Raw genomic sequence first — 53,362 nt, 5'->3', positions numbered from 1 at the left:
ATGCAAAGTAGACCGGCGGTTCGATCTGAATCCTCAGTCAGGTGTCCGACGCCAAGCCGCATTCGCCAAGTTGCTTTCCGGCATCAACAAACGGCTGGCCGCGTGACGGTCGAGATGGTTAGCGAACCGAAGGACCATCTCCCTTCACCTTCAGCGATGGTCGACCTGCGTGCGGCTCAGGGTTTGGCTAAGTCCACTTTCCTCCAGGTCTGATCCGGATCGAACCAGTTCATCCGCCTGACGAGCTTGTTTGTGTAGTCGCCGAGGTCCTTCTGGTGGACGACGCCGTTGTGATTGACCAGGAAAGTCATCACGCCGGAATTGCCGTATTCGGCGGGCCAGGCGAGCAGCGCGAAACCGCCGATCATTTTGCCTTTCACCACATAGTTCAGCGTGCCGCCGGGCGCGTTCGGGCCCTGCTGGGTCAGGATGCGGTAGTAATAGCCATGATAGGGAATCGGCCCCTCGCCGACCTTGTAGCCTTCGGCGGAGGCATCCGCTGCGAGCTCGCCAAGCGGACTGTCATCGCCGGGCCAATAGAGGCCGTCCTTCTTGCCCGTGGTGCTGACGATGCGCTGCGCATAGACGCCCGCGCCCTGCCCTCGATCCTTCTCGGCATACTCGTTTTGCGCGTCGACAAAGGCCAGACAGGTCTGGATCGCATCGAGCTCGTTGCGGCCGATGCGGCGATAGAGGATTTCGAGGCGGCCGGCGGCCGTGTCGAATTCCCATCCGGCCTTCTTCTTCATCAGCGGGATCGGCAACGGGAAATCGTCATTTCCCAGGATCACGACGGCTTTGTTGTCGCCCTCCGCCTTGACCGAGTGTTTGGCATCCCAAGCCGCGGTGAAGCGTTCGCGCGTCTCCTTGTCCGCGACCTCATCGCCGGAGGAGATGATGTCCTCGCCTTCGGCGCCAAGGACGCGCAGCATTTGCCTTCGCGTGCCGGACTTGACCGCGGCAGCGAGCGCACTTGCCGCCTCGTCGGCCGACGGAAACATCTGTTGCGCGCGTGCTTCCGGCGCTGCGATGCAGAGCATGCCGGCGAGCGAGAGGCCTGCAGCGAGCAAGCGAGCGAAGGGGAGCGAATGATTCATACCCATCGTCAGATCCTCGAACGCGTGGGAACCTGCCCGCCCGCGGCGAGCCAGTCACGATAGGTGCGGAATTTGAGGCCAAGCCTGTCGTAGTAGACGCGCAAATAGCCGTCGCTGCCGCTCGTCACCGCATCCGGCCGCACCGCCTGCACCTCCTGCGCCATCACACCGACATAGCGCCTGGTGCTGCCGAGATAGCTGAAGCGGTAATAACCGAGGCCGTTGTTGAGATGGCCGAGCAGGACGACATCGTGCTTCAGCGCGATGTCGGAGCGCCGGCCTCCTCCGCCGCCACGACCGCCGCCTCCTGCGAATCCACCGCCGCCACGGCCGCCCATGCTCATCTGGCCGCGCGCCGACGCCATGCTGGCGGCGCGCCCGCCGCCCGATATGCCGCCCAAGGCGCTGTCACGCCCGCCGCCGTGACCGCCACCGGCAGCAGGCCCGCGGGCGCGATCGGCAGCAGCCGCACGGTTGCCGCTGCCACCCTTGGCACGATCGCCGCCCTTGGCGCGATCGCCACCCTTGGCGCGATCACCACCCTTGGAACGATCAACCGCAGCGGCACGATCGCCGCCCTTGGAGCGGTCGGCGGGGCCTGCACGGTCGCCCGCGCGATCTCCTGACCTGTCCCCTGCACGGTCGCCTGGCTTCAACACCTGCTGACCGTCGCGGCCGCGATAGTTCATGCGGTCGCTGACGCCCGCCTTGTTCCCGGCGCCGCCGCCAAAACGGCTGGCCACATTCTGGTTGGGGTATTTGACGCCCTGGCGGTGCACCGGATTGTGCTGCCAGTTGATGTTGTTGGTCCTGTGATTGACGTAGACGTTGCGGTTGCCCCAGTTGCAGCCGCCGCCCCAGTAATTGCCCCAGCGTCCGATCGCCCAGCCCGCGCCGAAGGCAAGGCCGGTTGCGATCACGCCAGCGCCGATATAGGACGGGTAACCCCAGTAATAGGGCGGATACTCCGCGTAAGGCCAGGTGCCGTAGACCGTCGCGGGATCGTAATAGGGCACATACAACGTGTCGGGGTTGGCCTGCTGAATTACGATGACGTCGCGGTTGTCCTGCTTCTGGACGCTGACCTTCTGCTGCTTGTTGGTGACGAGCTTGTTGTTCTTCTGCGCCTTCTCGCGCAAACGCTGGATTGCGTCCATGACGTCGGGCTGCTGGGCCAGCACGACGTCGCCGAGATCCTTGGTCCAGTCGATCTTGTCGCTCATCATCGCGAGAACGTCCGGCGTGGAGGCGAGCGCCTTGACGCTGTCGTCCCATTGCTGCTTGTCCACCGCAGCCTTCAGCGCATCCCCCTTCAGACTCTTGTTGCCCTTGACCCAGCGGTCGGCCTGCACGATTTCCAGCGGATAGGTGGAAGCCGCCAGCACGTTGGCGAGCAACTCGTCCGGATAAAGCGCGATCGGAGCGACCATCGCCTCGAGTTGTTCGGGCTTCAGTGGCTCGACCTGCGACTGGGCCGGCTGCTGGCCTGCAGGCACCGGGGCGGCTGGGGTCTGCGCCGTGCTCGCCGCGGGCGCCGCCATCAGAAGCCCAAGTGCAAGCAGAATCGTCACGCAACGAACCATCGTCGCCTCCCTACAGATTATCTGCTCAGCTTCACGCGCTCGAGAACTGAAGGGTTGACACAGATCAACGGAATGCGGGTCCGAACGGGCCGCTCGGGAGTGCGTCGAGCGGCTGCCGTCGGATTGGCAGCCCTCCTTGATCCTATCCCAGTCAGGGCAAGACCAAAAATCGAAAAAATCCTGCAAAATCATTGGCTGATTATTGAGGCGGCCCGCTCGGAGGGCGCTCGCATTTGTTGCGATTTCAGAGGGTTGGCGGAATCTCTCAAAGCACAAGGTGCATTTCGGATCCAAGTGCGTCTTTCAGAAGGTGCCGACACGGCTTCACCCCGAAACATCCGTTCAAAGCCATCGCCATATCGACATTGCCGCGAACGACCGCGATGCAGCTGCGGCCGGGCATGAGCTTGCTACACCCTTCCACCAGTCGCCTTGAAGATGGGGCAGCAAAGCGCTATGTTAGACAAAATCCAGTTTTGTCTAACATACGGGCGAAATTCCATGGCAAAGGCATCAGCGAGCAAGCCCACTCTGCTCCGGCCGAAACGGAGGAGAGCTGCATCCAAGGGCAACTCGGTGCTGATAAAGACGCTTAAGCGTGAGCTTGCGACCAGCGGGCCTGTCGTGAGCAAGGCACGATTTGAAGCGGTCATGCTGGCGGCCGAACAGTCTGGCCTCTTGAGCGAAAAAGGCAGCCGCATCGGTGGCCGGGTAAGTCGGGCCTTGGTCCGGCAGGCCAAGCGCCAGACGGGCATTGAGACGGATACGGACTTGATCGAGTTTGCGTTGGCGACGGTCGCACTCGAGGACAATTTCGCAGAGGCATTCAAGGAGTCTCGGGGCAAGGTCAACCCGACATTGAAGCTCGGTTTCTAAGGTGGCGGAATTCGACTTTGACGCGGCGCGACGTTGGGCGCGGTTCGATCCGGGAAGCACGCTGGCACGGCGCAGCGACGATGAACTTCCATTCGTCAGCGCCAGCCTGATCGCCGGACAGGGATTACTGCTCGATTCCTGCGTCTATATCGATCAAATGCAAGATCGCTCGCCTCAGGTCCTGGACGAGCTGATCGCGCAGCGACAAGTCAACCATTCGACTGTCGCAATCCGGGAGTTGATGCACACGGTCGGCGCGATGAATCCATCCGACGCGCGAACCGCCTCTGTCGTCGATGTGATCGGGAAGCAGATCAAAGCGATGCCGCCACATCGGATCTTTGCGCCGGACGTGGAGGTGCTGGGACGAGCCGCGCTGCTATCGGGGATCCTCAGCCGCCTCCAGGGATATGAAAAGGACGGCAAGTTGCGCGCGCTTTGGGATTGCGTGCTCTTCCTGCAGGCGCAAAAGCTCGGCCTCGTTGTCCTGACTGCAAATGTCGGCGACTATGACATTCTTCTCCAGCTCGTACCCACCGGACGCGTGCTGTTGTATCGTTCGAAATGATCCCATTGTCGTGAAATCGTAGCCGGCAATCGCGCGCAACCCGGCGAACGAACGCTAATAGTCCTGCCAGCCTCGAAGCGGGGCTAGCATAAAAAAATCGCTTAATAATCAGATGTTTAGTTTTGAGCTGGTGCGCTCGGAGGGACTCGAACCCCCACGATTTTACTCACTGCCACCTCAAGGCAGCGCGTCTACCAGTTCCGCCACGAGCGCTTGGGAGACCGGCTCCGCCTCGCGGCCCGCCGGATCAACGGCGCCGATGTAACAAATCGAGATTGGGGGTACAAGGGCTGCGACGGCCTTGATTCAGTGGAGATTTGGCCCGGGAACGGCTTACCTGGTGGCGGGCGAGCGTGGCAGCATCTGCTTGACTTCCACCGCGATCCGGTTGCGGTCGACCAGCACCACGCCGGAGGCGATCGGCATGTTGTTGGCGAGGATCTTCACCTCGTCGGCCTCGGTGGCATCGAGCTCGATGATGGCGCCGCGGGACAGCCGCATCACCTGGTGAATGGGCATCGTGCTGGTGCCCAGCACCACGATCAGATCGACCGTGACTTTATCGAGAGTTGACACTGCTGAGCCGCCGACCCGTGACTTAAGTTGCGCGGAATTCCGCCCCTCGAGAACCTGACCACGTTATGGTTAGCCAATGGTTAATGACCGCCAAGACCTTGATTTGACGACGTTCGCCGCTCCCCTCGGGGCGCCCGCGGTGGAGTGGCGGATCTCCGATTCCCCGGTGCCCTACCCCGAGGCCGTGGCGGCCATGGAAGCGCGCGCCGCCGATATCGCGTCCGGCAAGGCCGGCGAGCTGGTCTGGCTGCTGGAGCATCCCCCGCTCTACACCTCCGGAACCAGCGGCAGGGACGAGGACCTGCTCGACCCCCGTTTCCCCCTGTTCACGACCGGCCGCGGCGGGCAGCTCACCTATCACGGCCCGGGCCAGCGGGTGGCCTATGTGATGCTGGACCTGAAACGCCGCCGCCCCGACGTGCGCGCCTATGTGGCGGGGCTCGAGGAATGGATCATCCGCACCCTCGCCCGCTTCAACGTGCGCGGCGAGCGGCGCGAGGACCGCGTCGGCGTCTGGGTGAAGCGTCCCGACAAGGGCGACGGCTGCGAGGACAAGATCGCCGCGATCGGCGTGCGCCTGCGCCGCTGGGTCTCCTTCCACGGCATCGCCATCAACGTCGAGCCGGACCTGTCGCACTTCGCCGCCATCGTGCCATGCGGCGTCGCCGACGTCAGGTACGGCGTCACCTCGCTGGTCGATCTCGGCCATCCCCTGACGATGGCCGACGTCGACGTCGCGCTTAGGCAGGCGTTTGCGGAGGTGTTTGGGCCGGTGGGGTTGCCGCTGCCGGAAGCGACGGCGGGGTGACGGCTCACGCAGCACGGCCCGATAACCGTACCCGAACGCCAATCCCGGAATATTCCGGCGCGCCCGGAACCAAATTCCCCCGCCGCGCGTTCAGGCAGGTTGGTCGGGGCTCGCATGGCCGGTAAAGAAAAACGAAGACAGCGCGATCTCTTTGAAAGCGAGCGCAACTTCCGTCTTCTCGTCGAGGGCGTGGCCGACTATGCGCTCTACATGCTCGACCCTGCCGGCACGATCACGAGCTGGAACGTCGGCGGACAGCGCATCAAGGGCTATGCGCCCGAGGACATCGTCGGCCAGCACTTCTCCCGCTTCTACACCGAGGCCGACCGCGCCAGCGGCAAGCCGCAGCGCGCATTGCAGATCGCGCGCGAACAGGGCCGCTTTGAAGAGGACGGCTGGCGGGTGCGCAAGGACGGCACCTTCTTCTGGGCCAGCGTCGTCATCGATCCCATTTATGAGGACGGCGAGCTGGTCGGTTTCGCCAAGATCACCCGCGACATCACCGAGCGTCGCGAGGCGCAGCTCAAGCTCGAGCAGATGCAAAGGCAGCTGGCGCAAGCGCAGAAACTCGACGCGCTGGGCCAGTTGACCGGCGGCGTCGCGCATGACTTCAACAACCTGCTGATGATCGTCAGCGGCAGCCTGCATACCCTGCGCAAGGGCGTCGGCGACGACGCCAGGATGCAGCGCGCGCTGTCGGCGATCGAAACCGCCACCAGGCGCGGCGCGGCACTGACCAGCCAGCTGCTCACCTTTGCGCGGCGCCAAAGCGTCAACCCGCAATCGGTCGATATTGCCGAACGCATCAATGCCGTGCGCGAGGTGCTCGACACCGGTGTCGGCAGCGCGGTCACGCTGCAGTTCGACATCCCGAGCACCGGCCTGCAGGCCGCCATCGACATCGCCGAGTTCGAGACCGCGCTGGTCAACCTCGTGATCAACGCGCGCGACGCCATGCCGGGCGGAGGCACCGTCACCGTCTCCGCGCGCGCCCGCGCCGGCAACGCCGAAACCGGCGGACGCGACTACGTGGCGGTGTCGGTGAAGGACACCGGCGTCGGCATCCCGCCCGACGTGCTCGACAGGATCTTCGATCCCTTCTTCACCACGAAGCCGATCGGCAAGGGCACCGGGCTCGGCCTCTCGCAGGTGCACGGCTTCGCCCACCAGGCCGGCGGCACCGTGAAGGTCGCGAGCGAGATCGGCAAGGGCACCGAGGTGACGATGCTGCTGCCACGCGAAGCCGTCGCTCCGCGCAGCGATGCGGTCGCGAAGATCGAAGATGGCAGCAGCGGCACGGTCCTGCTGGTCGAGGACAATCCGGACGTGGCTTCCGCGAGCATCGGCCTGCTCGAACAGCTCGGCTATACCGTGTGGCGGGTACCGGATGCGGAAGCGGCGCTGCGCGCGGTCGAGCACGAGGGCATCGACATCGTGTTCTCCGATATCGTGATGCCCGGAACGATGGACGGCCTGGCGCTGGCCCATCGCCTGCGCCAGATCCGCCCCAATCTGCCGATCCTGCTCGCAACCGGCTACAGCGACGCCGCCGTCAACCTGCAGAACGAGTTCCCGATCCTGCGCAAGCCCTACGAAATCCATCAGCTCAGCCAGGCCATCGCGCGCCTGCAGCGGTGAACGGAAATGGCCGCGACCGACAAGGCGTTCACGGGATCGATCGCTCAAGTCTATGAGCGGCTGCTGGTGCCGCTGATCTTCGCGCCTTATGCCGACGACCTCGCTGCGCGGATTGCGCAAGTCCGCCCGCACCGCATCCTCGAGACGGCGGCCGGTACCGGCGTCGTGACACGCGCGCTGGCGGCACGACTGCCCGCCGGCGTCTCCATCACCGCCAGCGATCTCAATGAGCCCATGCTGGCGCAGGCGAAGGCCACCCTGCCCGATCCGCGCGTCGAATGGCGGCAAGCCGATGCCCTTGCGCTGCCGTTCGACGACGCCAGCTTCGACGTCGTGGTCTGCCAGTTCGGCGTGATGTTCTTTCCGGACCGGATCAAGGGTTACGCGGAAGCGCACCGCGTCCTTGCGCCCGGCGGCCGGCTTTTCTTCAACGTATGGGACCGCATCGAGGACAACGAGTTCGCCGACGTCGTCACCCGGGCGCTGGCGCAGGTTTTCCCCAACGATGCGCCGCGCTTCCTGGCGCGCACGCCGCACGGCTATCACGACCGGGACACGATCCGCGGCGACTTGCAGCAGGCCGGCTTCGGCGCCATCACCATCGATGCTGTCGAGCATGTCAGCCGCGCGCCCTCGCCGCGCGAACCGGCGATCGCCTATTGCCAGGGCACGCCGCTGCGGAGCGAGATCGAGGCACGCGGCGCGCCGGGGCTGGAAGCCGCCACCGACAGTGCCGAACGGACGCTGGCGCAGCGCTTCGGCGGCGGAGCCATCGAGGGACGCATCCGCGCGCTGGTCGTCTCGGCACGCGCCGCGCGGTGACGACGCAGCTTGCGTCAGTACTTCGCGACGACACTCGGCAGCGGGTTGAAGTGATAGTTTACGCCGAACTTCACAAGGTGCAGATCCTGGCCGACCTTGTTGATCGGCGCTACGAGGGTCACGCCTGCTCCAAACAGCCCGCCAGCGGCGGTTCCGGTCATGGTCACCGCCTGCCCGAACATCCTGACATAGTCGTACTCCGCCTTGACCGACCAGTTCGGCGCGAAGGCGTACTCGGCGCCGGCACCCGCCACGACACCACTGTGGATCGCCTTGCCGGAAAGCGACGCCGCAGTCGTCGGCCCAGTTGTCGAAAGGTCGAGGGTGTGCGCTTCCTGCGCGATGGCGACGCCGCCCTTGCCGTACAGCAGCAAATTGCTGCCGGCGACGAAGCCGGCGCGCGCGGTGGCAAGTGCCAGCCAGTCGATCCTGCTGTTGAGGATGCTGGTCTGGGTAGCCACGCCAGGGCCGGGACCCGTTGCGCTTAGGCTGCCCTTGATGCCGGTGCCGAGAATTTCGCCCTCGACGCCGAACACGAAGCTGCCGGCTTGCGCATTGGCGCCGATGGTGCCGCCGGCGAGCCAGCCATCGGTCCGGAAATCCGGATTGGGCGCCCCGAAGCCGTCGCCCCACTGCGTGCTGCCCCAGCCATAGCCGCCCTGGACGCCGATATAGCCGCCGGTCCAGTCGTTGCCCGGTACCGGGCGAACGGCCGGATAGGATGGATCGACGGCAACGCCGCCCCAGCGGTAGTTGACGCCGACCTTGGCGACATGAATCGACTGATCGATGCTCTGGTCGAACGCGAGTGGACCTGCAAGGGCAGCGGCCGTGCTGGTCCCCCGGAGCGAGACGGACCGGTCGCCGAAAAGATGCAAGTTGTATTCGCCGAACAGCGACCAGTTTCCGCCCAGCGCATACTCGCTGCCGAAACCGAGCATGGGCGCGTAGCGCACTTCATTGCCGCTCGCGACGGTAAAGGATCCGGGCACACCGGTCACGAGCATGGAAAACGAGTGCTTCTCGTGCGCGGCGCTCAGACCTGCTTTGGCAAACACGAACCAGCGGTCGGCGGCGAGGCCCGCGCGGCCGGCGACCGTCGCGATGCCGTCGATCCCCGAGGCATGATCGATCGCGACACTGCTGGCGAGCGCCGGGCCGCCGATCTCGAGATGCGATTTTCCGTTGATGTCAGTCCAGGATCCCGCCAGCTCCCCGCCGAACACGAGGCTGCCAAGCTGCTTGTTGATTCCGATCTGGCCGCCCGCGAGCGCGCCGCGCGCAACGAAGTCCGCCTGGGTGCCAGTCGGCGACCAGTCCTTCATGCCGCCGCCGTAGCCGGCATGCGCACCGATATAGACGCCGCTCCAGTCGAAGGTGGCGGCGACGACCGGCTTTGCCTTGACCAGCAAATCGGCCGCCATCGCTGCCCCCACCGGCAGCGCTGCGCCAAGCGCCGTTGCGGCCAGCCAGGCCCGAGCCTTGATGATGTTCATTTGCTGCATTCCCGTGGTGCGATCGGTTCGCGCATCACTCTAGCGGTCATCCGCCCAAGAAGCTGTCGCCATCGCGCAACAATAATCGGAAAAATAGCACTATTAACGAATGTACTTCGGTACCGGACGGTCCGTGCACCGGTCCATCCAGGACAATGCCGTCGAGCCTGCGCAAGCGCTCGCGACATGATCGACGCGATATTTCACGGAAAGGACACGCCCCTCGTGGCCGCAGCGCAATGCGCCCGGCGCGGGCAAGCGCGGGACCTGGCGAAGTCCGGAGGATTGCTGTCGCGCGAAGCCGTCAGTACTTCGCGACCACCGCGGACGGGGCGCCGAACTTGTAGCTCACGCCGAAGCGCACGATGTCCTGCTTGACCTGGCGCGACCAGGACAGCCCGCAGGGCCCCGCGGGCGAGCACTGCGTGGCCGGGTTGAGCAGCAGCGTGCTGGTCACGGTCCCGAAATCGGCGTGCAGATATTCGCCCCGCGCCAGCCAGTTGTCCGACAGCATCCATTCGACGCCGCCGCCGGCGACCCAGCCGGTGACGGACGACGAGAAATTGCCGACCGTGAAGTTCGCCGTGCCGTCGTTGGCGCAGCCGAACAGGCGGCAGTCCAGCGCGAGAATGCTGTCGACCTTGGTGAAGGCCGCACCGCCCGTTCCGTACAGCATCCAGCGGTCGAAGGTGACGCCGAGACGGCCGCGCACCGTCGCCATCGAACGCGTCTCGCTGTTGACAAAACCGTAGCCAAAACCGTTGTCGAAGCAGGGAACGCTGCGGCGGTCGGTCTCGCGGCAGAATGCATAGCGCGGCTTCATCCACTGCCCGTCGGCTTCGACGCCCACGACGAAGTTCTTCGCCACCTGCCAGTTGTAGCCGGCGTGCACGGCCGCGAGGAACGAGGTGCCGTTGCCGAGCTGGTTCTGCCTGAGATTGGCGAACAGCGGGTCGGGATCGGGCTGGAAGAAGTTGGACTCGCCGTTGCCGCCCTGCACGACGCCGCCGAGATCGCCGCCGATGTAGAAGCCGGTCCAGCTCGCGACGGCCGCAATCGCGGGCGCCTTGGTGTACATCCTGGCGGGCGGCGGCGGCGCGCCGAAGGCGTAGTTGACGCCGGCGCGGACCATGTCGGCGCGGAAGCTGACGGTCTCCGGCGCGCCCGGGATGATCTCGAACACCGGCGCGGCACCGAGATCGACATGGAGATATTCGAGCTTCACCGACCATTGCGGCGCGAGCTTCGCCTCGATGCCGGCGCCGGCCGCCCAGCCCGGGCGGGAGGCGCTGCCCTCCGCGCCGATCAGCGCGTCGTAACCCCTGAGATGGCCGACCGCCGCGCCGCCCGTCAGATATGGCAGCACCCAGCCGTTGGCGCCCATGGCGTAGCCGACCCTGCCGCGCAGCGTGCCGAACCCGTCGAGCTGCGTGCTGCAAGGATGCGCGAACAGCGCCGGCAAGCCGCAAGCAGCCGAGCTGCCGCGGATGTTGGCGAAGGCGTAGTCACCCTCGATGCCGAACAGCAGCGGCCCCGACTGCCAGTTGTAGCCAAGCGTCAGGCCGGCAAGACCGCCATTGACGTCGTAGTGGCCGTCCCCGACGATTTCGACATTGGGAAGCACCACGCCATTGTCGGTCTGGCTGGATTGGCCGGTGCCGTAGCCGGCATTGAAGCCGCCGTAGGCTCCATTCCATGATTGCGCAGCCGCAGGGGCGACTGCGGCAGCCGCCGCGAGCGCAGCGACTCCAAGAAGGGTCAGCCTGTGTCGAATCATCCCTGCCCCGCGAATCAACAGGGCAAGCGTAAGGTTCCATCAAGCGCCCGCCACAAATTGTTATTGGATGAACGTCCCATTGTCGGCGACTGTTGCAAAAAGCGCAGCTTCAGCGTGAGTCGCTCGGCCCGCAGATGTTTACGAGCCGTTAACGATTGACCTGCCCCGGCCGCCACGACAGGTCGTCGGACCAGAGGTAGATGGCGATCGCGGCGAGGCACATCACGAGGCCGATCCAGAAGATCGGGGAATGATGGATCGGCCGTCCGCCCCGCTTCGAATTCGATGGCTCCACCGTCGCCTCCCTTGAAAACTAGATCGTGGACAGCACCGAAAACCGCTCGCCTTGATGGCGCAGCCTGAGCTGATCTTCCTCGGCGGTTTCACTGATAACGCTGGCGACGCGTGACGACGGCGGACCGTGGCGGCACAGCGCGACCATTTCGGCGACGACCGAGGCCGGCCCCGCAAACAGCGCTTCGACGCTGCCGTCCCTGCGGTTCCGCACCCAGCCCTCGAGCCTGCTCTGGCGCGCCTGCTGCTCCAGCCAGGCGCGATAACCGACACCCTGCACCCGGCCGCGGATCGTCACCTGAATTATCGCGTGGCTCATTTCTTCAGTCCGAGGAGGTCGATGCTGCGCGCCTTGACGTCAGCGGCCCGCGTTACGCGCGCGGTCAGGTCGGCAGACGCAAGGCCCTTCAGATCCCTTGGCGGCGTGCCTTCACGTAATGCTTTAAGCGTTTCGTAGACGGCCTGGGTGGCTGCCGCGAACGGCGCGTGGCCCTGCAGCGCGATCTTTACCCGCTGGCCGATCAGGAATGCGGGATCATCGATCTCGCCCTGGGTGTTGCCGAGCACCAGCGGCAGCTTCGTCGCCGCTGCAATCGCCTGGACTTCTTCCCGGGTGGTGAGACCGGTGAAGAACAGCGCATCGACGCCAACAGCCTCGTAAGCCCTGGCGCGTTCGATGCACTCGGCAAAGCTCGACGCCTTCGGCCCGCCGCCGCGCGCGCCGGTGCGGCCGAAGATGACCAGCGAGGGATCGCTCCGGCCGGCGAGCGCGGCCTTCATCTTGCCGACGCCCTCCTCCAGCGGAATCAGTTGCGGTTCGGCAACGCCGAAGGCCTGCGGCAGCAGCGTGTCCTCGATGGTGAGGCCGGCGGCGCCCGCGCTCTCCAGCTCCTGCACCGTGCGGCGCACATTGAGCGCGTTGCCATAGCCGTGGTCGGCATCGACGATGACGGGCAATTCCGCCGCGCGCGACATCCGCCGCATCTGCTCGCACAGCTCCGTGAGCGTGATCAGCGTGATGTCGGGATCGCCGAGCACCGCAAGCGAGGCGACCGAGCCGCCGAACATGCCGAGCGGGAAGCCGAGATCCTGCGCGATGCGGATCGAGGCCGCGTCATAGACCGAGCCCGGGCGAACGCACGCGCTGCCCTTCAGAATCGCGCGCAGTTTCTCCCGGCGTTCACGGAAGGCCATGGTCTCACTCCATCCGCGTCATTGCGAGGAGCGAAGCGACGAAGCAATCCATCTTTCCCGATGCGGCGCCATGGATTGCTTCGCTTCGCTCGCAATGACGTCAGGCAAACTCCAGAATCAGCGCGTCGACGGCGAGCGTGGCGCCGGGTGCGGCGTGGATCTTCTTCACGGTGCCGTCGCGCTCGGCGCGCAGCACGTTCTGCATCTTCATGGCTTCGACCACGGCGAGCGTCTCGCCCGCCTTGACCTCCTGCCCCTCGTTGACGGCGATCGAGACCACCAGGCCCGGCATCGGGCAGAGCAGCTTCTTGCCGGTGTCGGCTGCGGTCACGACCGGCATCAGCCGCGCCGCGGTCGCCTCGCTCTCGGTGAAGACGTAGGCCGAGATCTCGAAGCCGCGGTGCGCCAGCCGGAAACCGTTCGGAATGAAGCGCACCTGCACGGCGGCGGGCAGCCCGTTGATGTTGCCCTGCCAGACGGCGTCGCCCGGCTTCCACTTCGATTCCAGGAGATGCGGACTGACCAACGCGCCATCGGCGCCGACGAACAGCACGGCAATACCCTCGCCTTCGCGCGCCACGTCGAGGCCGACCTCCTCGCGATCGAGCCAGACCGCGCGGCGGCGCTCGCGCTGCACGATACGGCCGTTCATCTGGCCGGAAATCTGCCGCTTGCGCTCGCCGAGCACATGATCGATGGCGGCGGCGACCGCGGCGAGCCGGCGCGCCACCTCGCCTTCCGGCGCATGCGCGGAAAACCCCTTGGGGAATTCTTCGGCGATGAAGCCGGTCGAAAGCCGGCCCTCGCGCCAGCGCGGATGGTGCATCAGCGCCGAGAGGAACGGAATGTTGTGGCGGATGCCGTCGACATAGAAGGCATCGAGCGCGTTAGACTGCGCCTCGATCGCCGCCGCACGCGACGGCGCATGGGTGACGAGCTTGGCGATCATCGGATCGTAGTGGATCGAGATCTCGCCGCCCTCCTGCACGCCGGTATCGTTGCGCACGGTGATGCCGTCATGGCTCATTTCCGCCGGCGGGCGGTACTTCACCAGCCGCCCGATCGAGGGCAGGAAGTTGCGGAACGGATCTTCGGCGTAGACGCGGGATTCCACCGCCCAGCCGGTCAGCGCGATGTCCTTTTGCGCCAGCGCGAGCTTCTCGCCGGCGGCGACGCGGATCATCCGCTCGACGAGGTCGACGCCGGTGACGAGCTCGGTGACGGGATGCTCGACCTGCAGGCGGGTGTTCATCTCCAGGAAATAGAAGCTCTTGTCCTGGCCGGCGACGAACTCCACCGTGCCGGCGGAGTCGTAGTTCACGGCTTTCGCCAGCGCGACCGCCTGCTCGCCCATCTTGCGCCGCGTGGTCTCGTCCAAGAGCGGCGACGGCGCCTCCTCGATGACCTTCTGGTTGCGGCGCTGGATCGAGCATTCGCGCTCGCCGAGATAGATCACATTGCCATGCTTGTCCCCCAGCACCTGGATCTCGATGTGGCGGGGATCGACGATGAATTTCTCGACGAAGACGCGGTCGTCGCCGAACGAGGACTTCGCTTCGGCTTTCGCAAGGTTGAAGCCTTCGGCAACCTCGCTCTTCGAATGCGCAATGCGCATGCCCTTGCCGCCGCCGCCGGCCGAGGCCTTGATCATCACGGGATAGCCGATCTCGTCGGCGATCTTCACCGCATGCTTGTCGTCCTCGATGACGCCGAGATAGCCGGGCACGGTCGAGACGTTGGCCTTGGCAGCCGCCTTCTTGGATTCGATCTTGTCGCCCATCGCGGCAATCGCGACCGGGTTGGGGCCGATGAAGACGACGCCGGCCTTCTGCAGCGCGCGCGGAAAGGCTTCGCGCTCGGACAGAAAGCCGTAGCCGGGATGCACCGCCTGCGCGCCGGTCTTCCGGCAAGCCTCGACGATCCTGTCGATGACGAGATAGCTTTCGGCCGCCGCGGGCGGCCCGATGAATACCGCTTCGTCCGCCATTTCGACATGCAGCGCGTCGCGGTCGGCCTCGGAATACACGGCGACCGTCTCGATCCCCATGCGGCGGGCGGTCTTGATGACCCGGCAGGCGATCTCGCCGCGGTTTGCGATCAGGATTTTCTTGAACATGTTCTTTGCGGGCTTGAGCTTTTTGGCGGGTTTCCTCGCCGCCTGTGGTACAGCAAAACCGAGCCGAGGCAACGGTATTAGTGGTGGTTATCGCTTGGGAATGGCCCCGACTAATGATGCCGCGAGTCTTGCCGACTGGTGCTCAGCCCGAATAGGTCTGGAATCTCCCCCGCGCATAGGCATGCGACACCGCCTTCATCAGCTCGGCGACCTCGTTCTCGAGGTAATTGTTGGCCACGATCAGCGCGCGGATGGTCGCGCGCGTGTCGCCGCCGCAGGCTGCAATGGCCTGATCGATTGCAGCCTCCAGCCCGGCTTCGCCGCGGTCGCAGGGCTGTGGATGGAGGGACATGAGGAGATCCGGCGCAAAGCGAGAGACGCATGTTCTCTTTTTGTTCCGTCTCCGTCAACCCGCCCTCAACGATTTTTCCCGTTCACCAAGAGATGGTAAAGCCCACCTCCGTAGTTCTCCGGAAGAGAACAAAGTTCCGCCATAACCCCCTGATGTCGCCAGCAAAGCCGGCATGAACGATTTCACCCAAGCGATCCTCTCTGCCTTTGCCCTGATCGCCCGGCTCGATCCGGAACTGATCGGCATCGTCTCGCTGTCGCTCCGCGTCAGCCTCACGGCAAGCCTGATTGCGCTGGCGATCGGCGCGCCGTTCGGCGCGTTTCTCGCGGTCAACCGGTTTCGCGGGCGGCAGGCGGTGATCGTGCTGACCAACGCCTTTCTCGGCCTGCCGCCGGTCGTGGCCGGGCTCGGCGTCTTCCTGCTGCTGTCGCGCTCCGGCCCGCTGGGCCCGGCGGGTCTGCTGTTCACGCCGACCGCGATGATCATCGCCCAGGCGGTGCTGGCGACGCCGATCGTGGTCGCGCTGGTGCATCGGCCGGCTTCGCTGTTGTGGGCGGAGTATTCCGATCTCGCCCGAATCGACGGCCTCTCCACGTTGCGCAGCATCGGACTGATCTTCTCGCTCGGGCACGGCTCGATCCTGACCGCCTTTCTCGCCGCCTTCGGCCGCGCCATCGCCGAGGTCGGCGCCATCATCATCGTCGGCGGCAACATCGCCGGCTTCACCCGCACCATGACGACGGCTATCGCACTGGAAACCAGCAAGGGCGATCTGGCGCTCGCGCTCGGCCTCGGCCTGATCCTGCTGTTGCTGAGCATCGCGGTGTCCACCGTTGCGCTGCTCGTCGTCGGACGGGTGACGGCGAAATAGCTGCCTGCCCGCCGCAATTACCTGTGCTAGAAAATCTTCTGTGAATGGAAATGGTGTTGCCATGCGGTTCCGGACGTCCCTCCCCGCCTTTGCCCTCATCTGCGTCCTGACCTCTCAGGCCCTTGCCGCTACCGCAACCGTGAAGGACGGCGCCACGCTGCAACTCGCCAACAGCACCTTCCGCCTCGACGGCATCGACGCGCCGGCGGTGGACCAGATGTGCATCGACGAACATGCCGACAGCTGGACCTGCGGCGTCGAGGCGCGCGACCAGCTGGCAAAGCTGGTGGCCGGCAAGCAGGTTCGCTGCGGCGATCTCGGACCGGATCCGGCCTACAAGAATCGGCGCGTCGGGCTTTGTATCGTCGAGGGCGATGCCGTCAGCCTCGGTCAGCTGATGGTTCAGAAGGGTCTTGCGCTCGCCGATGCGAAGGGAAAATTCAAGGCGGATGAGCTCGCCGCGAAGGACGACCGCCGCGGCCTCTGGAAGGGTTGCTTCACCGCGCCGGCCGATTTCCGGCTCTGGAAGAAGGACGCTGCCCTGGTCGGCGGCGCATGCCGCCCCGACCGCGACCAGCAGATCCGCAGCGTGCTGTTCTCGGCCGATCCCGTGATGCCGGCGGGCTGCCCCATCAAGGGCAAATACGCCGTGCGCGCCCGCGTCACCGGCAATGTCGGGATCTATCACCTGCAGGCCTGCCGCTCCTATCCGGGCCTCGACAATTCCGAGCGCTGGTTCTGTTCGGAGGAAGACGCCCGGGCCGCCGGTTTCCGCAGGGCCTACAATTGCGGCAGCAAGGCCAAATAGCTCAGGCGGCGGCCTCCGCCGCCTTTCGCGGGACCATCAAGGCGCGGACCTCTTGCGCCTGGAGCGGCGGGCTGAACAGATAGCCCTGCATCTGGTTGCAGCCCAGCGCGTGTACGGCCATGCGCTGCTCCTCGGTCTCGACGCCTTCGGCTGTGGTCACCATGTTGCGGTCGGCGGCGATCGAGACCACGGCCTTGATGATGGACGAGGAGCCGGTGCCGAGCTCGGTGACGAAGCTGCGGTCGATCTTGATCTTGTCGAACGGGAAGCGCTGCAGATAGCTCAGCGACGAGTAGCCGGTGCCGAAATCGTCGAGCGCGATGCGCACGCCGAGATCGCGCAGCTGGCCGAGCACGGCAAGCGCCGCATCGTCATCGGCGATCAGCACGGCTTCGGTAATCTCGAGCTCCAGCCGGCACGGGTCGAGCCCGGTCTCGGCAAGCGCGGCGGCGACCTTGAGCGACAAGGCCTGCGAGCGGAACTGGACCGGCGAGACGTTGACCGCAATACGCACGTGAGCGGGCCAGTTGACGGCTTCCGCACAGGCCGTGCGCAGCACCCAGTCGCCGAGCTCCTCGATCAGGCCGGTCTCTTCCGCGATCGGCACGAACTCCGCAGGCGAAACCATGCCGCGGCGCGGATGATTCCAGCGCAGCAGCGCTTCGCAGCCGGTCATCGCGTTGCTGTCGAGATCGACCAGCGGCTGATAGTGGATCTCGAAGCCGCCGTCGGCGATCGCGCTGCGCAGGTCGCTTTCCAGCGCGCGGCGCTGGTTGGCCTCCGTCTCCATCGACGGCTCGAAGAAACGGTGGGTGCGCCGGCCGGCGGCCTTGGCGGCATACATCGCCAGATCCGCGCTCTTGAGCAGGCCGTGCAGGTCGCTGCCATGCTGCGGCGCCAGCGCAATGCCGATCGAGGCGTCGGCCGAAAGGCTATGGCCCCGGCAGTCGAACGGCGTGCGCAAGGCGGCGTAGATCCGTGCGGCCAGCGCGTTGACGTCGACTTCCGAGGTAGCGCCGTGCTGCACGACAGCGAACTCGTCGCCGCCGAGCCGCGCCACGAAATCATCCGGCCCGATCGCATCCTGCAGCCGGATGGAAACGCCGCGCAGGAACTCGTCGCCGATGAGATGGCCGAGCGAGTCGTTGATGCGCTTGAACTCGTCGATATCGATATAGAGGATCGCGAAGCTGACTTCGGCGGTCTGCAACAGCAGGCCTTCCGCGTGGCGCTGGAACAGCGTGCGGTTCGGCAGGTTCGTGAGCGCATCGTAATGCGCGAGGTGCTCGATCCGCGCCTCGACGCGGCGGCGCTCGGTGATGTCTTCCAGCGTGGTGACCCAGCCGCCACCGGGCGAGCGCTTGTAGATCAGGCGGATCACGCGGCCATCGGGGACGCCAATCACCGTATCGTGCGCCCCGTCGCCCAAGGGGTCGAGGAATCTTTCGCAATAGGCATCGACGTCGCCGACGAACGAGCCTTTCTCCTTGCGGTGCAGGATCAGGTCGCGCAGGTGGCAGCCGGGCCTGACGACGTCGGGCGACAGCTCGAACATGTCGATGTATCGCTGGTTGCAGATCACGAGCCTGCCCTCGCCATTGAAGAGCAACAGCCCCTGCGTCATGTTGTTGATGGCGGCGTCGAGGTGCCTGCTCTTCTCCGACAGCAGGTTCTGGGCCGCGCGATGCTGGCGCCGCAGCTGCCGGACGATCAGGAAGATGGTGGCGATGACCACGATCACCGCGAGCGCCGCAGCGAAGAACTGCAGCCGGGTCTGCGCCCGCCAGTCGGCCAGCGCGGTTTCGGTCTTGGTCGCGGCGACGATCATGATCGGGAAATGGTGGAGCGAGCGGACTGCGCCGATCCGGTCGTCGTCGGTCATCCGGCTGACGAAGCGGCCGGAGATGTTGCCGCCGGCCGCCAGCGCCCGCTGGAACTGCGGCATGCTCGACACGTTCTTGCCGACGATGCTCCGGTCCTGCGGATAGCGCGCAATCACGGTGCCGTCGCGATGGATCATCGAGATCGTGGTGTCGGCTTCGAGCGCGAGCGATGCCACGAAATCCTCGAAGTGGGAGGGCTCGACGCCGCGGCTGGCGAGGCCGATGATGTTGCCCTGGCGGTCCGTGATCTTGCGGGCGAACACGGTGGTCCACACACGAGTCACCTTGCTGACCGCGGGCTCGACGATCACATCCGGCGTCGCCCGCCCCGAGGTGAATTCGCGGTAGTAGCGGCGATCCGCGATATTGACGTCCGGCACCGGCCACATTTCCGAGGAGTTGATCAACCAGCCGTCCTTGTTGAACACGTTCAGGGCGCCGACGTGCGGAAGCGCCGCAAGCCGCGTGCGCAGCATCTCGTGCGTGGAAAGCAGCGACATCTGCTTTTCGAAGGCTTCCGCAGTGTCGAATCCGCCGGCGCGGACATAGCCGATGATGTCCCGGTGGACGTGCTGCAGATCGGACAGCTGCTGATCGAAATGGCGCGACAGCAGCAGCGCGGTGTTGGTGAGGTCGCGCTCGGCGACCTTGATCGCGCGTTCGCGGTACTGCAACGCCACATGCGCGGTGCCGAGCGCGATCGCCAGCACCAGCGCGGCGCCGCACAGGACCAGCCACTGGATTGCGCCCATCCGGCCGCGGATCGGCGCCCAAACCAACGCCCAAGTTTTCGATAGCACCCGGCGCATTGAGGCGGCGCCGCCTGGCGAGCTACTCGACATTTCCATTGCCCCCACCGGGCTCCCTCTTACGGGAACACAACCAAAAAGGGCGTTAGGAAAACCAGTTATCGGAACGTTAAAGCGCGCCCGTCGGTACGGAGGTAACTTCAATCCGCGTCGGCGCCGGCCTGGATTCGACGGGTTCGACCAGCACCTGGACGACGCCGGCCTGGATCATGCCCAGCGCCCGCGCGGCGCTGGTGGAGACGTCGATGATGCGGCCGCGCACGAACGGGCCGCGGTCGTTGACCCGGCATTCGATCGACACCTTGCCGCGAGACACCCGGAGCCGTTTGCCGAACGGGTGGCTACGGTGGGCGCAGGTCATCTCGCCGCGCTTGCCGATCCCGGGATAGAAGGAGGCCAGGCCGGATTCGGCCTTGGCCAGCGCGCTGCCGGATAGCAGCAGAGCCACGCCCAACATTGCTCTTCGCATTGCGTTTGCACCGGTTGGCCCCGCCGGCAAACGCGGAACATCGATGCAGGTTTCAGCAGTGACGGTTCGCATGTCTGCCATTCCGGGCATCGCCATGCGGAACCATTTTCACAAGAAACATTTGCCCGGCGAGCGACACATTTCCGGCGCGTGTCGTCCTGCCCCCCAAGCGGCTTCACTTTTTGAGCCCCCGCGCTGGAACGACGGCCGCCGGCACCTGTTAGCGGCTGAAACAGCGAGCGAGGTTTGCTATGAAGGTCCATGACGCGATGACTCCCAACGTCCAGCTGTGCACGCCCGAGGACACCCTGCGCGATGCCGCCGAAGCGATGGCCGCGCTTAATTGCGGCCTGCTGCCGGTGACCGACAACAACCGTCTGGTGGGCATGATTTCCGACCGCGACATCGCCATCCGAGGCGTTGCGATGGGCCGCGGTCCCGACGCGCGCATCGGCGACGTGATGACGGCCGACGTCAAATACTGCTTCGAGGATCAGGACCTCGAGGAAGTCACCGAAAACATGGGCGACATCCAGGTCAGGCGCTTGCCGGTGCTCAATCGCGACAAGCAGCTCGTCGGCATCATCGCGCTCGGCGACATCGCGCGTGCACATAGCGGCGACGGCACCGCGGACGCGCTGAGCCGCATTTCCCGTCCGGGCGGACAGCATGCGCAAGCCTAGACCGTGATGAGATCAGGTTAAACTGGAGCGGCATCGCGAACTCACCTCTCCCGCTGGGGCCCCGCTGGGGAGAGGTGAACTGAGTCAGCCGGACGATCTATTCAACCAAACCCCATCACGATTTAGCAGCCCGCGAGATCGACCAGCGCAATCCCGAGGTCCGGCCGCTTCCTGCGCCGCAGCCTGGCCGGCGCTTCCGTCAGCACGACCTCCAGCGTCGGCCGCACGATGCCGGACGGGAAATGGCCGCCGCGGGTCGAGCCGTCGGACAATCCCAGTACGACGTGGACATGCAGGCTCGCCTTGCCGTCGTCGCCGATGGCGACATCGCCGATGGCGCTCAAGACCTCGCATTGCTCGTTGATCTCGATCTTCCGGTAGTTCCTGGAGACGAGATCGAACCAGCCGATCGTCGCCCGCTCGAACGCGCCGATCGCCGTCAACGAGGCCGCCGCGAGCTTTTCCTCGTTGGCGAATTTGGTCAGCGCGGCAAAGGCCCCCCCCCCGGAATCGAGAATGATGACGTGGACGTGGGCCGGGCTGGTGGTGACGAGCCTGCTCTGCATCGGACCGGCTCCCTAGGCGGCGCGCCGCGGGGCATGGCGGCCCGGCGCGAATCCAATCCATGTGCCGGTTGTCTTCATGAGAACAATTCCTTGCAATGCACCATTGTTGACAATCAACGGCAGGGCGCATCGTTCCCACACCCTGGACCGATGTGCTGAGTGCAAGGAGAAAATCATTCTGCTGGCAGTCGCGGCAATTGAGGCGCATGCTTGTCCCATCACCGGCACAATATCGGTGACAGAGAGACTGATCGAGCTCCCGCCACTTTCACGACGGTAGAGGAGCATGCCATGCAGCGACGACGTTTCGAGCAAGCAACCTCGACGGAGGAGCGCCTGGTGCAGGAAGCAGAGCACGCGAAAGCCGAGGCCGAGACATTGCCTCCCGGCGCGGAGCGCGACCTCCTCCTGAAGAAAGCGCGGCAGACCAAGACCGCGGCGCACATCGACAAATGGGTCGATTCCCCGGGGCTGCGCCCTCCGAAGTAGAATGACCGGAAAACGGCCCCGGCGCGGCGTGCCGGGGGCCGTCATTCCAGATGGCTTCCGGCCCAGGGGGCTGAGACGGGCCGGCTGCACGCAAGTCAGATTCGGCGCCGGGCTTTTGGTTCCTGTTCTTCTGGCGTTCCGACCGGGCACGCTCAGTGCGTACCGGATTCATGCCACTTTTCGAGGTCGTGCTTCTTCTCGCCTGGCCGCTGCTCTTTCTCGGGATTTCCCTTCCATGGCTCCTTTGTCTGGGCGTGCGAGCCCCAGTCGGAAGCCTCGCCCGGATCGGGAGTGACCGGCTTCTTCCTGCTCATGCGAAATCTCCTCCACAGGGCCAGCATCCGCCGCCGCAGCCGTTCCGCCGATTTGAACGCGACGTGCAGCCGCATCACGGGCCTCCGGCCATCGAGCCCGCCACCACCATGGCCAATGCGTCGAGATCGATCTTGCCATGGATGACGAACTCCGGGGAACTTTCGACCTGCAGCGCTTGCGGCCGATTGGCGGCCTGCCGCTCCAGCTCCGCAACGATCGCTTCTTTCAGATTCTCTTCCAGCATCTCCGCCTCCTCCAACGCGATCATCCGGTTCAACTTGCAGGGCCGTCGCGGGTTCCTCATCGCAGCGGGAACGCCGAGTAAAGGCTGACGGTTATCAGGATTAAGATTGAAGGAAGGGAGGTTGCGATGAGCGATGCCAGGGATATCCAGCACGGCGTCAACGACCCCGTCGGCGGCGTCGACGTCAAGCGCAGGTTTTTCGAGGTGCAGACCCCGCATGAGCGGGCCCAGTTCGCCGCCGACGTCCGGCGCGATGCCCTGCCCGATCCGGACGAATACTTCCTGCCGGAGCGGCTGCGGCGCGCGCCGACGTCTCCGCTGAACTGCCGGACCGGCCGCCGGCCGACCGGCTAGCCCCGTTGCTTTCGCGAACAAGAGCAATCGTCATGAGCAAGATCAGAGAGAAGGCCCAGGGATTCACCAAGCAGTTCGTCGGCGAGATGATCGGCGACGGCTTGCTGGTCCAGGAGGGCAAGGAACAGGAGCGCAAGGCGGAGGAAATGGAATCGCCGGATTCCTCGCCCCGGCGCGAGCGCCCATCGAAGCGCCAACACTCCTGAATGTCAGTGCGACGGATCCGCCTTGGCCTCGTTGCGAGCGGGAACGCTGACGTGCACCTCATGGCCTTGCCGCATGGCCAGCGATGCAGCGGCAATCGCCGCCTCGAACGCGGCTTCCTTCGTCGCATATTCGCCGTTGACGTCGCCGTCGTGCAGCACGCCCCACTGATCGCGCACCGGGATGATCGCGTATTGAGCCAGGCCCATCTTTCTCAACTCCCCGTTGGGCTGTGACAATCCCAACCGGCGCGATGCGAAAGGGTTCCCGTTGGCCCGGCCGGCTGGGGAACGTGGAAAAAGCCCCGGCCGTGGCCGGCCAGGGCAAGTTATCGGGAGGATCACCTGAACGGTGACGCGGGGCCAACGTCCGGGCCACGGTGCCGTTCCCGGAGCACGATCCGGAAGAGCGTGAAGCGGCTTTCCTCGACCCGAGGGATTGTGCTCAAACAGCAACCCAAACCGCGATGACGATTGACCCCAATCGCATCGCGCTTTGCCCGATCGCGGCCGCTTCAGGTCATCGGTCCCGGCATGAAGCAGATGATGGTGAGCCCAAATGAGCCGCGGACCGGCCACACCATCGTCTTGCCGGCGCGGTTGGGCTCGGTGACGACGGCGTCCTCGGGCACGTCGTGCCAGGCGCCCTCCAGCCACACGCGGTAACGACCGTTCTTCGATTCCCAATCGACGTCGGACACCGCCCTGCCGTCGGCATCCGAACAGCACAGGCCGCGCTTGCTGGCCAGTCCTTCGAACCACTGCTTCAGCGGAGAATTGGCATAGCGTCCGTCGAGATCGCGCGCCGATGCATCAAGAGCGAAGACGAGAACCACCAGCAGAGCCAATAGCGCGCGCATCTCAACCACCTCGAGCATGAATCCGATCGCGGCGACCCGCCGGCGCCGCACCGCATTTCGTGGGCTCCGCAACGTTGCGGACTTCGAGGTAGCAATCGCGACGGCCGCCGAGAGTTCCTAAGCCTGGCGCCCGCTGCACCGCATCGTTCAGGAGCGCGGAGCAATCTGCAATTCGATCAATGCGATTCGTTCGAGCACGGCCGAGTCACGTTCGCCGGATTTCGCGGTGCGAAGAATGGATTCCGCCAGCAGATTCACATGCGCCGAACTCAAGGGCTCCGGCAGCGCGGCGGTAGCCCTGCTCAGCGCCGCCGCCATGGCCTCGATCACTTCCGGCTCGAATGCGGCATCCGCAAAGTTCTTCATCAGAGCCTCCCCTGGTCAAAGGGGGCCTCTCGCCGGCGACACGCAAGACGGGCCGACCACTAATCAAGCAGAAGGCAGGCTTGTTGTTCCTGCGTTGGCGAATGCGTGCGGCAAGGTGAAGGCCGAGCTGCCGACGGCGCTCGACGCTTCGCATCAGAGCAAGCTAGACAAGCTGAAGGACACCAGCGGCAACGACTTCAGCTCCAGCTTCAACTCGATGCAGGTCAGCGCCCACAAGGACGCGGTCGACCTGTTCGAGCGCTACGTCGGCGGCGGCGACAATACCGACCTGAAAGATTGGGCCGACAAGACGTTGCCCGCGCTCAGGCATCACCTCGAGATGGCGCAGAGCCTCGGCAAGAAGTCGGCGCCCACGGTCGGCGAAGCAGGAAGTAACACGGACGAAGGGGCCGCGCGCGACGCGGCCCCGATTCCTCAAGGCGGCGGCAACAGCCGCGGCGGCTCGTCATAGCCCTTCCTGTGGCTGTAGAACAGCAGCGCCATCAATCCGACGCCTACGATCAGCGACAGCAGCGAACCGAGGATCAGCGCGGTAAAGAACTCCGGCGACATCGGCCGCCCGGGCTCGCTCAGTCCGAAGTATGCGAACGCAACGGCGCCGGCGAGCAGAAGGGCGAGCACGGCCAGGGTGACGATCCTTCCCGCACGCATGATGTCTCTCCGCTAACTGTCGTCCTCGCTCTTGCTGGTCCGCTGTGCCCGTTCCTTGTCAGCCGGCTGTTCTTGCCCGCGCTCGTCGAGCACGATGCCTTGACTGCCGGCTTCACCCGGCTTCGGCCTATCGGCGTCGCGGCGCCGTTGCGGCTGCCGCTCTTTGCGCTTTTCGGCGCGCTTTTCGGCCACCATTCTCTTTCCCCGTCCTTTTTCCGCGTCGTTATCGGGAAACGACCCCTCTGCCGCGGGAAGGTTCCTGCAATCAGGCAAAAAATGAAACCGCCGGCGGGAGGAACGCCGGTTCGGTCACCTCGTTTGATGAACGACCAATACAAGGACGACAGCCCATGACGGCCCGGCGCTACCGGTCAGGCCGCAGGTTGCCGACGCGCACACGGGAACTGGCGCTTCGCCGCTCACGGGCGCTCGACGACTCCAGCCCTGACGAACTGGACGAGTGGATGGTGGGATGCCCGGCGGCGGACCCGCTCCAAACCACGCGTTAGGACTTCTGCTTCTTCTTCGGTACCCGGGCGCCGCTCCGGCGCGCCTCGGACAGGCCGATGGCAATCGCCTGCTTGCGGCTCTTGACCTTCTTGCCGGAGCGGCCGCTGCGCAGCGTGCCGGACTTCCGCTTCTTCATGGCGCGCTTCACCTTCTTGGCGGCGCCCCTGGAGTATTTCCGCTTCTTCGCCTTCTTGGCCATTTGCATCTCCGTGCTGTGCCGCAGCGGTTGGTGCCCGCACACGGTTGGAACTCGGCCTGCGGCCAAAGGTTCACGCTGCGGGGCAGATCGGAGCGTCGGGCTTCAGGCCGTCGGCACGCCATGATAGTCGTTGACCGCACGGGCCCGCGCGGCTTCGACGCGCGGTTCAATGGTGGACGACGTCGAGCGGTAACCGACAGACCTCGTCGCCCTCCTCGTTGGTAACGAGAACGGCGTAGTGGCGGTTCTTCAGATCCGGCAGCCGCTTGAGCAAGCTCCGCGCGATCATGTCGGCGGAGTTCATCGCCTCGATGTCGTCGGCGAGATCGGCGCCGCCGGCATCGACGACGGCCTTCCAGTTCACGAGATCGAAATGATAGAGGGGCATGGCAACCTCAGCCTCGCAGCACGCGGGATAAACCCAACCGAGTGCTTTTGGTTCCCGGCACGGTCGCCCGCCATGGCCGGACATCTCATGATGAGGGCACACGATCCTTCGAAGAGGCCGCGTGCCGTTCGAGGAAGTCCCTGAGATGTTCGGGCGCGGCCACGCCTTCGATGTCGCAGCGCGTCTGTATCTCGCTTGCGACGTCGGACGATAGATCCTTCGACCAGTGCTCGAGCGTGTTGAAGGCCAGGACACGCACGGGATCGCGGAATCGGCCGGCGATGAATTCCTCGACCACCGTCTCGAAATCCTCGACCTCGACCTGGCTCTCCTGCCCGTCATGTCCGGGCGACGCGATGGCATCCACGACGACATAGATCGTCTGGTCTGCGCCGTAGGGCACGACATCCGGTGACTCGACGGCCGGTGACATGGGAAACTCCCTCGCAACCGACCAACAGGTGCATCGCCATCCGGTTCCAATCGCGCCGAACCGACTTTCGTATCAGCCGGCGCCGTCCCGATCAGCCGACAAACCGCTGCCCGACGAACCGCATGAATGGCCGGACGCCGCCCGCTCCAAACAAGACCACCGTGTAAGGCTGGGGCTCCCCGCCGCCTTCCATTCCCGGCGATCCGGCCGGCATGCCCGGTACGGAAAGACCCTTCGCATCCGGCCGCTCGGCCAGCAACCGCCGCACCGCCACCGCCGGCACGTGTCCTTCGATCAGATAGCCGTTCACCTCGGCCGTGTGACAGGCGGCGAGGGCCGGCGGAACGCCGAGCCCTGTCCGCACCGACTCGAGATCGGAGGTCTCCTCGACTTGCACGACAAATCCGGCTTTGCGGAGATGGCGCACCCAACCCAAACAGCAGCCGCAGTTCGGGTCCCGGTGGACCGTGACGACGCCGGTCTCGGCGTTGGCCCGTATGGGAAGCGCAGCCAAGGTAACCATGCCGATCAGCAGGGCCCGGCGCGTCGCCCGATATCCATTCTGTTCCATATCCTACTCCCCTTCTCACTTCATGGTGACGCGGCCGGCCGATTCAGCACCGTCCCTCGATCGCCTTGCTGATCTCCGCCGGCGCGGCAAAGATCACATCGGCGCGGTCGCCCATCATGCCTGCGGACACCAGGGCCGGCGCGCCGCTTCGGGGACCGTCTTTGCTGGAATCCGTCTTCAGGCGCAGATTGCGTTCCCAGAAGGCGCGGGTCTTGCCGTCCGATGTGGTGACGCGATAGGTGTCACGGCAATGCGTGATCGCCTGCACCTGCATGCTCGGCTCCACAGCCTTCAGATCGGGAACGCGTCCACCGCCACCCATCATTCCGCCCATCGGGCCCCCCGCCGTTTGCGGCGGCTGAGCTCCGGGCTTCGTGGCTTCCTTCAGGTACGCGAGCAAACCTGCGCGAACACGGTCATCCTTGATGCCGTTGAACGGCATCTCGTTGTCAGGCACCATGCGATCCGGATCGGTCATCCAGGCGTCGAGCGAGCGATCGTCCCAGATGATTCCGGAGGCCTTCAGCGCCTCCGAGAAGCGGTCGAAACTCGGCAAGCGGCCGGCCGTTCGCCCCCAGAGGCCCGCAAGACTGGGCCCCGACATGTTGCGATCGGGTTCGAGCGAGTGGCACGGCGCGCAGGCCCGGAAATCGCGTTCTCCGCGAGCAAGATCGCCGGTTTGCGCCAGCGCCGGCGTCGAAAGCACTGCCGCAGCTATCACCATCCTCGCGCTGTTCTTCATCGCGGACTCCATGACCTGAATCACTTCATTCGGCCGGCTCCAGAATCGGCTTCTTCTTGACCGTCGGTTGCGGCTCGGCCGGCAGTTGCGAACCGCCCTCCTCGTCCGAAGGCAGCCGGTAACCTTTGACCAGCCCGAAGATGGCGGGGATGACGATCAGCGTCAGCAAGGTCGAGGAGATCATGCCACCGATCATCGGCACGGCGATGCGCTGCATGATCTCCGAGCCCGTGCCCGAGCTCCACATGATCGGCAGGAGCCCCGCCATGATCGCCACCACCGTCATCATCTTCGGCCGCACCCGCTCGACGGCGCCTTCCATGATGGCATGGTGGAGATCCTTTCGGGTCAACGGCCGCCGCTCCTTGGCCCGTTGCTCGACGATTTCCGCCAGCGCCTGGTTGAGATAGATCAGCATCACGACGCCGGTCTCGGCCGCAACACCCGCGAGCGCGATGAAGCCGACGGCGACCGCCACGGACAGGTTGAAGCTGAGCCACCACATCAGCCAGAGCCCGCCGACCAGCGCGAACGGCAGCGACAGCATCACGATCATGGTCTCCGCGACCGAACGGAAATTGAGATAGAGCAAGAGGAAGATGATCAAGAGCGTCACCGGCACCACGATCTTCAGCCGCGCGGTGGCGCGTTCGAGATATTCGTACTGGCCGCTCCAGATGACATAGTAGCCTGCCGGAAACTCGATGCTCGCCTGCACCGCATGCTGCGCGTCCTTGACGTAGCCGCCGAGGTCGCGGTCGCGGATGTCGACATAGACGTAGGTCGCAAGCTGCCCGTTTTCGGTGCGGATCGTGGTCGGTCCGCGCGCCAGCTTGATGGTGGCGACCTCGCCGAGCGGGACCGCGCCGCCTGCCGGCATCGGCACCAGGATGTCGTCGGCAATCGCCTTGGGATTGTCGCGAAGATCGCGCGGATAGCGCATGTTGACGGTGAAGCGCTGCCGCCCTTCGACGGTGGTGGTCACGGTCTGGCCGCCGAGAGCGGTGGCGATCGCGTCCTGCACGTCGCCGATCATCATGCCGTAGCGCGCCAGCGCCGGCCGGTCCGGCGTGATCTCGAGGTAGTAGCCGCCGATGCCGCGCTCGGCATAGGCCGAGGATGTGCCGGGCACGGCCTTGAGCACCTGCTCGATCTGTTTCGCCAGCTTGTCGATCTCGACCAGATCCGTGCCGATCACCTTGACGCCGACGGGGGTGCGGATGCCGGTCGAGAGCATGTCGATGCGGGCTTTGATCGGCATGGTCCAGGCGTTCGACACGCCGGGAAACTGCAGCGCCTTGTCCATCCCGGCGATCAGGCCGTCGATGGTGAGGCCTTTTCGCCACTCTTCCTTCGGCTTGAGATTGACCACCGTCTCGAACATTTCGGTCGGCGCCGGGTCGGTCGCCGTCGAGGCCCGCCCCGCCTTGCCGTAGACGGAGGCGACTTCGGGGAACGAGCGGATGATGCGGTTCTGCATCTGCATCAGCTCGGCCGCCTTGGTCACGGAGATGCCGGGCAGCGTGGTCGGCATGTACAGCAGCGTGCCCTCGTTGAGATTGGGCATGAACTCGGTGCCGAGCTGGCGCGCCGGCCAGATCGTGACCGCGAGCACGGCGACCGCAAGCAGCAGCACCAGCGTCTTGGCGCGCAAGACACCATGGATCACCGGGCGATAGATGAAGATCAGGAAGCGGTTGATCGGATTCCTGTGCTCGGGGACGATCTTGCCACGCACGAAGAGCACCATCAGCGCCGGCACCAGCGTGACCGAGAGCAGCGCGGCCGCCGCCATCGCAAAGGTCTTGGTGAACGCCAGCGGGCTGAACAGCCGCCCTTCCTGCGCCTCCAGCGTGAAGATAGGCATGAAGGAAACGGTGATGATCAGCAGGCTGAAGAACAGCGCCGGCCCCACCTCGGACGCCGCCTTGATCAGGATCTCGAGCCGCGGCTTGCCGGGCTCGGCCCGCTCGAGGTGCTTGTGCGCGTTCTCGATCATGACGATGGCGGCATCGACCATGGCGCCGATGGCGATCGCGATGCCGCCCAAGCTCATGATGTTGGAGCCGATGCCGAAATATTTCATCGCGCCGAACGCCATCAGCACGCCGACCGGCAGCATCAGGATCGCGACCAGCGCGCTCCTGACGTGCAGCAGGAACGCGACGCAGACCAGCGCCACCACGAGGCTCTCTTCCAGCAGCGTGCGCTTCAGCGTATCGACGGCGGCATAGATCAGGTTGGAGCGGTCGTAGACCGGCACGATCTCGACCGACTTCGGCAGGCTGGTGGCGATCGCGGCAAAGCGCTTCTTGACGTTATCGATCACGTCGAGCGCGTTCATGCCGAAGCGCTGCAGCACGATGCCGCTCGCCACCTCGCCCTCGCCGTCGAGCTCGGTAATGCCGCGCCGCTCGTCGGGGCCGAGCTCGACCCGCGCGACGTCGCGCAGCAGCACCGGCGTACCCTTGTCGGCCTTCAGCACGATGTTGCCGAGGTCGTTGATGTCCTTGATGTAGCCCTTGCCGCGGATGACGTATTCGAATTCCGTCAGCTCCACCGTGCGGCCGCCGACGTCGGCATTGCTGGCGCGGATCGCCTCGCGCATGCGCTGCATGGTGATACCGAGATTGCGCATGCGCTGCGGGTCGAGGATCACGTTGTACTGCTTGACGAAGCCGCCGACGCTGGCGACTTCGGCCACGCCCTCCGCCTTCGCCAACGCGAAGCGCAAGTTCCAGTCCTGGATCGTGCGCGTGTCGGCGAGGTTGAGCTCCTTCGACATCACCGCGTATTGGTAGACCCAGCCGACGCCCGTGGCGTCGGGCCCGATACTCGGCGTTACGCCCGCCGGCAAGCGCGAGGCCGCGCCGTTGAGGAATTCGATCACGCGCGAGCGCGCCCAGTAGATGTCGGTGCCGTCCTCGAAGATGACGTAGACGAAGGAGACGCCGAAGAAGGAGAAGCCGCGCACCACCTTCGATTTCGGCACCGTCAGCATGGCGGTCGCCAGGGGATAGGTGACCTGGTCCTCGATCACCTGAGGCGCCTGCCCGGAATACTCGGTGTAGACGATGACTTGCGTATCGGAGAGATCTGGAATGGCGTCGAGCGGCAAATGCAGCAGCGCCCATAAGCCCGCCGCCGCGGCAAAGCCGGTGCCGAACAGCACCAGCAGCAGGTTGCGCGCCGACCAAGCGATGACACGGGCGATCATGGCTGACCTCCCGTGGCAAGACCCTTCAGCGCCGCCTTGAGGTTGCTCTCGGCGTCGATCAGGAAGTTGGCGGCCACCACCACCGGCTCGCCGTCGGCAAGGCCGTCGCGGACTTCGATATAGCCGTCGCCACGCTGGCCGATCTTGACTTCGCGCGGCTCGAAGCGGCCGCGGCCCTTGTCGACCAGCACCGATTGCCGCGTGCCGGTATCGAGCACGGCGCTTTCCGGTACCGCCAGCACGGCATCGCTCCTGCCGACATTGATCTCGGCATCGACATACATGTCGGGCAGCAGCACCAGATCGGCATTGGCCAGCTCGACGCGGACGCGCGCGGTGCGGGTGTCGCGGTTGATCTGCGGATAGATCACCGCGATCGTGCCGGCAAACTCGCGGCCGGGAAAGCTGCGGGCCTTCACCGCCACCTTCTGGCCGACCGCAACCAGGCCGAGATCGCGTTCGGCCACGTCGACCATCGCCCACACCACCGAGGTGTCGGCGACGCGGAACAGCACGTCGCCCGGCTGCGCCCGCATGCCGTCGATGGCGTTGCGTTCGAGCACGATGCCGTCGCGCGGCGCCGACCATTCGACGCTTAGCGGCACTGTCCGGGTCTGCTCGATCCCGGCGATGACGGCGTCAGGGACATCGAGATTCTTGAGGCGCTGGCGCGAGCCGCGGCCGTATTGTTCCACCCTGCCGGTGGTAGGCGACATCATCGTGGTGATGTATTCCGCTGCCGCCGAGGCGACCGCCGAGCTGTAGATCTCCATCAACCGCTGGCCCTTCCTGACAAAGGTACCCGTCGTGACATCGGCGACCCTTTGCACGAAGCTCTCGGCGCGCATCGCGATCACGGAGATGCGTCGCTCGTCGAGCTGGATGGTGCCGGGCGCACGAATGACCGTACGGATCACGCGCGGAGAAGCTGTTTCCGACTTGACGCCGGTGCGCTGGATCTTGCCTGGCGTCAGCTTCACCGAGCCGTCGTCGCTGTCGTCGCCTTCGTAGACGGCGATGTAATCCATCCCCATGGAATCCTTCTTCGGCACCGGCGAGGTGTCCGGCAGTCCCATGGGGTTGCGGTAGTACTTGATCTTGCGCGGGCCTTCCGCCGTCGCCGCCGGCTCGGGCGCAGCTTTCGGCTCGAAGCTGATATCGGCGCCGGCCGGCACGGCGACATAGTCGCGTCCGTCAGGCGCCTTTTTCGGCGTCAGCGAATAGAACGGCTTGCCGTCGGGATCGCGGTAGTAGATCGGCGCAGCCGCCGTGTCCGCGGCGGCAGGTGTTGCGATCGCAAGCTGCTGACGGCCCTGATACGTCAGGTACCAGCCGGACGCGCCGGACGCCACCGCAATCGCGGCAGCAGCGGCACCGAGGATGACAGCGCGGCTCATTTCAGCGCCGTGATCAAGAGCTTGTTGTCGACCGTGCCGGTCTCGCCCTGCACCTTGGCGCCGAGCGACAGCCGCCAGCGGCCGGTCATGCTGAAATTGGCCTTGAAGCTGTAGACGTCGGGCTCGCCGGCGGGCACGGCCGCGATCCGGGTGTCCATGCCCTCCATGTCGTCGGGCGCCATGTCGAGGCGGACGGCGAAGATGACGGCGTCGGGCACTACCTTGCCGGTGGTCCTGTTGAGGAGCCGCACCGCAAAGACGCGCTCGCCCTTCTTGACCGTCGGCTCGACCAGTTGGAATTCATAATCCCCGATATCGGCGAAAGCAGCCGTGGGCCCGGCGATGGCCAAGGCGAACAGCGCCACCGCAGCGGCACGCATAAAGCTGGAAGTCTTCATTTTCCTGTTCCTCGAACGGTCTGGCGTGCCGCGGAATGCGGCATGCGGAGGCCGCGCGGCCGCAAGCAGACGGCGCGCCGGCGGTCCGGCGCGGCACGCGCCGGTCAGGCCAGGTTTCGAGGAGGATGGTCGGGCGGTCGGGCGGAAAGGCCGTCGATCAGGAGATCGTCGGGCAAGGCAAAGGCGGCCTGCGCCATCGGAAGCGGCGCGAAGGCTGAAGCAGCCGTGGGCGCCGGGATCGGCATGGTCATGGAGCACAGCGCCATCAGCGGACAGGCGTCGCAGTCCTTGGCCGGCGTCGTGCCCTCACCCGGGCAGCACGGCATGCCGTCGGCCGCGGCGAGCATCTCGCCGGCAACGGCGTCATGCGCCTTGGCAACCGCCGGCGCCGAGGACGGCGCGGACAACAGCCCCACCGCCACGGTCAGCACGATCAGCCAGTTGAACAGCCGCCTCGGATTCATGTCCTCATAATCCCACACCCGCACCGGTTCCGCAAACCGCCGCGCCGGCCGGGCACGTCTATGTGATCGGAAATCGCCCGGCGCACTTTGATCTGGCTCACGTTCAGTTGGTTAATTTCTCCTATGCGGACAACGGAGACGACCCCGGTTGCCGCTCCGGGAACGGAAATCAGGCTTTCCGGTTGGCCCGGAGCAGCTCCTCAAGGACGGAACGATGGCATTCAAGAAGGTCAAACCGATCGAGGTAGGCACCGCCGGCATCGTCGGCACGGCAATATTCCTGCTGGCGTGGGGCCTCGTCGAACGCATCACCGGCACCGAGCCGAAGAGTGCGCCGCCGGGCACCACCTATCAGGTCGCGCACAAGGCCGGCGCCAGGGTGACGCCAAGCGAGCCGCCGTCGGTGCTCGAACAATAGCCCGCCACCCTCCGAAAACGCTGCGGCTCTCGAAAACCGGGTGCGCCCGATTCGCGCGATCAGGTCTGGATATCTGGAAGGCCCGAGCGCGACCCGCCCGCCTCGCCCCGCTTCGGATTATCGGCGGTCCGTCCGTTTCCGGACTCACGCGATGGACTGGCGGTCGTTCATGGCTTTTTCGACCTCGTCAGCGAGCGCGTCGAGATGTCTGTGCAGGCGATCGAACATCTCGCGCTTGGCCCTGTCCGTCGTCAGTCCCTGATCAGCGCGCACTCAGCGGCGTCGGTCCGCAGCTTTTCCAATTGGGCCCGGTAATCCTTCATGATACGCGCCCCCCAAACCGCGGCCCGGCGGATACCGCGTCGGTGATAATATCCATCGCGTGATTTCCAGCGCCCGTTCGCTCCGTTCGGCGGACCGCAGCAACGCCTCGCGCTTTGCGCCCGGCGGCAGCAGCCGGGCGCCTTCGCGGGCCTCTCGCGCAGCCTTCATCAATCGCTGCTCGAACGACAGCTCATGCCTTACCGTTTTCGCCTGATCATCTTCGTGTCCATGCAGTCATTGAAGACCGAAAGTCGCCGCGCTCAAACAGCCTGCCGGGAACTTTTCTGTGATGAGCCATTGGCTCAACTGCCTCAAGAGGCGGCATCCGTGACGGCCAGGAGGCGGCGATTCCCCTGCTATCCACAGCCCCGGCCAAATCGCGCGATTTTCGTTTTCGGAAAAGTCGCTAAGCTTGACGAAGCTCGATTGGTGGCTTTGGAGAAAACGAATGAAGCTTGATGAGAGAGCGATGGCGAACCTGGAGGTCGCCCTTGACGCTGCCTTCCGCGCATATCCGAACGGCGGCGATCATGAAAACCGCAAGCACGTCGCGCGCAGGATGATGCAGAGCGCCCGCAAAGGCGACACCACGCTCGGCGGCCTCGCCGCGGTTGCGAAATCCGCGCTGCGGGAAATCGCGTTACGCAAGGCAGGTTAGGCCACGAGGCCGATCCGGCTACGGAATTTCGCCGCCCCTGCTTCCGCCGGCCGAGTGCGGCTTGTTCCAGAAGTACTCGCGATTGCCGGTCGCCGCTTCCGCGTACTGGTCGATCGCCAGCAGGATGGCCTGGACGTGCTGGTAACACCACCCTTCATGCGCCCCGATCCGCCTGACCTCCGCCAGCGCCTCGATGAACGGGGGATGCTCGCTGGCGTCGCTGAAATATTTCCTCATGTTCATCCCCTTCGCCGGCGCACGATGACGCCTCCCTTCGCGGCAACCGCTTGAATTCGTCCCTCTCGACGCAAAGCACATCGATCCTGTCGAGCATGCGCTGCAGCAGGGCTTCGGCCGAAACTGTCGAGATGCCGGCGCGCTGAAGCTGCAGGATCTCCCTTCTCTGCCTCGTCACCTGCTTGCGCATGTACTCGATTTCGGATCGCACATGCTCAAGCCGCATCGCGCTTCCTCATGGCCTTCCTGATCTGCCTGCGGACATTTTCCGTCGGCCGTCCGGCCCGCTCGAGCCGGCGCAATCTGTGAAAAAGCCTGATGATTTTCCGGTCCTGCTCGACGCTCATGGCCAACCTCGCGGGTCGCCCCAAAGTGAACGAAACGAGAACAAAGGTCAAGCAGCCAAGGGTAGCGAACGCGCCTTCGCCACCACTTGTGAGGCAACGGCCGGGCAGCCTTGCCAGCTAGCCCTTCCGCAACACCGCCACGAAAAACCCGTCGGTGCCCGTGCGCCGCGGCGTCAGCAGCCAGCCTTCGTCCGAGCGCAGTGCGGCCTGTGAAAATTCCTCGGCCTTGTCCCACAGCACGCTTGCCGTCTCCTCCGGCGGCTGAACCGAAAACTCCGGATGCCGCGCGATGAACGCCCGCACCTGCTCGTTGTTCTCCGCAGGCAGCACCGAACAGGTGATGTAGGCAATCCGCCCGCCCGGCTTCACCATGACGGCGGCCCGATCGAGCACCTCGGCCTGGTCCTTCAGCCGCAGCTCAAGCGCGCCGGGGCGCATGCGCCATTTGGCATCGGGATTGCGACGCCACGTGCCGGTGCCGCTGCAGGGTGCGTCGATCAGCACGAGATCGGCCGACGCCATGATATCGGCGAGCGGCTCGGTCTCGCCCTTCGGCGCGCGCACCTCGCAATTGTGCACGCCGGCGCGCGACAGCCGCTCGTGGATCGGCGCGAGCTGGCGCTTGTCGCGGTCGGTGGCGATCAGCCGGCCCTTGCCGCCCATCATCGCCGCGAGCGCCAGCGTCTTTCCGCCGGCGCCGGCGCAGAGATCGATCACCTGCTCGCCGGGCTTTGCCGCCGAGAACAGCGCGGCAAGCTGCGAGCCCTCGTCCTGCACCTCGACCGCGCCCTTGACGAAATCCTCTTCCGAATGGATTCCCGGATTTCGCGCGTCGGCGCCGAGCTCGATGCGAAGCCCGACCGGCGACCATGGCGTGGCTCTGGCGCCGAGATGCTTCAGCGAAGCCTGCACCTTCTCCCGCTTGGCCTTCAGCGTGTTGACGCGCAGATCGAGCGGCGCGCGGCTCGCCATCGCGGTTGCCTCCGCCACGCGGTCCGCGCCGAAGGCAGCGGCAAGCTGCGCATCGAGCCACTCCGGATAATCGCCAGCAACATGCGCAGACGCCTCGGCGAGCGAGGCGGAGGCCAGCGCCGCACGCTCGGCCTCGCTGAGCGGCTCAGGTGCGAAGCGGCCGCCGTCGCACAACGCCGCGATGGCGTCCGCATCCATGCCGCGTTCCAGCTTGAGCATGCCGAGCAGGCGCGCCCGCGGCGTCTCGCTCCCCATCAGATACGCGCTCGACGCCCGCCGCCGCAGCACGTCCCACACGAGCCCTGCGATCGCCGCGCGGTCGCCGGAGCCGGCAAAACGGTGCGAGGTGCCCCATTCCTTCAGCGCCTGCGCTGCCGGAACGCGCTGCGCCTCGATGGCGGCATTAATTTCGATGGCGGCCGACAGCCGGGCGGCGGGGGTCATGGAGATCTTTCGCGTGTCGCAGGGAGTGACCAAGCCAGGCACGATGCGGCTGGCGTCACCGTTCCGACGCGTTACACTGCTACGGTTTGATTTGGAAGGAATATTGCCGGGAAATACTGCAATGACTGAATTTCGCCTGACCCAGATTTCCGACACCCACCTCTCCCGTTCCGCCCGCTTCGCCAGGCTGACCGAGAATTTCCACCGCGTCAGCGAGCATATCGATGCCGTCAGGCCCGACCTCGTCATCAACAGCGGCGACGTGTCGTGGGACGGCCCGACCAGCCGCGACGATCTCACTTACGCGAAGGAGTTGCACGCGGCCCTGCCGGTGAACTGCCGCTACCTGCCCGGCAATCACGATATCGGCGACAACCCGACCGTGGTCGGCAAGCCACCCTCGCTTGCGGCCAACGAAAACGACCGCACCGCCTTCGTAGACGTTTTCGCCGAAGACCGCTGGCGGTTCGAGGCTGCAGGCTGGCGCTTCATCGGGCTCAACTCGCTGATCATGAACACCGGGCTGCCGAGCGAGCCCGAGCAGATGGACTGGCTCGTCGCGCAGCTCTCGGCCGCGAACGGCAAGCCAGTCGCGCTGTTCCTGCACAAGCCGCTGTTCCTGCAGACGCCCGAGGATCCGGAAACGGAGGACACCGCCATCCGCTATGTGCCGCAACCGGTGCGCGCGCAGCTCGTGACGATGCTCGGCGCGCACGACGTGCGCCTCATCGCCAGCGGCCACGTGCATCAGCGCCGCGATTTCACCTATGGCCGCACCCGCCACGTCTGGGCGCCGTCGGCCGGATTCGTCATCCCGGATACCAAGCAGGAAGTGATCGGCATCAAGGAAACCGGGCTCGTGGAGTACCGCTTCAGACCGGACAGTCTCGAGGTCCGTTTCGTGCGCGCGCCCGGCCAGGTCGATGTCGGCATGGACGAGCTGTTTGCGCTGGCGAAAGGCTGATCGCTACGCCTTGTCCGGCCCGACGCGCACCAGCTGCTTGCCGAAATTGGCGCCCTTCAGGAGGCCCATGAAGGCTGCCGGCGCGCTGTCGAGACCCTCGGTGACGAACTCCCTGTGCTTGAGCTTGCCCTCGCGGAACCATTGCGACATGTCGCGCAGGAAGTCGCCGTGGCGCGCGGCGAAATCGGAAACGATGAAGCCGCGGATGGTGAGCCGCTTGACCAGCACCGCGCGCATCAGCGCGCCGGCCCACTTCGGGCTGGTCTCGCCGAAATTGTTGTATTCCGAGATCAAGCCGCACACCGGGATGCGCGCGAACGCGTTAAGCAGCGGGAACACGGCCTCGAACACCTTGCCGCCGACGTTCTCGAAATAGACGTCGATGCCTTTCGGGCATGCCGCCTTCAATTTGGCTGCGAGATCTGGATCGCGATGATCGAGGCAATCGTCGAAACCAAGCTCGCGCTTGACGTAGTCGCACTTGTCCTTGCCTCCGGCGATGCCGATCGCCCGCGCGCCCTTGATCTTCGCGATCTGGCCGACCGCGGAGCCCACCGCGCCGGAGGCGGCAGCGACGACCACGGTCTCGCCGGCTTGCGGCTTGCCGATGTCGAGCAGGCCCGTATAGGCGGTCATGCCGGGCATGCCGAGTACACCGACGGCGGTGGAAATCGGCGCGATCGTCGGATCGATTTTCGCGAGCCCCTGCCCGTTGGAAATCGCGTGCGTCTGCCAGCCCGCGCGCGACAGCACGATATCGCCCTTTGCAAAGGCCGGGTTGCTGGAGGCCGCGACCTCGCTCACCGTGCCGCCCTCCATCACGCCGTTGATCGGCACCGGCTGCGCGTAGGAGGGCCCTTCGCTCATCCGCCCGCGCATATAGGGATCGAGCGAGAGCCAGATCGTGCGCAGCAGCACCTCGCCCGGCCCGGGCGCCGGCACGGCATATTCCTCGATACGGAAGTCGGACGGCTTCGGCTCACCAGCGGGGCGGGAAGCCAGCACGACGCGTTTGCCCTGGGACATGGGATGTCTCCTCTGATTGTTATTGTTCGTCATTGCGAGCGAAGCGAAGCAATCCAGCTGTGTCAACTGGATTGCTTCGTCGCTTTGCTCCTCGCAATGACGGCTTTACACCCCGCCCGGATAGTTCGGGGATTCGCGCGTGATGGTGACGTCGTGGACGTGGCTTTCGCGCAGGCCCGCGCCGGTGATGCGCACGAACTGTGCTTTGTCGTGGAATTCGGCGAGATCGCGCGCACCGACATAACCCATCGCGGCGCGCAGGCCGCCAGCAAGCTGGTGCATGACGTTGCCGACCGGACCCTTGTAGGGCACCTGGCCCTCGATACCCTCGGGCACGAGCTTCAGCGTGTCCTTGATGTCCTGCTGGAAATAGCGGTCGGCCGAGCCGCGCGCCATTGCCCCGACCGAGCCCATGCCGCGATAGGCCTTGTAAGAGCGGCCCTGCCACAAAAACACTTCGCCCGGCGTCTCGTCGGTACCGGCGAGCAGCGAGCCCACCATCGCGACATCGGCGCCGGCGGCGAGCGCTTTCGCAAGGTCGCCGGAATATTTGATGCCGCCGTCGGCAATCACGGGCACGCTGGCCTTCTTCGCCGCTTCTACTGCATCCATGATGGCGGTGAGCTGCGGCACGCCGACGCCGGCGACGATGCGCGTGGTGCAGATCGAGCCCGGACCGATGCCGACCTTGATCGCGTCGGCGCCCGCGTCGATCAGCGCCTGAGCGCCTTCCCTGGTCGCAATGTTGCCGGCGATCACCTGCACGGCGTTGGAGAGCCGCTTGATGCGGTTCACCGCATCCAGTACGCGCGAGGAATGGCCGTGCGCAGTGTCGACCACGACGAGGTCGACCCCGGCGTCGATCAGCCGCTCGGTGCGCTCGAAACCGCCCTCGCCGACGGTGGTTGCGGCTGCGACGCGGAGCCTGCCCTGTGCGTCCTTGCAGGCAAGCGGATGGGCAACCGCCTTCTCCATGTCCTTGACAGTGATCAGGCCGACGCAACGATACTGGTCGTCGACGACCAGAAGCTTCTCGATGCGGTGCTGGTGCAGCATCCGCTTCGCCTCGTCCTGGCTGACGCCCTCGCGCACCGTGACGAGGTTCTCGTGCGTCATCAACTCCGAGACCTTCTGATTCGGATCGGTCGCAAAGCGCACGTCTCGGTTGGTGAGAACGCCGACCAGCTTGCCGGCCTTCTTGCCGCTGACGCCACCCGTCACCACGGGAATGCCGGAGATGCCGTGGTCCTTCATCAGCGCCAGCGCATCGGCGAGCGTCGCTTCTGGTGCGATGGTCAGCGGGTTGACCACCATGCCGGATTCGAACTTCTTCACCTGCCGCACTTGCGCCGCCTGCCCCTCGGCATCGAAGTTGCGGTGAATGACGCCGACGCCGCCAGCCTGCGCCATGGCGATCGCCATGCGGGCTTCGGTCACGGTGTCCATCGCGGATGCCATGATCGGGATATTAAGGGGAATGGCGCGGGTGACCTGGGAGCGAATATCGACGTCGGAGGGCAGGACGTCGGAAAGGCCGGGCTTGAGCAGGACGTCGTCGAACGTGAACGCTTCGCGGATCGCGTGATTGCCGCTCAGGTTAGAACCTTGGGCCATGGCCATTGCCAACTCCTTTCGGCGGCGCGGCGCCGCGAACCTTCTGGGGATGAACGTCGCCCTCGGCTGAGCCTTGCGGCACGGCCCTCGAATCGAAGCCCATCGGTGGGGTTGACGGTGGTCCCTAGCATGGCCTTCAGCCGAATCAAAGCGTTTGGCTGCCATGCACAGGTTTTTGTGACCGGCTGGGCGCCTACGGCGCCCGTCACCGGCGGACCGAAGCGGCCCGAGCGACACACACGTCACGCAGGATTTAGGCATGCCACGGGCTTGTGCAATGGCCTCCGTGTCAACTGGATGATACAGCCCGACCTGACCCACCGGCCTCCCGTCCCACATCCCCATGGACAAGCAGCGCCTCATCCCGCTCATCGTCGCCACGGCCCTGTTCATGGAAAACATGGACTCGACGGTGATTGCGACATCGCTTCCGGCGATCGCCGCCGATATCGGCACCAGCCCGCTGACGCTGAAGCTGGCGATCACGTCCTATCTGCTGTCGCTTGCGGTGTTCATTCCGGCGAGCGGCTGGACCGCCGACCGTTTTGGCGCGCGGCTGGTGTTTGCCGTCGCGGTAGGCGTCTTCATGCTGGGCTCGATCGGCTGCGCGCTGTCGCAGTCGATCACGCATTTCGTGATCGCGCGCATCCTGCAGGGCCTCGGCGGCGCCATGATGACACCGGTCGGGCGGCTGGTGCTGCTGCGCTCGATCGACAAGAGCGCGCTGGTCAGCGCCATGGCCTGGGTGACGATCCCGGCGCTGATAGGCCCGGTAATCGGCCCGCCGCTCGGCGGCTTCATCACCACCTATCTTTCCTGGCACTGGATATTCCTGATCAACATACCGATCGGGCTGCTCGGCATCTTTCTCGCGCTGAAATACATCGACCCGATCAGGAGCGAGGATCCCGAGCCGTTCGATCTCTATGGCCTCGTGCTCGCCGGCATCGGGCTTGCCGGGATCGCCTTCGGCCTGTCGGTCGCAGGGCTCAACCTGCTGTCGTGGACGGTGGTTGCGGCGCTGGTCGGCATCGGCTCGATCTCGATGACGCTCTATGTGATGCACGCGCGGCGCACCGGCTCGCCGGTGCTGGATTTCTCGATGCTGCGGCTGCCGACGCTGCGCGCGGCCATCATCGGCGGCTTCCTGTTCCGGCTCGGCATCGGCGCGCTGCCCTTCCTGCTGCCGCTCCTGATGCAGGTCGGTTTCGGCCTGTCGCCGTTCCAGTCGGGTCTCGTGACCTTTGCGTCAGCCGTCGGCGCCATGGGAATGAAGACGCTGGCCGCGCGGATCATCCGCGCCTTCGGCTTCCGCAACATGATGACGGCGAACGCGCTGATCAGCACCGTCTTCCTCGCGGCCTGCGCCCTGTTCACCATCCACACGCCGCTGCTCCTGATCATGATCATCCTGGTGGTCGGCGGCTTCTTCCGCTCGCTGGAATTCACGGCGATCAACACCGTGGCCTATGCGGAAGTCGAGCCGGCGCAGATGAGCCGCGCCGCCACGCTTGTGAGCGTCAACCAGCAGCTGGCGATTTCGGCGGGCGTAGCCGTCGGCGCCTTCTCGGTGGAAACGACGATGTGGTGGCGCCACGCCACCGAGCTCGACGCCACCATGTTCGCGCCGGCCTTCATCGTGGTCTCCATCATCTCGGCGGCGTCGGCCTGGTTCTTCTGGCAGATGCCCGACGATGCCGGCCACGAGATTTCCGGCCGCAAGTCGATCGAGGTTTCCAGCCGCAAGGGCGAGGCGAGTGCGATGGCGGGCGCGGCGGTCAAGGCGGCCTCCGGAGAGACCCAGGACGCCAGGGATCAGCGACTCGGCTGACCCTGGGGATCAGCGGCTGGGCTGACCGCGAAAGCCCGCCGCCAGCACGTAGCGCTCGGAGGAATCCTGCCGGCTGGAGGCCGGTTTCACATGGCGCACGCTGGAAAAATCGCGCTTCAGCTGCGCAAGCAGCTCAGCGTCCGCCCCGCTCTGGAACACCTTGGCCAGGAACGTGCCGCCGGGATTGAGCACCTCGCCCGCAAACTGCGCCGCCGCCTCGACGAGGCCGACGATGCGCAGCTGGTCGGTCTTGCGATGGCCGGTGGTGTTGGCGGCCATGTCGGACATCACGACGTCGGCGCGGCCGCCCATCATGGCGAGCAGCTTGTCCGGTGCATCGGCATCGAGGAAATCCATCTGCGCAAAGGTGACGCCTGGAATTTCGCCCATCTCCAGAAGGTCGATCGCGATCACCTTGCCCTTCTCGGGCGAGCCGACGCGCTTGGCCGCGATCTGGCTCCAGCCGCCGGGGGCGGCGCCGAGGTCGACCACAGTCATGCCGGACTTGAGAAAGCGGTACTTGTCGTCGATCTCGATCAGCTTGAAGGCCGCACGCGAGCGATATCCCTCGCGCTTCGCCTTGGCGACGTAGGGATCGTTGAGCTGACGCTCCAGCCAGAGTTTTGAGGACAGCTTGCGCTTGCCGCCGGTCTTGACCTGGACATGCAGCCGCCCGGTGGTGTCTTTCGCCATATTCAAAGTCGCCTGATGTATCACGGCCTCGTGGTTCGAGACGCGCGGCGTCGCCGCGCTCCTCACCATGAGGGTCTGGCAGACCTCATCCTGAGGAGCGCGCTCCTGCGCGCGTCTCGAAGGATGAAGCCACCAAGAGAGAGTGCCTAGCACGCCTTGAGCACGCCGTCCTCGCGCATCATCCCGACCAGCATGCCCTCGCGCAGACCGCGGTCGGCGACCCGCAAGCGAGGCATCGGGAAGGCGTTGCGGATGGCATCCAGGATGGCGCAGCCCGCCAGCACCAGATCGGCCCGCTCGACGCTGATGCAATTGTTGGCGACGCGCTCCTCGTAATTCATGCCGAGAAGCCTGGCGACGGTCGCGGAAATATCCGCATCGCTCATCCAGATGCCGTCGATCCGGCGGCGGTCGTAGCGCGAGAGGTTGAGGTGCACGCCGGCGAGCGTCGTGACGGTGCCGGAGGTGCCGAGCATGTGCATATCGCGCAAATCCCGGCCGTGCTCGGCGGCAAACGGCGCGACATACTGCGCGACCTCCTCCACCATCCGCGCATAGGATTGCGGCGTGACATCGCGCCCACCGAAATGCTCGGCAATCGACACCACGCCGAGCGGGATCGACATCCACCCCTTGATCGCAGGCGCTGCGCCTGGCGTGTCCGGATCGCGCTCGATCCGCACCAGCTCGGTGGAACCGCCGCCGATGTCGAACAGAATGGCGCCGCGGCCCCTGGAATCGAGCAGCGGCGAGCAGCCGATGACGGCGAGCGTCGCCTCGGTCTCGCGGTCGATCACCTCCAGCTTGATGCCAGTCTCGGCCGCGACGCGCCGGCGGAAATGGTCGGCATTCTCGGCGGCGCGGCAGGCCTCGGTCGCAATCAGCCGCAGCCGGCGCGCCTTGCGATACCTGATCTTGTCGCTGCAGATCGACAGCGCCGCGATGGCCCGTTCCATCGCCGCGTCGCTGATCGCCCCGGTGGAGGAAATGCCCTCGCCGAGGCGAATGATGCGCGAGAAGGAATCGACCACGCGGAACCCGTCGCCTGTGGGACAGGCGATCAGCAGCCGGCAATTGTTGGTGCCGAGGTCGAGCGCCGCGTAGACGGCGCCGTCCACCGCTGCCGCAGCCGACCCGGTCGGGCCTCCGCGAGGCGCATGGCCGTCGCGAAGCCGCATTTGGTCGTCCATCAAATGTCTTTCAGCAGGCCCATCCGGGCCGTCATGGAATTACTGTTCGGCGAAACCTTAGCAGCGCCGATTTCTGGTGCAATCCATCACAACGACCATGCCCATTCGTGCGTTGTCGTCCCGCTCCGGGTGCGTTATCTGGTCCAAAAAGCCCGCGGAACCCGGGCAAAATCACTCCATTTCAGGTCATTTCAATGCAAGACCAACCGTCGAAGTCGTCCATCGAGAACGCTATTGCACTGCAAAAATACGGTGTCGGCCAGCCGGTCCGCCGCAAGGAGGACGACACGCTGGTCCGCGGCAAGGGCAAGTATACCGACGACTTCAGCCTGCCCGGCCAAGCCTATGCCTGGATCGTCCGTTCCAGCCATGCCCATGGCCTCATCAAGGGCATCGACACCGCCGCCGCGAAGGCGATGCCGGGCGTGCTTGGCGTCTGGACCGGCGCGGATCTGGCTGCGGCGAACTACAGCCCCTTCACCTGCGGCCTGCCGCTGAAAAGCCGCGACGGCACGCCCCTGCTGCAAACCAACCGCCCGGCGCTCGCCGCCGACAAGGTACGCTTTGTCGGCGATCCCGTCGCCGTCGTGGTGGCGGAAACGCTGGCGCAGGCGCGCGATGCCGGCGAAGCCGTCGAAGTCGACATCGAGCCCCTGCCCGCCGTCACCAATCCGGCCGAAGCTGCCAAACCCGGCGCGCCGCAGCTTTACGACCATATCCCGAACAACGTCGCGCTCGACTATCACTATGGCGATGCCGCGAAAATCGACGCGGCCTTCGCTGCGGCGGCGCATGTGACGAAACTCGACATCGTCAACACCCGCGTCGCCGTGGTATCGATGGAGCCGCGAGTGGCGCTCGCGCATTACGACAAGAAGTCCGAACGCTATACGCTGCAGGTGCCGACGCAAGGCGTTTCCGGCAACAAGGTGACGCTCGCCAAAATCCTCAACGTGCCGAACGACAAGGTGCGGATCCTCACCGCGAATGTCGGCGGCTCCTTCGGGATGAAGAACGTCAGCTATCCCGAGTACGTTTGCATCCTGCATGCGGCGAAAGCGCTCGGCCGTCCCGTGAAGTGGACCGACGAACGCTCGACCAGTTTCCTCTCCGACAGCCACGGCCGCGCGCAGCTGATCCATGCCGAGCTGGCGCTGGACGCGGAAGGCCACTTCCTCGCCGTGCGCCTTTCCGGCTACGGCAATCTCGGTGCCTACATCACCGGCGTCGCACCGGGTCCGCTCTCGCTCAACACGGGCAAGAACCTCGCCAGTGTCTACCGCACGCCGCTGCTCGGCGTCGACATCAAGACGGTGCTTACAAATACGACGCTGATGGGCGCCTATCGCGGCGCCGGCCGGCCGGAGGCCAACTATTACATGGAGCGGCTGATCGACCGCGCCGCGGACGAGATGGGCCTCAACCGCCTCACCCTGCGCAAGCGCAATTTCATCAAGCCGGCGCAGCTGCCGTTCCCGGCGGCGTCGGGCGTCACCTATGACAGCGGCGATTTCGCCGGCGTGTTCGCCAAGGCGCTGGAGATTTCCGACCACGCCAACTTTGCCAAGCGCAAGAAGGACAGCAGGAAGCGCGGCAGGCTGCGCGGCATCGCCGTCGGCTCCTATCTCGAAGTCACCGCGCCGCCGAGCGGCGAGCTCGGCAAGATCACCTTCGAGCCCGAGGGCACGGTGAAGCTCACCACCGGCACGCTCGATTACGGCCAGGGCCACGCCACGCCGTTCGCGCAGGTGCTGTCGGCGCAGCTCGGCGTGCCCTTCGAGAAGATCACGCTGGAGCAGAACGACAGCGACCTCGTGCGCTTCGGCAGTGGCACCGGCGGCTCGCGCTCGATCACCGCATCGGGCCAGGCGATCGTCGAAGCATCCGCGCTGGTCGTCGACAAGGGCAAAAGGGCGGCCGCCCAGGCACTGGAGGCATCCGAGGGCGACATCGAATTTGCCGGCGGCCGCTTCACCATCGCCGGCACCGACCGCTCGATCGGCATCATGGAGCTGGCGCAGCGGCTGCGCGAGGGCAAGGTGCCTGAGGGGACGCCCTCCTCGCTCGACGTCGACCACGCCACCAAGGAGATCGTCTCGACCTTCCCGAACGGCTGCCACGTCGCCGAGGTCGAGATCGATCCCGACACCGGCGTGGTGCAGATCGTGCGCTACAACGCGGTCAACGATTTCGGGACGGTGGTCAATCCGATGATCGTCGCCGGCCAGCTGCATGGCGGCGTCGCGCAAGGCATTGGACAAGCGCTGATGGAGGAAGTGAATTACGATTCCTCCGGCCAACCCATCACCGGCTCGTTCATGGATTATGCGCTGCCGCGCGCCGAGGACATTCCGCTGATGGGGATCGGCGACCACCCCTCGCCGGCGAAGACCAACCCGCTCGGCACCAAGGGGTGCGGCGAGGCCGGCTGCGCCGGCAGCCTTTGCGTCATCGTCAACGCGGTGCTGGATGCGCTGTCCGAGTACGGCATCAAGGAGATCAACATGCCGCTGACGCCGGAAAAGGTGTGGCGCGCGATCCGGAATGCAGAGAAGGTGAACGCAGCGTAACTCGCCCTCATTCTGCACCGCGACAGAAACGGAGCCGCTCCAGTGTCCGCCGCCATCATCGACGAGCTCCGCTCGGTATTCGACGCCACCACGGTTCTGACCGGCAGCGACATCGACGCGCGCTATCACACCGACATGGCGGGCGTGCCCGTCGCCCCGCCGCTCGCGGTGATGCGCCCGCGCAGCACCGAGGACGTCTCGACGTTCCTGCGGCTTTGTCACCTGGCGCGCGTGCCGGTCACGACCCAGGGCGGCATGACCGGCCTCGTACGCGCCACCATGCCCCAGGCGGGCGAGATCGTACTGTCGATGGAGCGCATGAACGCAATCGAGGAGGTCGATACCGGAGGCGGGGTCGTCATCACCCAGGCCGGCGTACCCCTGCAACGGCTGCAAGAGCGCGTCGGACAGGACGGCTTCATGTTCCCGCTCGATCTCGGCGCCCGCGGCAGCTGCACCATCGGCGGCAACATCTCGACCAATGCCGGCGGCAACCGCGTCATCCGCTACGGCATGACGCGCGATCTCGTGCTGGGTCTGGAGGCGGTACTCGCCGACGGAACCATCCTCAGGGGCGTGCGCAAATACATCAAGAACAACACCGGCATCGACCTCAAGCAGCTATTCGTCGGCACCGAGGGAACGCTCGGCGTGGTGACGCGCGCGGCGCTGCGGATCTTTCCGGCGCCGGCCGAGCAGCAGGTGGCGCTGTGCGCGCTGTCGAGCTTCGACAAGGTGCGCGCGCTGCTGGCGCTGGCGCGCACGCGACTCGGCGGCGACCTCACCGCCTTCGAGGTGATGTGGAACGAGTACTACCGCCTGACCACCGAACTCGTGAAGGGCGTGGCGGCGCCGCTGCCGACAAACCATCCGTTCTACGTATTGCTGGAATCCTGCGGCAGCGACGCCGAGCGCATCCGCAGCGACCTGGAGGATATGCTGGAGAAGGCGCTGGAGGACGACATCATCGGCGATGCGACGATCGCAAGCTCGGGCGCCGCAGCCGCAGCGATCTGGAACATCCGCGATTCCTCCGTCGAGCTGGGCCGCGCGATCGGCCCCAACGGCGTCGGCTTCGACATCAGCCTTGCCATCGAGAGGATGGAGGCCTTTGCCGACAGGATCAAGGAAGAGGCGAAAAAGATCGACAAGGACGCCTATGCGATCGTCTTTGGCCACGCCGGCGACGGCAATCTGCACGTCAACGTCAAATATCCGCCGACCGTCGACCGCACCGAAGAGATCTCAAAGCTCGTTTACGGCATCACCGGCGATTTCGCCGGCTCCATCTCGGCCGAGCACGGCATCGGCATCCTGAAGCGGCCGTACCTGAAGCTCAGCCGCACCGAGGAGGAGATCGAAACCATGCGCACGCTCAAGCGCGCGCTGGACCCGCATCACATCCTCAATCCTGGCCGCATCTTCACGGTCTAAGCTCACGCCGACGCAGCCTGCGGCTGGCGCAGCATCTTCAGCGCGCGCTCCAGCAGCTCCAGCCGGTCCTGGCCCCAGAAGAACTCTCCCGAAGGCAGAACGTAGCTCGGCGCGCCGAACACGCCGGCCGCCAGCGCTTCCTGGGTGTATCGTTCATACAGCTCATCGAGCTCGGCATCCGATGGTCCGCCTGCGCGTACGGCCGCAGCGTCGAGACCGGCGCGCGTGGCCGCTGCCGCCATCACCGCGGGATCGCCGAGCGGCTGGTCCATTTCCCACAGCGAGCGTCCTAGCTCCGTCGCCAGTCTGTGGGCGTCCTTGCCCTGCAGCTTGGCCGCGATGACCAGGCGCGTCGCCGCCGCGTCGTCGCTCGGGGAGTTCTTCGGCTGCAGGATCAGCGGGATATCCCGCACCTCGCGCCAGCGCTTAAGCTCCATCAGCCGATAGGCGCGCCGTTCCGGCGAACGTTTCGGCAGCGGCAGCCCGCCCGTCTTCTCGAAGATCGGCCCGAATTTGGCGGGCTTGACGTTGACATCAGCGCCGTTGCGTTTGGCGACTTCGGCAAGCAGCGCACTGCCCATGTAGGTCCAGGGCGAATTCAGGGAGATGTAGTAGTCGATCGTGACTGACATGTTCGGAAAACTTTCCTTACGCCGCCGCCTCTTCGCGCGGTTGGGTGATCGCGATGTGCCAGCAATGCGCCAGCGGCGTGGTGCCGTTGGCGACCACCAGCGCGTCGAGCTCGACGAAGCGGTGGCCCTTCTTGTCGTAATTGGCCGTGACCTTGGCGCGCGCGGTGATCTCATCGCCGGCTTTTGCAGCCGACAGCAGCTGCATCTTGCTGCCGACATGGATCCATGGGCCGAGAATGGCATTGTCGACCAGCACTCGATTCATCACGCGCTGGATCAGGCCGGGATGGCCAAAACCTTCGCGGGCGAAGATCGGATCGGTCTCCCTGATATCGGCGAGATATTCGCTGGCTGCCTCGCCGGCCCAGCGGCGCGGCGTCGTGCCGAGCCATTTGCCCGTCTCGTAGGAAGACGCATTGACCGGCTTGCGCTCGGCAACCGCAGGCACCTCGCAATAATCAGCGAGCGAGAACGCCGGCACCGTTGCCGGCAACGAGGCGCTGCCGGTGGCGCAGAGATCGCCGCGGCTCCTCACTTCGATCGTCAGCACGTCATTGCTCCCCTCCGCTGTCACCTCGGCCATTTCGCCGTCATAGACAGGCTTGATGAAACGCGCGTCGATCAGGCCGCGATCGAGGAAGGCGCGGCCCCATCGCACAACCGGGATGTGCATCATGTAGGCCATCACGTCCACGCCCGGCACGAGCCCACCGCTGAAGCCGAAGCGCTTCGCCACGGTGTCGTCGTGCATCTTGTTTTCGGATTGCTTGGCGGTGTTGTAGGCCTGGATACGCCAGGTTTCGAGCCGGCCGGACATGGTGTTTCCCCTGCTTTTCTGGCCGCAATCGTAGCCTGCGAAACCGCCGGCGCAAGCGCGTTCCCGGCATAGCACTTTTGCTCGCAATTGCCCTCGTGATGAGCTACCACGCGGCGGCAATGACCCATACCGCCCCCCGCATCTATGTCGACGCCGACGCCTGCCCGGTGAAGGACGAGATCTACCGCGTCGCGGCCCGGCTCGGCGTGCCCGTCAGCGTCGTCGCGGGGAAATTCATCCGCATCCCGCAGGATCCGCTGATCGAGCGCGTCGCGGCGGGCGACGGCATGGACGCGGCGGACAACTGGATCGCGGAGCGCGCAGGCCCCTGCGACATCGTCGTTACCTCGGACATTCCGCTGGCCAGCCGCTGCGTCAAGGCCGGCGCCGAGGTTATCGCGCCGAACGGCAAGCCGTTCACCGAGCAGTCCATCGGCATGGCGCTCGCGGTACGGAACTTGATGACGGACTTGCGCTCGTCGGGCGAGATCACCGGCGGCCCGAAACCTCCCGGCCCGCACGACCGCTCGAACTTCCTCTCCACGCTCGACCAGACCATCCGGCGCATCCAGCGCCGTGCGGCCGAGCAAGGCGTTTCGGGCCAAGGCTGATGGCGCCGCCCCTCATCCAGCTCAAGGACATCAGGCTAACCTTCGGCGGCGCGCCGCTGCTGAGCGGCGTTGAGCTCAGCGTTTCCGCCAATGAGCGGGTCTGCCTGATCGGCCGCAACGGATCCGGCAAGTCGACGCTGCTGAAGATCGCGGCTGGCCTGGTCGAGCCCGACACCGGAACCCGCTTCGTGCAGCCCGGCGCCACCATCCGCTACCTGCCGCAGGAGCCGGATTTCGGCGACCACGAGTCCACGCTCGCCTATGTCGAGGCCGGCCTTGGGCCCGGCGACGACCACTACCAGGCGCGCTATCTGCTCGAGCAACTCGGCCTCACCGGCGAGGAAGACCCCGCGCACATTTCCGGCGGCGAGGCGCGCCGTGCGGCGCTCGCGCACGTGCTGGCGCCCTCGCCCGACATCCTGCTGCTGGACGAACCGACCAACCATCTCGATCTCCCGACCATCGAATGGCTGGAAGCCGAGCTCGAAGGCCGCCGCTCGGCGCTGGTGCTGATCAGCCATGACCGCCGCTTCCTCACCGATCTGACGCAAGCCACCGCCTGGCTCGACCGCGGCCAGATCCGGCAGATCGACCGCGGCTTTGCCGCCTTCGAGGCCTGGCGCGACGAGGTGCTCGCCGAGGAAGAGCGCGAGCAGCACAAGCTCGACCGCAAAATCGTCAACGAGGAGCACTGGCTGCGCTACGGCGTCTCCGGCCGTCGCAAGCGCAACGTCAAGCGGCTCGGCAATCTGCGCGCGCTGCGCGAACAGCTGCGGACCTACAAGGGCGCAGCCGGCGGCGCCAACCTCGTGGCGGCGGAAGCGGAAAAGTCCGGGCGGCTGGTGATCGAGGCCAAGAACATCGGCAAGTCGTGGGGCGATCGCAGGATCGTCGACGGTTTTTCCATCCGCGTGCAGCGCGGCGACCGCATCGGCATTGTCGGGCCCAATGGCGCCGGCAAGACCACGCTGGTCAACCTGCTTACCGGTGCGATCGCACCCGACAGCGGCAGCATCCGCCTCGGCGCCAATATCGATATGGCGACGCTGGACCAGCACCGCGAAAGCCTCGATCCCAAGTCGACGCTGGCGGAAGCGCTGACCGGCGGCCGCGGCGATCATGTCATGGTCGGCGACAAGCCGAAGCACGTCATCGGTTACATGAAGGATTTCCTGTTCGCCGAGGTGCAGCGCGGCACGCCGCTGGAAGCGCTCTCCGGCGGCGAGCGCGGCCGGCTGATGCTGGCGCGCGCGCTGGCCAAGCCGTCGAACCTGCTGGTGCTGGACGAGCCGACCAACGACCTCGATCTGGAAACCCTCGACGTGCTCGAGGAGATGCTCGGCGACTACGACGGGACTGTGATCCTGATCAGCCATGACCGCGATTTCCTCGACCGCGTCGTGACGTCGGTGATCGTGCCCGAAGGCAATGGGCGCTGGATCGAATATGCCGGCGGCTATTCCGACATGCTCTTGCAGCGCGGCGCCGATCTGAAGCGGGAACACGCCAAGGCAGCGCCAGCGATAGAGGAAAAGAAGGAAGCGCGGGCCCCTGCGCCTTCGTCTGCGCCAAAGCGCCGACTGAGCTTCAACGAAAAGCACGCACTGGAAACGCTGCCCAAGACGATCGATAAGCTGCCGGCCGAGATTGCAAAGCAGCAGCGCTTGCTTGACGATCCCGATCTGTACCGGAAAGATCGCAGGAAGTTCGACGAGGCCTCCGCGGCCATCGCCACCGCGCAGACCGAACTTGCCGCGGCGGAAGACCGGTGGCTGGAGTTGGAAGTCCTGCGGGAAGAAATAGAACAGGCATAGGCTTTTGCCGTCACTGCGAGGAGCGAAGCGACGAAGCAATCCATCTATCCGTTATGCCGCATGATGGATTGCTTCGCTTCGCTCGCAATGACGAGAGGGACAACCGGAGTTCAAGTCATGACCATACCGCTCGCCGCCAAGATCGCCCGCGAATACGGCACGCCCTGCGCGGTCATCGACATGGACCGCGTCGAGCGCAATATCGCCCGCATCCAGGCGGCCTGTGACGCAGCCGGCCTCGCCAACCGCCCGCACATCAAGACCCACAAGAGCCCGATGCTGGCGCAGATGCAGATCGCCGCCGGCGCCAGGGGCATTACCTGCCAGAAGATCGGCGAGGCCGAAGTGATGGCGGATGCCGGGATCGACGACATCCTGATCAGCTACAATCTGCTCGGCGAGGAGAAGATGGCGCGGCTGGCCGCGCTGCAGGCCAAGGCGAACATGACGGTTGCCGCAGACAACGCGGTCGTCGTCGCCGACCTGCCGAAGGCCGCCGCGGCCTCGGGACGCACGCTCAACGTCGTGGTGGAATGCGACACCGGGCGCAAGCGTGCCGGCGTCGAGACGCCCGCCGAAGCGATCGCACTGGCGCGCGAGATCGCCGGCTCGAAGGGACTGAAGTTCGCCGGCTTTATGCTGTACCCGACCGAGACTGGCTGGACGGAAGCGCAAGAATTCTACGACGAGGCGCTGGCCGGCGTGCGCGCGCACGGGCTTGACGCCGGCATGGTCTCGACCGGCGGCTCGCCGAACCTGAAGAATCTCGGCAAGCTCAAGGGCGCCACCGAGCACCGGCCGGGCACCTATATCTACAACGATCGCATGCAGGTCGCGGCCGGCGTCGCCTCCTGGGACGATTGCGCGCTCAACATCTATTCGACCGTGGTCAGCCGCGCCGCGCCCGATCGCGGCATCCTCGATGCCGGCTCGAAGACGCTGACGTCGGATACCGGTGGCGGGCTCGACGGCCATGGCCTGATTCTCGAGCACCCCGAAGCCCGGATCGCGCGCTTCGCCGAGGAACACGGTTTCCTCGATCTGGCCCGCAGCAACACCCGCCCCAATGTCGGCGACGTCGTGCGCATCGTGCCCAACCATGTCTGCGTCGTCGTCAACATGATGGACGAAGTCGTGATGGTGCGGGGCGAGGAAATCATCGGCACGCTGCCGGTCGCCGCAAGGGGGAGGCTGCGGTAGGTCTATCCGTCATTGCGAGCGAAGCGAAGCAATCCATCTTGCCGCGCCAAAGCTGGATTGCTTCGTCGCTCCGCTTCTCGCAATGACGTCAACCTGATTGGCGTTCGAGCCACTTTAGCACGCCCCGCCCGGCCGCAGCACCGGTCGCAAACGAGGCCTGCAACAGATAGCCTCCGGTCGGCGCTTCCCAGTCGAGCATCTCGCCCGCGGCGAATACGCCGGGCAATCGGCGCATCATGTAGTCGGCATCGAGTTCCTCGAAGGCGATACCGCCCGCCGAAGAAATCGCACGCGCGATCGGCGCGACGCCGGTGAGCCGGATCGGCACCGCGTTGATGAACCGCGCCAGATCAGCAGATGGCATCGACGCCAGCGACATGCCGGATGCTTTCGCGGCTTCCTGCAGCAGCCCGATGGCAACAGGCGAAAGGCCGGCCGCCTTGCGGAGGAAATTCGAC

Annotated in this window: 60 protein-coding genes and 1 tRNA gene; 21 read left to right on the top strand and 40 right to left on the bottom strand. The window is 65.5% G+C overall.

The annotated features are described in order from the left end of the window. Positions 1 to 176: 176 nt before the first annotated feature. Together ACT4OC_RS15605 and ACT4OC_RS15600 are read right to left on the bottom strand one after the other, a co-directional pair. Positions 177 to 1,097 carry a DUF2950 domain-containing protein gene (locus ACT4OC_RS15605; RefSeq protein WP_444839928.1) on the bottom strand — a complete coding sequence of 307 codons (921 nt, stop codon included), beginning with the start codon at positions 1,095 to 1,097 and terminating at the stop codon, positions 177 to 179. Positions 1,098 to 1,105: 8 nt separating this feature from the next. Continuing rightward, positions 1,106 to 2,680, bottom strand: a complete 1,575-nt coding sequence (locus tag ACT4OC_RS15600; protein ID WP_444839901.1) for a DUF3300 domain-containing protein — start codon at positions 2,678 to 2,680, stop codon at positions 1,106 to 1,108. Positions 2,681 to 3,181: 501 nt separating this feature from the next. Here ACT4OC_RS15600 and ACT4OC_RS15595 point away from each other — a divergent pair. Together ACT4OC_RS15595 and ACT4OC_RS15590 are read left to right on the top strand one after the other, a co-directional pair. Next, positions 3,182 to 3,556, top strand: coding sequence for a hypothetical protein (locus ACT4OC_RS15595; protein WP_444839900.1), 375 nt, complete (start codon positions 3,182 to 3,184; stop codon positions 3,554 to 3,556). 1 nt (position 3,557) lies between these two features. After that, positions 3,558 to 4,124 (top strand): DNA-binding protein, encoded by a 567-nt coding sequence (locus ACT4OC_RS15590; RefSeq protein ID WP_444839899.1) that lies wholly within the window; start codon positions 3,558 to 3,560, stop codon positions 4,122 to 4,124. Between the two features lie 128 nt (positions 4,125 to 4,252). On the opposite strand, the gene ACT4OC_RS15585 is transcribed toward ACT4OC_RS15590, so the two are convergent. Together ACT4OC_RS15585 and ACT4OC_RS15580 are read right to left on the bottom strand one after the other, a co-directional pair. Further along, positions 4,253 to 4,337, bottom strand: a tRNA-Leu gene (locus tag ACT4OC_RS15585). 120 nt (positions 4,338 to 4,457) lie between these two features. Beyond that, positions 4,458 to 4,700, bottom strand: a complete 243-nt coding sequence (locus ACT4OC_RS15580) for a FliM/FliN family flagellar motor switch protein (protein ID WP_444839898.1) — start codon at positions 4,698 to 4,700, stop codon at positions 4,458 to 4,460. A gap of 76 nt (positions 4,701 to 4,776) precedes the next feature. Between ACT4OC_RS15580 and lipB the strand changes: the two genes are divergently transcribed. From lipB to ACT4OC_RS15565, 3 genes are all read left to right on the top strand, one after another. Then, positions 4,777 to 5,508, top strand: a complete 732-nt coding sequence (gene lipB / locus ACT4OC_RS15575) for a lipoyl(octanoyl) transferase LipB (RefSeq protein WP_444839897.1) — start codon at positions 4,777 to 4,779, stop codon at positions 5,506 to 5,508. 114 nt (positions 5,509 to 5,622) lie between these two features. Continuing rightward, the gene (locus tag ACT4OC_RS15570) at positions 5,623 to 7,146 is read left to right on the top strand and encodes an ATP-binding protein (protein WP_444839896.1); all 1,524 of its coding nucleotides are present in this window, start codon (positions 5,623 to 5,625) and stop codon (positions 7,144 to 7,146) included. Between the two features lie 6 nt (positions 7,147 to 7,152). Then, a complete protein-coding gene (locus ACT4OC_RS15565; protein ID WP_444839895.1) occupies positions 7,153 to 7,968 on the top strand; it encodes a class I SAM-dependent methyltransferase in 816 nt (271 codons plus the stop codon). A 14-nt stretch (positions 7,969 to 7,982) separates the two neighbouring features. On the opposite strand, the gene ACT4OC_RS15560 is transcribed toward ACT4OC_RS15565, so the two are convergent. The 7 genes from ACT4OC_RS15560 to ACT4OC_RS15530 all read right to left on the bottom strand — a co-directional run bounded on the left by ACT4OC_RS15560 (position 7,983) and on the right by ACT4OC_RS15530 (position 15,197). Then, on the bottom strand, positions 7,983 to 9,464 hold the full coding sequence (locus ACT4OC_RS15560; RefSeq protein WP_444839894.1) for an outer membrane protein: 1,482 nt from the start codon (positions 9,462 to 9,464) through the stop codon (positions 7,983 to 7,985). Positions 9,465 to 9,768: 304 nt separating this feature from the next. Beyond that, positions 9,769 to 11,241 carry an outer membrane protein gene (locus ACT4OC_RS15555; RefSeq protein WP_444839893.1) on the bottom strand — a complete coding sequence of 491 codons (1,473 nt, stop codon included), beginning with the start codon at positions 11,239 to 11,241 and terminating at the stop codon, positions 9,769 to 9,771. 148 nt (positions 11,242 to 11,389) lie between these two features. Continuing rightward, positions 11,390 to 11,536 carry a hypothetical protein gene (locus ACT4OC_RS15550; protein ID WP_444839892.1) on the bottom strand — a complete coding sequence of 49 codons (147 nt, stop codon included), beginning with the start codon at positions 11,534 to 11,536 and terminating at the stop codon, positions 11,390 to 11,392. Positions 11,537 to 11,554: 18 nt separating this feature from the next. Further along, complete coding sequence (locus ACT4OC_RS15545; RefSeq protein ID WP_444839891.1) at positions 11,555 to 11,854, bottom strand: acylphosphatase; 300 nt, start codon at positions 11,852 to 11,854, stop codon at positions 11,555 to 11,557. After that, positions 11,851 to 12,729 (bottom strand): isocitrate lyase/PEP mutase family protein, encoded by an 879-nt coding sequence (locus ACT4OC_RS15540; RefSeq protein WP_444839890.1) that lies wholly within the window; start codon positions 12,727 to 12,729, stop codon positions 11,851 to 11,853. The genes ACT4OC_RS15545 and ACT4OC_RS15540 overlap by 4 nt, the downstream gene beginning before the upstream one ends. 100 nt (positions 12,730 to 12,829) lie before the next feature. After that, on the bottom strand, positions 12,830 to 14,845 hold the full coding sequence (locus ACT4OC_RS15535) for an acetyl-CoA carboxylase biotin carboxylase subunit (protein WP_444839889.1): 2,016 nt from the start codon (positions 14,843 to 14,845) through the stop codon (positions 12,830 to 12,832). A 142-nt stretch (positions 14,846 to 14,987) separates the two neighbouring features. After that, positions 14,988 to 15,197, bottom strand: coding sequence for a hypothetical protein (locus tag ACT4OC_RS15530; protein WP_444839888.1), 210 nt, complete (start codon positions 15,195 to 15,197; stop codon positions 14,988 to 14,990). A gap of 172 nt (positions 15,198 to 15,369) precedes the next feature. On the opposite strand from ACT4OC_RS15530, the gene ACT4OC_RS15525 reads away from it, so the two are divergent. After that, positions 15,370 to 16,068: an ABC transporter permease gene (locus tag ACT4OC_RS15525; RefSeq protein ID WP_444839887.1), complete on the top strand. Its 699-nt coding sequence runs from the start codon at positions 15,370 to 15,372 to the stop codon at positions 16,066 to 16,068. Between the two features lie 61 nt (positions 16,069 to 16,129). Next, complete coding sequence (locus ACT4OC_RS15520) at positions 16,130 to 16,876, top strand: thermonuclease family protein (protein WP_444839886.1); 747 nt, start codon at positions 16,130 to 16,132, stop codon at positions 16,874 to 16,876. 1 nt (position 16,877) lies between these two features. Here the strand turns inward: ACT4OC_RS15520 and ACT4OC_RS15515 are convergent, their stop codons facing one another. Further along, positions 16,878 to 19,511, bottom strand: a complete 2,634-nt coding sequence (locus tag ACT4OC_RS15515) for a bifunctional diguanylate cyclase/phosphodiesterase (RefSeq protein ID WP_444839885.1) — start codon at positions 19,509 to 19,511, stop codon at positions 16,878 to 16,880. A gap of 166 nt (positions 19,512 to 19,677) precedes the next feature. Then, positions 19,678 to 20,037, bottom strand: coding sequence for a septal ring lytic transglycosylase RlpA family protein (locus ACT4OC_RS15510; protein ID WP_444839884.1), 360 nt, complete (start codon positions 20,035 to 20,037; stop codon positions 19,678 to 19,680). Positions 20,038 to 20,288: 251 nt separating this feature from the next. On the opposite strand from ACT4OC_RS15510, the gene ACT4OC_RS15505 reads away from it, so the two are divergent. After that, positions 20,289 to 20,720, top strand: coding sequence for a CBS domain-containing protein (locus ACT4OC_RS15505; protein ID WP_444839883.1), 432 nt, complete (start codon positions 20,289 to 20,291; stop codon positions 20,718 to 20,720). Between the two features lie 122 nt (positions 20,721 to 20,842). Here ACT4OC_RS15505 and ACT4OC_RS15500 read toward each other — a convergent pair whose 3' ends face one another. Next, positions 20,843 to 21,286 carry a PPC domain-containing DNA-binding protein gene (locus ACT4OC_RS15500; protein WP_444839882.1) on the bottom strand — a complete coding sequence of 148 codons (444 nt, stop codon included), beginning with the start codon at positions 21,284 to 21,286 and terminating at the stop codon, positions 20,843 to 20,845. Positions 21,287 to 21,577: 291 nt separating this feature from the next. Between ACT4OC_RS15500 and ACT4OC_RS15495 the strand changes: the two genes are divergently transcribed. After that, entirely contained in the window at positions 21,578 to 21,775 is a 198-nt protein-coding gene (locus tag ACT4OC_RS15495) for a hypothetical protein (protein WP_444839881.1), read from the top strand. Between the two features lie 152 nt (positions 21,776 to 21,927). Here ACT4OC_RS15495 and ACT4OC_RS15490 read toward each other — a convergent pair whose 3' ends face one another. After that, on the bottom strand, positions 21,928 to 22,089 hold the full coding sequence (locus tag ACT4OC_RS15490) for a hypothetical protein (protein WP_444839880.1): 162 nt from the start codon (positions 22,087 to 22,089) through the stop codon (positions 21,928 to 21,930). A gap of 74 nt (positions 22,090 to 22,163) precedes the next feature. Further along, a complete protein-coding gene (locus ACT4OC_RS15485; protein ID WP_444839879.1) occupies positions 22,164 to 22,334 on the bottom strand; it encodes a hypothetical protein in 171 nt (56 codons plus the stop codon). A gap of 126 nt (positions 22,335 to 22,460) precedes the next feature. On the opposite strand from ACT4OC_RS15485, the gene ACT4OC_RS15480 reads away from it, so the two are divergent. Next, the gene (locus tag ACT4OC_RS15480) at positions 22,461 to 22,688 is read left to right on the top strand and encodes a hypothetical protein (RefSeq protein WP_444839878.1); all 228 of its coding nucleotides are present in this window, start codon (positions 22,461 to 22,463) and stop codon (positions 22,686 to 22,688) included. 32 nt (positions 22,689 to 22,720) lie between these two features. Continuing rightward, the gene (locus tag ACT4OC_RS15475) at positions 22,721 to 22,894 is read left to right on the top strand and encodes a hypothetical protein (protein ID WP_444839877.1); all 174 of its coding nucleotides are present in this window, start codon (positions 22,721 to 22,723) and stop codon (positions 22,892 to 22,894) included. Between the two features lie 3 nt (positions 22,895 to 22,897). On the opposite strand, the gene ACT4OC_RS15470 is transcribed toward ACT4OC_RS15475, so the two are convergent. From ACT4OC_RS15470 to ACT4OC_RS15460, 3 genes are all read right to left on the bottom strand, one after another. Continuing rightward, entirely contained in the window at positions 22,898 to 23,101 is a 204-nt protein-coding gene (locus tag ACT4OC_RS15470) for a hypothetical protein (protein WP_444839876.1), read from the bottom strand. A 305-nt stretch (positions 23,102 to 23,406) separates the two neighbouring features. Then, complete coding sequence (locus tag ACT4OC_RS15465; protein ID WP_444839927.1) at positions 23,407 to 23,751, bottom strand: hypothetical protein; 345 nt, start codon at positions 23,749 to 23,751, stop codon at positions 23,407 to 23,409. A gap of 147 nt (positions 23,752 to 23,898) precedes the next feature. Next, positions 23,899 to 24,117 (bottom strand): hypothetical protein, encoded by a 219-nt coding sequence (locus tag ACT4OC_RS15460; RefSeq protein ID WP_444839875.1) that lies wholly within the window; start codon positions 24,115 to 24,117, stop codon positions 23,899 to 23,901. Here ACT4OC_RS15460 and ACT4OC_RS15455 point away from each other — a divergent pair. Beyond that, on the top strand, positions 24,068 to 24,589 hold the full coding sequence (locus ACT4OC_RS15455) for a DUF4142 domain-containing protein (RefSeq protein ID WP_444839874.1): 522 nt from the start codon (positions 24,068 to 24,070) through the stop codon (positions 24,587 to 24,589). The genes ACT4OC_RS15460 and ACT4OC_RS15455 overlap by 50 nt on opposite strands. Here ACT4OC_RS15455 and ACT4OC_RS15450 read toward each other — a convergent pair. The 11 genes from ACT4OC_RS15450 to ACT4OC_RS15400 all read right to left on the bottom strand — a co-directional run bounded on the left by ACT4OC_RS15450 (position 24,553) and on the right by ACT4OC_RS15400 (position 33,108). Next, a complete protein-coding gene (locus ACT4OC_RS15450) occupies positions 24,553 to 24,789 on the bottom strand; it encodes a hypothetical protein (RefSeq protein WP_444839873.1) in 237 nt (78 codons plus the stop codon). The two genes, ACT4OC_RS15455 and ACT4OC_RS15450, sit on opposite strands and share 37 nt — an antisense overlap. 12 nt (positions 24,790 to 24,801) lie before the next feature. Then, positions 24,802 to 24,984 (bottom strand): hypothetical protein, encoded by a 183-nt coding sequence (locus tag ACT4OC_RS15445; RefSeq protein ID WP_444839872.1) that lies wholly within the window; start codon positions 24,982 to 24,984, stop codon positions 24,802 to 24,804. Positions 24,985 to 25,294: 310 nt separating this feature from the next. Continuing rightward, positions 25,295 to 25,498, bottom strand: a complete 204-nt coding sequence (locus ACT4OC_RS15440; protein ID WP_444839871.1) for a DUF6496 domain-containing protein — start codon at positions 25,496 to 25,498, stop codon at positions 25,295 to 25,297. A 166-nt stretch (positions 25,499 to 25,664) separates the two neighbouring features. After that, positions 25,665 to 25,886 (bottom strand): DUF6894 family protein, encoded by a 222-nt coding sequence (locus ACT4OC_RS15435; protein ID WP_444839870.1) that lies wholly within the window; start codon positions 25,884 to 25,886, stop codon positions 25,665 to 25,667. A gap of 85 nt (positions 25,887 to 25,971) precedes the next feature. Beyond that, the gene (locus ACT4OC_RS15430; RefSeq protein WP_444839869.1) at positions 25,972 to 26,319 is read right to left on the bottom strand and encodes a hypothetical protein; all 348 of its coding nucleotides are present in this window, start codon (positions 26,317 to 26,319) and stop codon (positions 25,972 to 25,974) included. A 91-nt stretch (positions 26,320 to 26,410) separates the two neighbouring features. After that, entirely contained in the window at positions 26,411 to 26,890 is a 480-nt protein-coding gene (locus ACT4OC_RS15425) for a DUF411 domain-containing protein (RefSeq protein WP_444839868.1), read from the bottom strand. Positions 26,891 to 26,933: 43 nt separating this feature from the next. Continuing rightward, positions 26,934 to 27,632: a c-type cytochrome gene (locus ACT4OC_RS15420; protein WP_444839867.1), complete on the bottom strand. Its 699-nt coding sequence runs from the start codon at positions 27,630 to 27,632 to the stop codon at positions 26,934 to 26,936. A 25-nt stretch (positions 27,633 to 27,657) separates the two neighbouring features. Continuing rightward, entirely contained in the window at positions 27,658 to 30,849 is a 3,192-nt protein-coding gene (locus tag ACT4OC_RS15415; RefSeq protein ID WP_444839866.1) for an efflux RND transporter permease subunit, read from the bottom strand. Next, the gene (locus ACT4OC_RS15410) at positions 30,846 to 32,246 is read right to left on the bottom strand and encodes an efflux RND transporter periplasmic adaptor subunit (RefSeq protein ID WP_444839865.1); all 1,401 of its coding nucleotides are present in this window, start codon (positions 32,244 to 32,246) and stop codon (positions 30,846 to 30,848) included. The genes ACT4OC_RS15415 and ACT4OC_RS15410 overlap by 4 nt, the downstream gene beginning before the upstream one ends. After that, complete coding sequence (locus ACT4OC_RS15405) at positions 32,243 to 32,644, bottom strand: FixH family protein (RefSeq protein ID WP_444839864.1); 402 nt, start codon at positions 32,642 to 32,644, stop codon at positions 32,243 to 32,245. The genes ACT4OC_RS15410 and ACT4OC_RS15405 overlap by 4 nt, the downstream gene beginning before the upstream one ends. Before the next feature lie 104 nt (positions 32,645 to 32,748). Next, on the bottom strand, positions 32,749 to 33,108 hold the full coding sequence (locus ACT4OC_RS15400) for a hypothetical protein (protein ID WP_444839863.1): 360 nt from the start codon (positions 33,106 to 33,108) through the stop codon (positions 32,749 to 32,751). Positions 33,109 to 33,322: 214 nt separating this feature from the next. Here ACT4OC_RS15400 and ACT4OC_RS15395 point away from each other — a divergent pair, with 214 nt between their 5' ends. Then, entirely contained in the window at positions 33,323 to 33,526 is a 204-nt protein-coding gene (locus ACT4OC_RS15395; RefSeq protein ID WP_444839862.1) for a hypothetical protein, read from the top strand. Positions 33,527 to 33,670: 144 nt separating this feature from the next. Here the strand turns inward: ACT4OC_RS15395 and ACT4OC_RS15390 are convergent, their stop codons facing one another. Continuing rightward, complete coding sequence (locus ACT4OC_RS15390) at positions 33,671 to 33,799, bottom strand: hypothetical protein (protein ID WP_444839930.1); 129 nt, start codon at positions 33,797 to 33,799, stop codon at positions 33,671 to 33,673. A gap of 463 nt (positions 33,800 to 34,262) precedes the next feature. On the opposite strand from ACT4OC_RS15390, the gene ACT4OC_RS15385 reads away from it, so the two are divergent. Then, entirely contained in the window at positions 34,263 to 34,508 is a 246-nt protein-coding gene (locus ACT4OC_RS15385; protein ID WP_444839861.1) for a hypothetical protein, read from the top strand. An 18-nt stretch (positions 34,509 to 34,526) separates the two neighbouring features. On the opposite strand, the gene ACT4OC_RS15380 is transcribed toward ACT4OC_RS15385, so the two are convergent. Together ACT4OC_RS15380 and ACT4OC_RS15375 are read right to left on the bottom strand one after the other, a co-directional pair. After that, positions 34,527 to 34,745 (bottom strand): hypothetical protein, encoded by a 219-nt coding sequence (locus ACT4OC_RS15380; RefSeq protein ID WP_444839860.1) that lies wholly within the window; start codon positions 34,743 to 34,745, stop codon positions 34,527 to 34,529. Positions 34,746 to 35,209: 464 nt separating this feature from the next. Next, a complete protein-coding gene (locus ACT4OC_RS15375; protein WP_444839859.1) occupies positions 35,210 to 36,508 on the bottom strand; it encodes an RsmB/NOP family class I SAM-dependent RNA methyltransferase in 1,299 nt (432 codons plus the stop codon). A 121-nt stretch (positions 36,509 to 36,629) separates the two neighbouring features. On the opposite strand from ACT4OC_RS15375, the gene ACT4OC_RS15370 reads away from it, so the two are divergent. Continuing rightward, complete coding sequence (locus tag ACT4OC_RS15370; protein WP_444839858.1) at positions 36,630 to 37,472, top strand: metallophosphoesterase family protein; 843 nt, start codon at positions 36,630 to 36,632, stop codon at positions 37,470 to 37,472. 3 nt (positions 37,473 to 37,475) lie between these two features. Here ACT4OC_RS15370 and ACT4OC_RS15365 read toward each other — a convergent pair whose 3' ends face one another. Together ACT4OC_RS15365 and guaB are read right to left on the bottom strand one after the other, a co-directional pair. Continuing rightward, entirely contained in the window at positions 37,476 to 38,498 is a 1,023-nt protein-coding gene (locus ACT4OC_RS15365; protein ID WP_444839857.1) for an NADP-dependent oxidoreductase, read from the bottom strand. Positions 38,499 to 38,603: 105 nt separating this feature from the next. Further along, entirely contained in the window at positions 38,604 to 40,118 is a 1,515-nt protein-coding gene (guaB, locus tag ACT4OC_RS15360) for an IMP dehydrogenase (protein ID WP_444839856.1), read from the bottom strand. Positions 40,119 to 40,455: 337 nt separating this feature from the next. Between guaB and ACT4OC_RS15355 the strand changes: the two genes are divergently transcribed. Then, entirely contained in the window at positions 40,456 to 41,943 is a 1,488-nt protein-coding gene (locus ACT4OC_RS15355; RefSeq protein ID WP_444839855.1) for an MFS transporter, read from the top strand. Positions 41,944 to 41,952: 9 nt separating this feature from the next. Here the strand turns inward: ACT4OC_RS15355 and ACT4OC_RS15350 are convergent, their stop codons facing one another. Together ACT4OC_RS15350 and ACT4OC_RS15345 are read right to left on the bottom strand one after the other, a co-directional pair. Next, the gene (locus ACT4OC_RS15350) at positions 41,953 to 42,636 is read right to left on the bottom strand and encodes an RlmE family RNA methyltransferase (protein ID WP_444839854.1); all 684 of its coding nucleotides are present in this window, start codon (positions 42,634 to 42,636) and stop codon (positions 41,953 to 41,955) included. Between the two features lie 146 nt (positions 42,637 to 42,782). Further along, positions 42,783 to 43,826 carry a Ppx/GppA phosphatase family protein gene (locus ACT4OC_RS15345; protein ID WP_444839853.1) on the bottom strand — a complete coding sequence of 348 codons (1,044 nt, stop codon included), beginning with the start codon at positions 43,824 to 43,826 and terminating at the stop codon, positions 42,783 to 42,785. 194 nt (positions 43,827 to 44,020) lie between these two features. On the opposite strand from ACT4OC_RS15345, the gene ACT4OC_RS15340 reads away from it, so the two are divergent. After that, positions 44,021 to 46,396, top strand: coding sequence for a xanthine dehydrogenase family protein molybdopterin-binding subunit (locus ACT4OC_RS15340; protein ID WP_444839852.1), 2,376 nt, complete (start codon positions 44,021 to 44,023; stop codon positions 46,394 to 46,396). A gap of 42 nt (positions 46,397 to 46,438) precedes the next feature. Further along, positions 46,439 to 47,830 carry an FAD-binding oxidoreductase gene (locus ACT4OC_RS15335; protein WP_444839851.1) on the top strand — a complete coding sequence of 464 codons (1,392 nt, stop codon included), beginning with the start codon at positions 46,439 to 46,441 and terminating at the stop codon, positions 47,828 to 47,830. A gap of 2 nt (positions 47,831 to 47,832) precedes the next feature. Here the strand turns inward: ACT4OC_RS15335 and ACT4OC_RS15330 are convergent, their stop codons facing one another. Together ACT4OC_RS15330 and ACT4OC_RS15325 are read right to left on the bottom strand one after the other, a co-directional pair. Then, positions 47,833 to 48,462 carry a 2-hydroxychromene-2-carboxylate isomerase gene (locus ACT4OC_RS15330; protein ID WP_444839850.1) on the bottom strand — a complete coding sequence of 210 codons (630 nt, stop codon included), beginning with the start codon at positions 48,460 to 48,462 and terminating at the stop codon, positions 47,833 to 47,835. Between the two features lie 16 nt (positions 48,463 to 48,478). Then, positions 48,479 to 49,279, bottom strand: a complete 801-nt coding sequence (locus tag ACT4OC_RS15325) for a hypothetical protein (RefSeq protein ID WP_444839849.1) — start codon at positions 49,277 to 49,279, stop codon at positions 48,479 to 48,481. Between the two features lie 119 nt (positions 49,280 to 49,398). Here ACT4OC_RS15325 and ACT4OC_RS15320 point away from each other — a divergent pair, with 119 nt between their 5' ends. From ACT4OC_RS15320 to ACT4OC_RS15310, 3 genes are all read left to right on the top strand, one after another. Further along, positions 49,399 to 49,890: a YaiI/YqxD family protein gene (locus ACT4OC_RS15320; RefSeq protein WP_444839848.1), complete on the top strand. Its 492-nt coding sequence runs from the start codon at positions 49,399 to 49,401 to the stop codon at positions 49,888 to 49,890. Then, the gene (locus tag ACT4OC_RS15315; protein WP_444839847.1) at positions 49,890 to 51,704 is read left to right on the top strand and encodes an ABC-F family ATP-binding cassette domain-containing protein; all 1,815 of its coding nucleotides are present in this window, start codon (positions 49,890 to 49,892) and stop codon (positions 51,702 to 51,704) included. The genes ACT4OC_RS15320 and ACT4OC_RS15315 overlap by 1 nt, the downstream gene beginning before the upstream one ends. Positions 51,705 to 51,821: 117 nt before the next feature. Next, entirely contained in the window at positions 51,822 to 52,904 is a 1,083-nt protein-coding gene (locus ACT4OC_RS15310; RefSeq protein ID WP_444839846.1) for a D-TA family PLP-dependent enzyme, read from the top strand. Between the two features lie 88 nt (positions 52,905 to 52,992). Here the strand turns inward: ACT4OC_RS15310 and ACT4OC_RS15305 are convergent. After that, positions 52,993 to 53,362, bottom strand: a 370-nt coding sequence (locus ACT4OC_RS15305) for an NAD(P)/FAD-dependent oxidoreductase (RefSeq protein ID WP_444839845.1), incomplete at its 5' end; no start/stop codon positions are given.

It is taken from the genome of Bradyrhizobium sp. (assembly GCF_052389815.1).
Taxonomy (GTDB): Bacteria; Pseudomonadota; Alphaproteobacteria; order Rhizobiales; family Xanthobacteraceae; genus Bradyrhizobium.
This window is presented reverse-complemented; position numbering and strand designations above follow the sequence as displayed.

What these genes read in the sequence shown, in the direction of transcription:
- ACT4OC_RS15535 (WP_444839889.1), bottom strand. Translation starts at nt 14,845, where the DNA reads ATGTTCAAGAAAATCCTGATCGCAAACCGCGGCGAGATCGCCTGCCGG.
- ACT4OC_RS15340 (WP_444839852.1), top strand. Translation starts at nt 44,021, where the DNA reads ATGCAAGACCAACCGTCGAAGTCGTCCATCGAGAACGCTATTGCACTG.
- ACT4OC_RS15350 (WP_444839854.1), bottom strand. Translation starts at nt 42,636, where the DNA reads ATGGCGAAAGACACCACCGGGCGGCTGCATGTCCAGGTCAAGACCGGC.
- ACT4OC_RS15380 (WP_444839860.1), bottom strand. Translation starts at nt 34,745, where the DNA reads ATGAGGAAATATTTCAGCGACGCCAGCGAGCATCCCCCGTTCATCGAG.
- ACT4OC_RS15505 (WP_444839883.1), top strand. Translation starts at nt 20,289, where the DNA reads ATGAAGGTCCATGACGCGATGACTCCCAACGTCCAGCTGTGCACGCCC.
- ACT4OC_RS15435 (WP_444839870.1), bottom strand. Translation starts at nt 25,886, where the DNA reads ATGCCCCTCTATCATTTCGATCTCGTGAACTGGAAGGCCGTCGTCGAT.
- ACT4OC_RS15345 (WP_444839853.1), bottom strand. Translation starts at nt 43,826, where the DNA reads ATGGACGACCAAATGCGGCTTCGCGACGGCCATGCGCCTCGCGGAGGC.
- ACT4OC_RS15330 (WP_444839850.1), bottom strand. Translation starts at nt 48,462, where the DNA reads ATGTCAGTCACGATCGACTACTACATCTCCCTGAATTCGCCCTGGACC.
- ACT4OC_RS15490 (WP_444839880.1), bottom strand. Translation starts at nt 22,089, where the DNA reads ATGAGCAGGAAGAAGCCGGTCACTCCCGATCCGGGCGAGGCTTCCGAC.
- ACT4OC_RS15500 (WP_444839882.1), bottom strand. Translation starts at nt 21,286, where the DNA reads ATGCAGAGCAGGCTCGTCACCACCAGCCCGGCCCACGTCCACGTCATC.
- ACT4OC_RS15495 (WP_444839881.1), top strand. Translation starts at nt 21,578, where the DNA reads ATGCAGCGACGACGTTTCGAGCAAGCAACCTCGACGGAGGAGCGCCTG.
- ACT4OC_RS15525 (WP_444839887.1), top strand. Translation starts at nt 15,370, where the DNA reads ATGAACGATTTCACCCAAGCGATCCTCTCTGCCTTTGCCCTGATCGCC.
- ACT4OC_RS15555 (WP_444839893.1), bottom strand. Translation starts at nt 11,241, where the DNA reads ATGATTCGACACAGGCTGACCCTTCTTGGAGTCGCTGCGCTCGCGGCG.
- ACT4OC_RS15425 (WP_444839868.1), bottom strand. Translation starts at nt 26,890, where the DNA reads ATGGAACAGAATGGATATCGGGCGACGCGCCGGGCCCTGCTGATCGGC.
- ACT4OC_RS15420 (WP_444839867.1), bottom strand. Translation starts at nt 27,632, where the DNA reads ATGAAGAACAGCGCGAGGATGGTGATAGCTGCGGCAGTGCTTTCGACG.
- ACT4OC_RS15485 (WP_444839879.1), bottom strand. Translation starts at nt 22,334, where the DNA reads ATGCTGGAAGAGAATCTGAAAGAAGCGATCGTTGCGGAGCTGGAGCGG.
- ACT4OC_RS15310 (WP_444839846.1), top strand. Translation starts at nt 51,822, where the DNA reads ATGACCATACCGCTCGCCGCCAAGATCGCCCGCGAATACGGCACGCCC.
- ACT4OC_RS15445 (WP_444839872.1), bottom strand. Translation starts at nt 24,984, where the DNA reads ATGGTGGCCGAAAAGCGCGCCGAAAAGCGCAAAGAGCGGCAGCCGCAA.
- ACT4OC_RS15595 (WP_444839900.1), top strand. Translation starts at nt 3,182, where the DNA reads ATGGCAAAGGCATCAGCGAGCAAGCCCACTCTGCTCCGGCCGAAACGG.
- ACT4OC_RS15510 (WP_444839884.1), bottom strand. Translation starts at nt 20,037, where the DNA reads ATGCGAAGAGCAATGTTGGGCGTGGCTCTGCTGCTATCCGGCAGCGCG.
- ACT4OC_RS15410 (WP_444839865.1), bottom strand. Translation starts at nt 32,246, where the DNA reads ATGAGCCGCGCTGTCATCCTCGGTGCCGCTGCTGCCGCGATTGCGGTG.
- ACT4OC_RS15460 (WP_444839875.1), bottom strand. Translation starts at nt 24,117, where the DNA reads ATGAAGAACTTTGCGGATGCCGCATTCGAGCCGGAAGTGATCGAGGCC.
- ACT4OC_RS15455 (WP_444839874.1), top strand. Translation starts at nt 24,068, where the DNA reads ATGGCCTCGATCACTTCCGGCTCGAATGCGGCATCCGCAAAGTTCTTC.
- ACT4OC_RS15365 (WP_444839857.1), bottom strand. Translation starts at nt 38,498, where the DNA reads ATGTCCCAGGGCAAACGCGTCGTGCTGGCTTCCCGCCCCGCTGGTGAG.
- ACT4OC_RS15325 (WP_444839849.1), bottom strand. Translation starts at nt 49,279, where the DNA reads ATGTCCGGCCGGCTCGAAACCTGGCGTATCCAGGCCTACAACACCGCC.
- ACT4OC_RS15520 (WP_444839886.1), top strand. Translation starts at nt 16,130, where the DNA reads ATGCGGTTCCGGACGTCCCTCCCCGCCTTTGCCCTCATCTGCGTCCTG.
- ACT4OC_RS15605 (WP_444839928.1), bottom strand. Translation starts at nt 1,097, where the DNA reads ATGAATCATTCGCTCCCCTTCGCTCGCTTGCTCGCTGCAGGCCTCTCG.
- ACT4OC_RS15530 (WP_444839888.1), bottom strand. Translation starts at nt 15,197, where the DNA reads ATGTCCCTCCATCCACAGCCCTGCGACCGCGGCGAAGCCGGGCTGGAG.
- ACT4OC_RS15545 (WP_444839891.1), bottom strand. Translation starts at nt 11,854, where the DNA reads ATGAGCCACGCGATAATTCAGGTGACGATCCGCGGCCGGGTGCAGGGT.
- ACT4OC_RS15475 (WP_444839877.1), top strand. Translation starts at nt 22,721, where the DNA reads ATGAGCAAGATCAGAGAGAAGGCCCAGGGATTCACCAAGCAGTTCGTC.
- ACT4OC_RS15315 (WP_444839847.1), top strand. Translation starts at nt 49,890, where the DNA reads ATGGCGCCGCCCCTCATCCAGCTCAAGGACATCAGGCTAACCTTCGGC.
- lipB (WP_444839897.1), top strand. Translation starts at nt 4,777, where the DNA reads ATGGTTAATGACCGCCAAGACCTTGATTTGACGACGTTCGCCGCTCCC.
- ACT4OC_RS15600 (WP_444839901.1), bottom strand. Translation starts at nt 2,680, where the DNA reads ATGGTTCGTTGCGTGACGATTCTGCTTGCACTTGGGCTTCTGATGGCG.
- ACT4OC_RS15465 (WP_444839927.1), bottom strand. Translation starts at nt 23,751, where the DNA reads ATGCGCGCGCTATTGGCTCTGCTGGTGGTTCTCGTCTTCGCTCTTGAT.
- ACT4OC_RS15320 (WP_444839848.1), top strand. Translation starts at nt 49,399, where the DNA reads ATGACCCATACCGCCCCCCGCATCTATGTCGACGCCGACGCCTGCCCG.
- ACT4OC_RS15570 (WP_444839896.1), top strand. Translation starts at nt 5,623, where the DNA reads ATGGCCGGTAAAGAAAAACGAAGACAGCGCGATCTCTTTGAAAGCGAG.
- ACT4OC_RS15560 (WP_444839894.1), bottom strand. Translation starts at nt 9,464, where the DNA reads ATGAACATCATCAAGGCTCGGGCCTGGCTGGCCGCAACGGCGCTTGGC.
- ACT4OC_RS15355 (WP_444839855.1), top strand. Translation starts at nt 40,456, where the DNA reads ATGGACAAGCAGCGCCTCATCCCGCTCATCGTCGCCACGGCCCTGTTC.
- ACT4OC_RS15370 (WP_444839858.1), top strand. Translation starts at nt 36,630, where the DNA reads ATGACTGAATTTCGCCTGACCCAGATTTCCGACACCCACCTCTCCCGT.
- ACT4OC_RS15405 (WP_444839864.1), bottom strand. Translation starts at nt 32,644, where the DNA reads ATGAAGACTTCCAGCTTTATGCGTGCCGCTGCGGTGGCGCTGTTCGCC.
- ACT4OC_RS15450 (WP_444839873.1), bottom strand. Translation starts at nt 24,789, where the DNA reads ATGCGTGCGGGAAGGATCGTCACCCTGGCCGTGCTCGCCCTTCTGCTC.
- ACT4OC_RS15470 (WP_444839876.1), bottom strand. Translation starts at nt 23,101, where the DNA reads ATGGGCCTGGCTCAATACGCGATCATCCCGGTGCGCGATCAGTGGGGC.
- ACT4OC_RS15400 (WP_444839863.1), bottom strand. Translation starts at nt 33,108, where the DNA reads ATGAATCCGAGGCGGCTGTTCAACTGGCTGATCGTGCTGACCGTGGCG.
- ACT4OC_RS15480 (WP_444839878.1), top strand. Translation starts at nt 22,461, where the DNA reads ATGAGCGATGCCAGGGATATCCAGCACGGCGTCAACGACCCCGTCGGC.
- guaB (WP_444839856.1), bottom strand. Translation starts at nt 40,118, where the DNA reads ATGGCCATGGCCCAAGGTTCTAACCTGAGCGGCAATCACGCGATCCGC.
- ACT4OC_RS15415 (WP_444839866.1), bottom strand. Translation starts at nt 30,849, where the DNA reads ATGATCGCCCGTGTCATCGCTTGGTCGGCGCGCAACCTGCTGCTGGTG.
- ACT4OC_RS15565 (WP_444839895.1), top strand. Translation starts at nt 7,153, where the DNA reads ATGGCCGCGACCGACAAGGCGTTCACGGGATCGATCGCTCAAGTCTAT.
- ACT4OC_RS15375 (WP_444839859.1), bottom strand. Translation starts at nt 36,508, where the DNA reads ATGACCCCCGCCGCCCGGCTGTCGGCCGCCATCGAAATTAATGCCGCC.
- ACT4OC_RS15430 (WP_444839869.1), bottom strand. Translation starts at nt 26,319, where the DNA reads ATGTCACCGGCCGTCGAGTCACCGGATGTCGTGCCCTACGGCGCAGAC.
- ACT4OC_RS15395 (WP_444839862.1), top strand. Translation starts at nt 33,323, where the DNA reads ATGGCATTCAAGAAGGTCAAACCGATCGAGGTAGGCACCGCCGGCATC.
- ACT4OC_RS15540 (WP_444839890.1), bottom strand. Translation starts at nt 12,729, where the DNA reads ATGGCCTTCCGTGAACGCCGGGAGAAACTGCGCGCGATTCTGAAGGGC.
- ACT4OC_RS15515 (WP_444839885.1), bottom strand. Translation starts at nt 19,511, where the DNA reads ATGGGCGCAATCCAGTGGCTGGTCCTGTGCGGCGCCGCGCTGGTGCTG.
- ACT4OC_RS15440 (WP_444839871.1), bottom strand. Translation starts at nt 25,498, where the DNA reads ATGGCCAAGAAGGCGAAGAAGCGGAAATACTCCAGGGGCGCCGCCAAG.